The organism is Chelativorans sp. (assembly GCF_031180965.1).
Lineage (GTDB): Bacteria > Pseudomonadota > Alphaproteobacteria > Rhizobiales > Rhizobiaceae > Chelativorans.
The window spans coordinates 1-46331 of the sequence record NZ_JAPSLH010000031.1 but is presented as its reverse complement, the minus strand read 5'-3'; the positions used below and the strand labels follow the sequence as shown (position 1 = coordinate 46331).

At 64.5% G+C, this 46331-nt stretch carries 42 protein-coding genes; 17 read left to right on the top strand and 25 right to left on the bottom strand.

All coding sequences use genetic code 11. From position 1 onward, the window contains the following. Window positions 1–239, top strand: a 239-nt coding sequence (locus RIN79_RS18465) for a hypothetical protein (RefSeq protein WP_309086156.1), incomplete at its 5' end; no start/stop codon positions are given. Here the strand turns inward: RIN79_RS18465 and RIN79_RS18460 are convergent. Together RIN79_RS18460 and infC are read right to left on the bottom strand one after the other, a co-directional pair. Further along, a complete protein-coding gene (locus RIN79_RS18460; RefSeq protein WP_309086155.1) occupies window positions 211–831 on the bottom strand; it encodes an isoprenylcysteine carboxylmethyltransferase family protein in 621 nt (206 codons plus the stop codon). The genes RIN79_RS18465 and RIN79_RS18460 overlap by 29 nt on opposite strands. A 55-nt stretch (window positions 832–886) precedes the next feature. Next, a complete protein-coding gene (gene infC / locus RIN79_RS18455) occupies window positions 887–1423 on the bottom strand; it encodes a translation initiation factor IF-3 (protein ID WP_309086160.1) in 537 nt (178 codons plus the stop codon). Between the two features lie 186 nt (window positions 1424–1609). On the opposite strand from infC, the gene RIN79_RS18450 reads away from it, so the two are divergent. From RIN79_RS18450 to RIN79_RS18410, 9 genes are all read left to right on the top strand, one after another. Next, a complete protein-coding gene (locus RIN79_RS18450) occupies window positions 1610–2383 on the top strand; it encodes an alpha/beta hydrolase (protein WP_309086154.1) in 774 nt (257 codons plus the stop codon). A gap of 129 nt (window positions 2384–2512) precedes the next feature. Continuing rightward, entirely contained in the window at window positions 2513–2929 is a 417-nt protein-coding gene (locus tag RIN79_RS18445; protein WP_309086153.1) for a DUF2852 domain-containing protein, read from the top strand. Between the two features lie 114 nt (window positions 2930–3043). Next, the gene (locus RIN79_RS18440; RefSeq protein WP_309086152.1) at window positions 3044–3802 is read left to right on the top strand and encodes a M48 family metallopeptidase; all 759 of its coding nucleotides are present in this window, start codon (window positions 3044–3046) and stop codon (window positions 3800–3802) included. A 149-nt stretch (window positions 3803–3951) separates the two neighbouring features. Further along, window positions 3952–4608 (top strand): phosphoribosylanthranilate isomerase, encoded by a 657-nt coding sequence (locus RIN79_RS18435; RefSeq protein WP_309086151.1) that lies wholly within the window; start codon window positions 3952–3954, stop codon window positions 4606–4608. Between the two features lie 10 nt (window positions 4609–4618). Beyond that, window positions 4619–5839: a tryptophan synthase subunit beta gene (gene trpB, locus RIN79_RS18430; protein WP_309086150.1), complete on the top strand. Its 1221-nt coding sequence runs from the start codon at window positions 4619–4621 to the stop codon at window positions 5837–5839. A 3-nt stretch (window positions 5840–5842) separates the two neighbouring features. Next, window positions 5843–6172: a divalent-cation tolerance protein CutA gene (gene cutA, locus RIN79_RS18425; RefSeq protein ID WP_309086149.1), complete on the top strand. Its 330-nt coding sequence runs from the start codon at window positions 5843–5845 to the stop codon at window positions 6170–6172. Further along, complete coding sequence (gene trpA / locus RIN79_RS18420; RefSeq protein WP_309086148.1) at window positions 6169–7011, top strand: tryptophan synthase subunit alpha; 843 nt, start codon at window positions 6169–6171, stop codon at window positions 7009–7011. The genes cutA and trpA overlap by 4 nt, the downstream gene beginning before the upstream one ends. Before the next feature lie 48 nt (window positions 7012–7059). Beyond that, window positions 7060–7992, top strand: a complete 933-nt coding sequence (gene accD / locus RIN79_RS18415; protein WP_375165973.1) for an acetyl-CoA carboxylase, carboxyltransferase subunit beta — start codon at window positions 7060–7062, stop codon at window positions 7990–7992. A gap of 27 nt (window positions 7993–8019) precedes the next feature. Continuing rightward, window positions 8020–9342 carry a folylpolyglutamate synthase/dihydrofolate synthase family protein gene (locus RIN79_RS18410; protein WP_309086147.1) on the top strand — a complete coding sequence of 441 codons (1323 nt, stop codon included), beginning with the start codon at window positions 8020–8022 and terminating at the stop codon, window positions 9340–9342. Between the two features lie 76 nt (window positions 9343–9418). Here the strand turns inward: RIN79_RS18410 and trxA are convergent, their stop codons facing one another. The 14 genes from trxA to RIN79_RS18340 form a co-directional block, all read right to left on the bottom strand. Beyond that, a complete protein-coding gene (trxA, locus tag RIN79_RS18405; protein WP_309086146.1) occupies window positions 9419–9742 on the bottom strand; it encodes a thioredoxin in 324 nt (107 codons plus the stop codon). Between the two features lie 73 nt (window positions 9743–9815). After that, window positions 9816–13337: a double-strand break repair helicase AddA gene (gene addA, locus RIN79_RS18400; RefSeq protein WP_309086145.1), complete on the bottom strand. Its 3522-nt coding sequence runs from the start codon at window positions 13335–13337 to the stop codon at window positions 9816–9818. Next, window positions 13334–16465 carry a double-strand break repair protein AddB gene (gene addB, locus RIN79_RS18395; RefSeq protein ID WP_309086144.1) on the bottom strand — a complete coding sequence of 1044 codons (3132 nt, stop codon included), beginning with the start codon at window positions 16463–16465 and terminating at the stop codon, window positions 13334–13336. The genes addA and addB overlap by 4 nt, the downstream gene beginning before the upstream one ends. After that, window positions 16462–17184 carry a nucleotidyltransferase family protein gene (locus tag RIN79_RS18390; protein ID WP_309086143.1) on the bottom strand — a complete coding sequence of 241 codons (723 nt, stop codon included), beginning with the start codon at window positions 17182–17184 and terminating at the stop codon, window positions 16462–16464. Before RIN79_RS18390 ends, addB begins: the two co-directional genes overlap by 4 nt. After that, the gene (gene tsaE / locus RIN79_RS18385) at window positions 17181–18677 is read right to left on the bottom strand and encodes a tRNA (adenosine(37)-N6)-threonylcarbamoyltransferase complex ATPase subunit type 1 TsaE (protein ID WP_309086142.1); all 1497 of its coding nucleotides are present in this window, start codon (window positions 18675–18677) and stop codon (window positions 17181–17183) included. The genes RIN79_RS18390 and tsaE overlap by 4 nt, the downstream gene beginning before the upstream one ends. Next, the gene (locus RIN79_RS18380; protein ID WP_309086141.1) at window positions 18677–21190 is read right to left on the bottom strand and encodes an ATP-binding protein; all 2514 of its coding nucleotides are present in this window, start codon (window positions 21188–21190) and stop codon (window positions 18677–18679) included. Before RIN79_RS18380 ends, tsaE begins: the two co-directional genes overlap by 1 nt. 188 nt (window positions 21191–21378) lie before the next feature. Next, a complete protein-coding gene (gene ahcY, locus RIN79_RS18375; RefSeq protein WP_309086140.1) occupies window positions 21379–22776 on the bottom strand; it encodes an adenosylhomocysteinase in 1398 nt (465 codons plus the stop codon). A 135-nt stretch (window positions 22777–22911) separates the two neighbouring features. Continuing rightward, window positions 22912–23217 (bottom strand): HPr family phosphocarrier protein, encoded by a 306-nt coding sequence (locus RIN79_RS18370; protein WP_309086139.1) that lies wholly within the window; start codon window positions 23215–23217, stop codon window positions 22912–22914. Further along, window positions 23214–23615, bottom strand: a complete 402-nt coding sequence (locus tag RIN79_RS18365) for a PTS sugar transporter subunit IIA (protein WP_309086138.1) — start codon at window positions 23613–23615, stop codon at window positions 23214–23216. The genes RIN79_RS18370 and RIN79_RS18365 overlap by 4 nt, the downstream gene beginning before the upstream one ends. A 243-nt stretch (window positions 23616–23858) precedes the next feature. Then, window positions 23859–24302, bottom strand: coding sequence for an HPr kinase/phosphatase C-terminal domain-containing protein (locus tag RIN79_RS18360; RefSeq protein WP_309086137.1), 444 nt, complete (start codon window positions 24300–24302; stop codon window positions 23859–23861). 2 nt (window positions 24303–24304) lie between these two features. After that, complete coding sequence (locus RIN79_RS18355) at window positions 24305–26074, bottom strand: sensor histidine kinase (protein WP_309086136.1); 1770 nt, start codon at window positions 26072–26074, stop codon at window positions 24305–24307. 11 nt (window positions 26075–26085) lie between these two features. Further along, window positions 26086–26787 carry a response regulator transcription factor gene (locus RIN79_RS18350; protein WP_309086159.1) on the bottom strand — a complete coding sequence of 234 codons (702 nt, stop codon included), beginning with the start codon at window positions 26785–26787 and terminating at the stop codon, window positions 26086–26088. Window positions 26788–27076: 289 nt separating this feature from the next. Further along, complete coding sequence (locus RIN79_RS18345) at window positions 27077–27475, bottom strand: SPW repeat protein (protein ID WP_309086135.1); 399 nt, start codon at window positions 27473–27475, stop codon at window positions 27077–27079. Window positions 27476–27536: 61 nt separating this feature from the next. After that, the gene (locus RIN79_RS18340; RefSeq protein ID WP_309086134.1) at window positions 27537–28274 is read right to left on the bottom strand and encodes an endonuclease/exonuclease/phosphatase family protein; all 738 of its coding nucleotides are present in this window, start codon (window positions 28272–28274) and stop codon (window positions 27537–27539) included. A 164-nt stretch (window positions 28275–28438) separates the two neighbouring features. On the opposite strand from RIN79_RS18340, the gene RIN79_RS18335 reads away from it, so the two are divergent. After that, window positions 28439–29392, top strand: coding sequence for a lysylphosphatidylglycerol synthase domain-containing protein (locus tag RIN79_RS18335; protein ID WP_309086133.1), 954 nt, complete (start codon window positions 28439–28441; stop codon window positions 29390–29392). Here RIN79_RS18335 and RIN79_RS18330 read toward each other — a convergent pair. The 9 genes from RIN79_RS18330 to RIN79_RS18290 form a co-directional block, all read right to left on the bottom strand. After that, the gene (locus RIN79_RS18330; protein WP_309086132.1) at window positions 29293–30861 is read right to left on the bottom strand and encodes a phospholipase D-like domain-containing protein; all 1569 of its coding nucleotides are present in this window, start codon (window positions 30859–30861) and stop codon (window positions 29293–29295) included. The two genes, RIN79_RS18335 and RIN79_RS18330, sit on opposite strands and share 100 nt — an antisense overlap. A 116-nt stretch (window positions 30862–30977) precedes the next feature. Then, on the bottom strand, window positions 30978–31523 hold the full coding sequence (locus RIN79_RS18325; protein WP_309086131.1) for a cell wall hydrolase: 546 nt from the start codon (window positions 31521–31523) through the stop codon (window positions 30978–30980). 180 nt (window positions 31524–31703) lie between these two features. Further along, entirely contained in the window at window positions 31704–32351 is a 648-nt protein-coding gene (locus tag RIN79_RS18320) for a CDP-alcohol phosphatidyltransferase family protein (protein ID WP_309086130.1), read from the bottom strand. Window positions 32352–32411: 60 nt separating this feature from the next. Continuing rightward, complete coding sequence (locus tag RIN79_RS18315; RefSeq protein ID WP_309086128.1) at window positions 32412–33362, bottom strand: phosphatidate cytidylyltransferase; 951 nt, start codon at window positions 33360–33362, stop codon at window positions 32412–32414. Next, the gene (locus tag RIN79_RS18310; RefSeq protein ID WP_309086127.1) at window positions 33359–34000 is read right to left on the bottom strand and encodes a lysophospholipid acyltransferase family protein; all 642 of its coding nucleotides are present in this window, start codon (window positions 33998–34000) and stop codon (window positions 33359–33361) included. The genes RIN79_RS18315 and RIN79_RS18310 overlap by 4 nt, the downstream gene beginning before the upstream one ends. Before the next feature lie 162 nt (window positions 34001–34162). Further along, window positions 34163–34957, bottom strand: a complete 795-nt coding sequence (locus RIN79_RS18305; RefSeq protein ID WP_309086126.1) for an SDR family NAD(P)-dependent oxidoreductase — start codon at window positions 34955–34957, stop codon at window positions 34163–34165. A gap of 111 nt (window positions 34958–35068) precedes the next feature. Further along, the gene (locus RIN79_RS18300; protein WP_309086125.1) at window positions 35069–35698 is read right to left on the bottom strand and encodes an SRPBCC family protein; all 630 of its coding nucleotides are present in this window, start codon (window positions 35696–35698) and stop codon (window positions 35069–35071) included. A 105-nt stretch (window positions 35699–35803) separates the two neighbouring features. After that, window positions 35804–36847, bottom strand: coding sequence for an SDR family oxidoreductase (locus tag RIN79_RS18295; protein WP_309086124.1), 1044 nt, complete (start codon window positions 36845–36847; stop codon window positions 35804–35806). Window positions 36848–36893: 46 nt separating this feature from the next. After that, window positions 36894–38525 (bottom strand): alpha-amylase family glycosyl hydrolase, encoded by a 1632-nt coding sequence (locus RIN79_RS18290; protein WP_309086158.1) that lies wholly within the window; start codon window positions 38523–38525, stop codon window positions 36894–36896. A gap of 150 nt (window positions 38526–38675) precedes the next feature. Between RIN79_RS18290 and RIN79_RS18285 the strand changes: the two genes are divergently transcribed. From RIN79_RS18285 to RIN79_RS18260, 6 genes are all read left to right on the top strand, one after another. Continuing rightward, window positions 38676–39473, top strand: a complete 798-nt coding sequence (locus RIN79_RS18285) for a GGDEF domain-containing protein (RefSeq protein WP_309086157.1) — start codon at window positions 38676–38678, stop codon at window positions 39471–39473. Window positions 39474–39475: 2 nt separating this feature from the next. Continuing rightward, on the top strand, window positions 39476–41257 hold the full coding sequence (locus tag RIN79_RS18280) for a GGDEF domain-containing phosphodiesterase (RefSeq protein WP_309086123.1): 1782 nt from the start codon (window positions 39476–39478) through the stop codon (window positions 41255–41257). A 361-nt stretch (window positions 41258–41618) separates the two neighbouring features. Beyond that, on the top strand, window positions 41619–42938 hold the full coding sequence (locus tag RIN79_RS18275) for an NAD(P)H-dependent oxidoreductase (RefSeq protein WP_309086122.1): 1320 nt from the start codon (window positions 41619–41621) through the stop codon (window positions 42936–42938). A gap of 9 nt (window positions 42939–42947) precedes the next feature. After that, a complete protein-coding gene (locus RIN79_RS18270; protein ID WP_309086121.1) occupies window positions 42948–43982 on the top strand; it encodes a thiamine pyrophosphate-dependent dehydrogenase E1 component subunit alpha in 1035 nt (344 codons plus the stop codon). Then, complete coding sequence (locus RIN79_RS18265) at window positions 43982–45004, top strand: alpha-ketoacid dehydrogenase subunit beta (protein ID WP_309086120.1); 1023 nt, start codon at window positions 43982–43984, stop codon at window positions 45002–45004. Before RIN79_RS18270 ends, RIN79_RS18265 begins: the two co-directional genes overlap by 1 nt. Before the next feature lie 4 nt (window positions 45005–45008). Next, the coding region (locus RIN79_RS18260; protein WP_309086119.1) for a dihydrolipoamide acetyltransferase family protein at window positions 45009–46331 on the top strand (1323 nt) is incomplete at its 3' end.

Here is a 46331-nt window from a genome sequence, read left to right as displayed (position 1 = left end):
CCTTGAACCGCTTCTTGACGGCAGACTTCGTCTTCATCTTGGGCATTTTGCTTCTCCGAATTTTAGGCGCCGAGCGCCTGGTTCTTATCGAGCGAAAGCTCGCAAGCATTACGAGCCGCCACGGCATGCCCTGCCGGACGGCTCACACGAACGGCGGGCTTATAGCCCCATGTCGCAACAATCGCAACAGCTTTCCCGGCTTGCTCGAGATCAATGAAACCAGAAGAGGACGGGGATGATCCCCATTTCCTGGCCTTCCTCCACCAGTTCGAAGAACGGGATGGAGGCGAGGAAGACGAGGCCATCGAGCAGCGTCCGGTTGAAGATCTCAGGCCTGAAGGTGACCTCAACCTGGTCCCTGAAGAGCCGCGGATTGGGGAGGAAGCGCGGCACGTGCTTGAGATAGGCGAGATAGGGCGCGCCGAGCATGACCTTCAGGTGCCGCTCCTCGCGCAGCGCCACGAGGTAGAAGGCCGTGGCACAGAAGGCGGCGGAAAGACCCGCGATGACCAGGCTCCCCGTCTGCGCGCCGACACCGCCCGCCGCGATTGTGGAGAAGAAGTAGAGCGGGTTGCGCGTGACAGAATAGGGACCGGTGGAAACCAGTTCGGCGGATTTCCGCCCGCCGATATAAAGAATCGACCAGAGCCGGCCGCCGATGCCGACAAGAATGAAGGCAAGACCGAAGGACTCGATCCGCTCATGCCCCAGATCGTCATGCAGCGAACCACCGAAGATGAGCAGCACGCAAACGATGCCGATAAGGAACGCAAGCACGTAGCGGCGCGACGACTGGAATGCAGCCATCGCCCTGGCGGTCTCGCCACTCATATTCAACCCCGCATCCAGCGAAAGGACTGTCGGCGAGGGTTGAACCGCATCTTGGTTATTTCGGGGCGAGAACCATCATCATCTGGCGCCCTTCGAGCTTCGGCTCGGCTTCCACCTTGGCGATCTCGCCCACATCCTCACGGACGCGGTTGAGCAGCTTCATGCCCAGCTCCAGATGGGCCATTTCACGACCGCGGAAGCGCAGCGTCAGCTTGACCTTGTCGCCTTCCTCGAAGAAGCGGCGCACCGAGCGCATCTTCACCTCATAATCATGGGTGTCGATGTTCGGACGCATCTTGATCTCCTTGATCTCGATGGTCTTGGTCTTCTTCCGCGCCTCGGCCGCCTTCTTCTGGCTCATATATTTGAGCTTGCCGAAATCGGCGATCTTGCAGACGGGGGGTTCGGAATTGGGCGCAATCTCGACGAGATCCAGGCCCGCCTCCTCGGCAATCCTCAAAGCTTCATCGATCGGGACAATGCCGCGATTGTTGCCCTCGTCGTCGATGAGCTGAACCCGGGGGACCCGGATTTCGCGATTGGTACGGGGGCCTTCCTTGACGGTCGGCGCCGCTTTGAATGGTCTGCGAATGGTCGTTGTCTCCTCAGCTGTTGCGGGAATCGCTGTGGCCCGAAGCGAGCCGAGCGCTATGTGGGCTTGCCGGGTCGAGTGTCAATAGCATAACCCGACGGAAGAATCACGCCCCGGGCGCGCGACCGCGCATAAAACGGGCGCACGCAAAATTCCGCTGCACGGCCGAGCCATAAGGAGGGTCTCATGGACGATGCCGAACCAACCGGTATCGAAGTCGACGGAAGAGCGATAGCGGTGCGTCATCGGCCGGGCCGCTCTCCGGGACTGGTGTGGCTCGGCGGCTACCGCTCGGACATGAAGGGCACGAAAGCGCAGGCCCTCGACGCTTGGGCGCGCGAGCACGGGATCGCCTGCACCCGGCATGACTATTCTGGCCACGGTGAATCCGGCGGCGCCTTTGTAGAGGGGACGATTTCCCGCTGGCTCGCCGAGAGCCTGGCCGTCTTCCGCCGCTTCACGGATGGCAAGCAGATTCTCGTCGGCTCCTCCATGGGCGCGTGGATCGCCTTGCGCATGGCGCAGGAGTTGCACAAGGCCGGCGAGGGCGCGCGCGTCGGCGGACTTCTCCTGCTTGCGCCCGCACCCGACTTCACCAGCGAGCTTGTCGAGCCGAAGCTCACCGAAGCGCAACGGGAGGCGCTGGAAAGCCAAGGCTATTTCGAGAAGCCGTCCGAATACTCCCCTGAGCCTTATATCTATACCCGCGCGCTTATAGAGGACGGCCGAGCCAACCGGGTGCTGGAGGGGATCATCGACACCCATTGCCCGGTCCATATCCTGCAGGGGATGGCCGATCCGGACGTGCCTTACGCCCATGCCATGCGGCTGGTGGAGCACCTCCCGGTGGACGACGTGACGCTCTCGCTCATCCGCGATGGCGACCACAGGCTTTCGCGCCCCCAGGACATCAGCCTCATGCTGCGCGTGGTCGCTTCCCTGGTAGAGCGGGCCCTATAAGCGCGAAAGGGATTCCAGGTTCCTGCGCTTTTTTGGCAGGCTATCTCTTGAAAGGGTGTTTTTACCTTCCCATTTCGGAAGACGCGGCCGCGCCCCGACCTTCAACCCCTCGATGAGGAACTGGTGACGATGACCACTTCTGCCCTGATCCGCCCCGCCTGGACGCCGGCGACGATCGCCCTCATGGTGATCGGCTTTATGGTGTTCTGGCCACTGGGCCTTGCCATGCTCGCCTATATTCTCTGGGGCGACCGGCTCACCGAGTTCAAGCGCGGCGTCAATCGCACGACGGACGGCCTCTTTTCCAACTGCCGCCGCGCCACCCGCAGCTATGCCAGCACCGGCAACGTCGCGTTCGACGACTGGCGGGCCAAGGAGCTGGAGCGGCTGGAAGAGGAGCGCCGCAAGCTCGACGCCATGCGCAACGAGTTCGATGAATATGTACGCGAGCTTCGCCGCGCCAAGGACCAGGAAGAGTTCGACCGCTTCATGCGCGAGCGCAACAATCGCGGGCCGAATGCTCCGACCGTGACGGATCTCGGCTGATCCCGAGCCAACCGGTTCTCTCAACGGCGCCCCAACGGGCGCCGTTTTCATTTGCGGAACTCTCCGCCATGACCCCCTCCCCCGCCGCCGTCCGAATCACATATTCTTGCGGAAATGCTGTCCCGTCTTCTGAAGCGCACCCCACCGAAAGCGAAACCTGCCGCCGAGCGCATCCACCTGGTTGCCGGGCGGGAGCTGCCGCTCAAGATCGTGGAGAATGATCGTGCCCGACGGCTGACGCTGCGGATCGCGCCGGCCGGCGGAGGCTTGCGCGTTACCGTTCCGCCGGGCTTTTCGGCCCGTGAGGTGGACCGTTTCCTGGAGCGCCATCGCGGCTGGATCGAGGAGCGGCTGAAGAAGCTGCCGGAACAGCCGCTGGTCCGGCCGGGCATAAAGATACCGGTGCGCGGCGTGGCGCATCTGATCGTGCATGAACCGGGCACCCGCGGAACGGTCACCGTCGCGACGATCGACGGCGAGCCGGCGCTCATCGTCAACGGGGACCGGCGGCATCTGCCGCGCCGTATCGCCGACTTCCTGAAGCGCGAGGCGCGGCGCGAGATCGAGGTGCTCGTCGCCCGCCACACATCCGCGGTGGGACGGAAGGCCAAGGCGATCCGCTATAAGGACACGACCAGCCGCTGGGGATCTTGCACCTCGGACGGGGTGCTGTCCTTTTCCTGGCGCATCATGATGGCGCCCCCTGCCGTGATCAACTATCTCGTGGCGCATGAGGTGGCACATCTTGAGGAGATGAACCACGGCGCGGACTTCTGGAAGCTCTGCGAGAGGCTGTGCCCGGATACCGACCGCTGCAAGGCCTGGCTGAAGAGGAACGGAACCGCGCTGCAGGCGATAAGGTTTGCCCACTGAGCGCATCGGGGCAATGATCGCCGTTCGCTCGGTTGTCTAGACGATCCGACAAATGAGCTGAGGCATACTGGTTCGGGAGGCGCCTCGACGACCCGGCGGCTGCTACCCTCTCCCTCGACACCGGCACCATTTCGTGCCACTCCCACCGAATGCAATTCGACATCAAAATGTGCGGGCTCAAAACCGACGACGCGGTCGCCGCCGCGCTCGATGCTGGGGCGACACATATCGGCTTCATTTTCTTCGCCAGGAGCCCGCGCCATGTTGCGGTCGAGACTGCCGGCCGCCTTCGGCAGGCGGCGCTCGGACGGGCGAAGGCGGTAGCCGTTTCCGTGGATGCCGATGACGAGACCCTGGAAGCCATCGTGGAGGGCATGCGGCCCGACATGCTGCAGCTTCACGGACGTGAAAGCCCCGCACGGCTGGCGGACGTGAAAGAGCGCTACCGCCTGCCAGTGATGAAGGCGGTCTCGGTGAGGGACGCGCGCGACCTGGAAGCAATGGCCGCCTATCGCGGGGTCGCCGACCGCTTCCTGCTCGATGCCAAGCCGCCTGCCGGCGCGGAGCTTCCCGGCGGCAACGGCCTCCCCTTCGACTGGTCGCTGCTTGCGTCGCTTGACGGGGACGTGGATTACATGCTTTCCGGTGGCCTTACCGCAAACAATATCGGCGAGGCGCTGAGCATCGCCAGGCCGCGTGGCGTCGATATCTCATCCGGCGTGGAACGCGCGCCGGGCGAAAAGGACCCGGAACTGATCCGCGCCTTCTTCAGCGCCGTGCGAGCCGCACGGGGCGAGCGCGAGTAACGGAGGCGGCATGAACAAGCCGGTCGAACCCAATTCATTCCGCACCGGACCCGACGAGCAGGGCATGTTCGGCATTTTCGGCGGCCGCTTCGTCGCCGAAACGTTGATGCCGCTGATCCTCGATCTTCAGGAGCATTGGAACGCGGCGAAGGCAGACCCGACGTTCAAGGCCGAGTTGCAGCATCTCAACACGCATTATACGGGACGCCCCTCGCCGCTCTATTTCGCGGAGCGGCTGACGGAGCATCTCGGAGGCGCGAAAATCTACTTCAAGCGCGACGAGCTCAACCACACAGGCAGCCACAAGATCAACAACTGCCTGGGGCAGATCCTGCTTGCCCGGCGCATGGGGAAGACGCGGATCATCGCGGAGACCGGTGCCGGCCAGCACGGCGTGGCGACCGCCACGGTGGCGGCGCGTTTCGGCCTGCCCTGCGTCGTCTATATGGGTGCAACGGATGTCGAGCGGCAGGCGCCGAACGTCTTCCGCATGCGGCTTCTCGGGGCCGAGGTGAGACCGGTGACGTCCGGCCACGGCACGCTCAAGGACGCGATGAACGAAGCGCTGCGCGACTGGGTGACCAATGTCGAGGATACCTACTACCTGATCGGCACGGCCGCTGGACCGCACCCCTATCCCGAACTGGTGCGCGACTTCCAGTGCGTCATCGGGCACGAAACGAAGGAGCAGATGCTGGCCGCGGAAGGCCGCCTGCCGGACCTGCTGGTGGCAGCCGTGGGCGGCGGCTCCAACGCCATCGGTCTCTTCCACCCCTTCCTTGACGACCGGCAGGTGGCGATGGTGGGCGTAGAAGCCGGCGGCAAAGGCCTTGAAGGGGATGAGCACTGCGCGTCGCTTACTGCCGGGCAGCCGGGCGTGCTGCACGGGAACCGCACCTACCTCCTGCAAAACGAGGACGGGCAGATCAAGGAGGGGCACTCCATCTCGGCTGGTCTCGACTATCCCGGCATCGGACCGGAACATTCCTGGCTTAAGGAGCTCGGTCGCGTCGAGTATGTGCCCATCATGGATCACGAGGCGCTGCAGGCGTTCCAGCTTCTCACCAGGCTCGAAGGCATCATCCCGGCGCTTGAACCATCCCATGCACTGGCGGAAGTGATCAAACGCGCACCGAAGATGCGCAAGGACCAGATCATCGTGATGAACCTGTCCGGCCGCGGCGACAAGGACATCTTCGCCGTCGCGAAGCATCTCAACATGGACGTCTGAGGCATGGCGCTGCGTTTCATCGATATCTGGGTGAACTGCCCCGACCGGGGGACGGCGGAGAGGATCGCCGAGGTATGCGTCAGCGAAAGACTTGCCGCCTGCGCCAACATCCTTGCGCCGATCGCCAGCCGCTACCGCTGGAAGGGCGCGGTGGAGCAGGCGGACGAGATACCTCTGCTGCTCAAAACGCGGGCGGAGCATTTCAACGCCGTCTGCGAGGCGGTTCGCCCGCTGCACCCTTACGAAGTCCCCTCGATCACGGCGACGGACATCAGCCATATCGACCAGGCCTATGCCGACTGGCTGCGCGCCGAGACGAAGGAACCGGCATGACCACCCGCATCGACAGGCTCTTCACCAAGCTCAAGGCTGAGAACAGGCCGGCGCTCGTCACTTATGTCATGGGCGGCGATCCGGGCTACGAAACCTCGCTTTCCATCATGAAGGCGCTGCCCCAGGCCGGCAGCGATATCATCGAGCTGGGAATGCCCTTCTCCGACCCGATGGCCGACGGTCCGGCGATTCAGGCGGCGGGTCTGCGTGCCCTCAGAGCTGGGCAGACCCTTTCGAAGACGCTGGAGATGGCGCGGAGTTTCAGGGAAGACAACGAGCAGACGCCGATCGTCTTGATGGGGTACTACAATCCCATTTACATCTATGGCGTGGATCGCTTCCTGTCCGATGCGAAAGCGTCCGGAATCGATGGCCTCATCATCGTCGACCTGCCGCCGGAAATGGACGAGGAGCTTTGCCTGCCTGCCATTCGCGCCGGCATCAATTTCATCCGCCTGGCAACGCCGACCACGGATGACAGGCGCTTGCCCAAGGTGCTCGAGAACACATCCGGCTTCGTCTACTACGTATCGATGACAGGCATCACGGGCTCGGCCTTGCCGGACACCTCGAAAGTGGCGGCGGCGGTCTCGCGCATCAAGGGCCACACCCGCCTGCCTGTCTGCGTTGGTTTCGGTGTGAAGACGGCGAGCCAGGCGCGCGCCATCGGCGCGGCAGCGGACGGCGTGGTGGTGGGCACTGCGATCGTCAATGCAGTCGCCAATGTTCTCGGCCCCGAGGGCAAGATGACCGCCGATCCGGCCGAGGCGGTGGCGACGCTGGTGCGCGGTCTCGCGCAGGGGGTGCGGGAGGCGAGAGCCCCGGCCCCCGCCGAATAACGGACATTTTCTCCCGGAATATGTTCGGAGAGGAAGGGAGTACCTGGCATGAACTGGATCACCAATTATGTGCGGCCGAAGATCAACTCCATGCTCGGCCGCCGCGAGATGCCGGAAAACCTCTGGATCAAGGATCCGGAGACAGGCGAGATGGTCTTTCACAAGGACCTGGAGGAGAACCAATGGGTGATCCCCTCCTCCGGCTATCACATGAAGATCTCCGCCAAGGAGCGGCTCAAGCACTTCTTCGACGGGGGTGCCTATGAGGCACTCGAAAACCCCAAAGCGGCAGTCGATCCCCTGCGATTCCGCGATGAGCGGCGCTATGTCGACCGCCTGCGCGATTCAAAGGCAAAGACGGGCCTTGACGATGCGGTTCTGAACGCCGTCGGCCGCATTGAGGGACTGGAGATTCTCGCGACCGTACAGGACTTCGCCTTCATGGGCGGCTCGCTCGGCATGGCGGCCGGCGAGGCGATCGTGCGCGGTTTCGAGACCGCCGTGCAGCGGCGGCTGCCGATGGTCCTCTTCGCCGCCTCGGGCGGCGCGCGCATGCAGGAAGGCATCCTCTCGCTCATGCAGTTGCCACGCACCACGGTGGCGGTGGACCGGCTCAAGGAGGCCGGGCTGCCCTATATCGTGGTGCTGACCAATCCCACGACCGGGGGCGTGACGGCCTCCTACGCGATGCTCGGGGACGTCCACATCGCAGAGCCGGGGGCGCTTATCGGATTTGCCGGCCCGCGGGTGATCGAGCAGACGATCCGCGAGAAGCTGCCGGAAGGCTTCCAACGGGCCGAATATCTTATGGAGCACGGCATGGTGGACATGGTCGTCTCGCGGCTGGAGATGAAAGCCACCATCGCCCGGCTGCTCAAAATCCTCCTCAAGACGCGCGATGAAACCCAAGAAGAGCCCGAGCGGCTGGAACTGCCTGCGCCCACGCAGGAAGCGGCAGCGGAAGCCGCAATGCATGCCTGATCGCGCCCGCAAGGTTCCGAAACATCCATGAGTGCCGCCGAGCGCGTCATCGACCGGCTGATGACGCTCCACCCCAAGGGGTTCGACCTGTCGCTGGAGCGCATTGGCCGGCTTCTTCAGCGCCTCGGTGATCCGCAGGAAAAGCTGCCGCCGGTGATCCATATCGCCGGCACCAACGGGAAAGGCTCGGCCGCAGCCTTCTCACGCGCGCTGCTGGAAAGCGCCGGCAAGGCAGTGCATGTGCACACCTCGCCGCATCTCGTGAGCTGGCACGAGCGCTACCGCATGGGCGCCCGCGGGGGCGGCAGGTTCGTCGAGGACGCAGTTCTGGCGGACGCGCTGGAGCGTGTCGCCGAGGCCAATCAGGGCGAGCCGATCACCGTCTTCGAAATCCTCACGGCCGGGATGTTCCTGCTCTTTTCAGAGCATCCGGCGGATGCCGCCATCGTCGAGGTGGGGCTCGGCGGCCGGTTCGACGCCACCAACGTGATCCGCAGTCCGGCAGTCAGCCTCATCATGCCGATCTCGCTCGACCACGAGGCCTATCTCGGGGATCGGGTGGAACTGATCGCCGCGGAAAAGGCGGGCATCATCAAGCCCGGTGTGCCGGCCGTCATCGGGCAGCAGGAATGGGATGCCGCGCGCGAAGTCCTCGTCGAGACGGCGGAGCGCCTCGAGGCGCCGTTCAGCGTCTATGGCCAGGATTTCATTGCGCTCGAGGAAAACGGCCGCATGGTCTATCAGGACGAGGACGGCCTGATGGACCTGCCGCTCCCGCGTCTAGTCGGCCGCCACCAGTACGCCAACGCTGCGGCGGCGATCGCCGCGGTCAAGGCGGCCGGCTTTACGGTCACCGACCGTACCGCGGAGGCCGCGATGCTGAGCGTCTCCTGGCCGGGGCGCATGCAAAGGCTGCTGGACGGGAAGCTGGTGACGCTCGCGCCGGACGATGCGGAGATATGGGTGGACGGCGGCCACAATCCAGGCGCCGGCGCTGTCATCGCCGAGGCCATGGCGGAGGCGGAGGAGAAGCGGCCGCGGCCGCTGGTGCTGATCACAGGCATGATCAACACCAAGGACCAAGCCGGCTATTTTCGCGCCTTCGAGGGCATGGCGCGGCACGTCTACACGGTGCCGGTGAACAATAGTGATGCCGGGGTACCCAATAGCGAGCTTGCGGCGCGGGCCATCGCGGCCGGCCTTTCGGCCGAGCCGGTGAGCTCCGTGGCCAATGCGCTGACGCTCCTTCGCGAGACCTGGGACGGTCTGGTGCCCCCGCGAATCCTGATCAGCGGGTCTCTCTATCTGGTCGGCGAGGTCCTGGCGGAAAACGGCACGCCGCCGGAGTGACCGGGCCGCAAACGGCGGACTCGAGCCGAAAAAAAGCCCGGCATTGCCGGGCTTCCGTATTCAGAATGCGGGCTAGTCAGGCTACCGCGCCGCCAATCCAGGCCGAAAGAGCGGTCTTCGGGGCTGCGCCCACCTTCATATCCGCCACTTCGCCGTTCTTGAACAGCATGAGCGTGGGAATCGAGCGCACGCCGTAGCGGGCCGCGAGTTCCGGATTCTCGTCGATATTGAGCTTGGCGACCTTCACCTTGCCCTGCATCTCCGTCGAAATCTCTTCGAGCGCGGGAGCGATCATCTTGCATGGGCCGCACCATTCCGCCCAGAAATCCACGACCACAGGCTCGCTCGCCTGCAGAACGTCGGACTGAAAATTGCCGGTATCGACCTTCACGGTGGCCATCAGGCTCTCCTTGTCTCGAAAGCGTTGCTCCGGATGTGGGGAGCAGCGGGGATGACTTCAAGCGGTTCTTTTCTCACGCTCCCGCGAGTCGGGCAAGCGCCGCGGCCATGGCTTCGCCGCCTACGGGAATAAGGCGCGGCGCCTCCGTGAAGAGCAGGGCCGCGGAGATGCGCCTGCCCGGATAGAGTGGCTTCAAGAGCTCGGCATAGAGCGCGATCTGCGCGATATAGGCGTCGGGCACCTCGTCCAAGTTTTCCGGCGGGGGCCGGTTGGTTTTGTAGTCGACCAGCAAGACCTCATGTTCCGTCGCGGCAAGACGGTCGACCTTGCCGCTCACTGCGCGGCGAACACGCCCCAGCTGAAGCTCACCCATAAGCGATACTTCCGCGCGCGAGCCAGGCGCGAAGATCGGCGCGAAGTCCGCGTCTTCCAGAACCGCCAGCACGGAGCGGAAGGCGTTTTCCCGCTCCGCATCGGGCCAGGCCGCCCCGACCCGCTGGAGATAGAGCCGGGCCGCGGCCTCCCGCTCGTGGGGCGGCAGCTCGGGAAGGATCTGCAGCAAGCGGTGCACCGCATTGCCGCGCGCGAGCGCCAGCCCCGGCTCGACGGCGCCGTCCAGCACCGGCGACCGCTTCAACGCCGTGGTTTCGTGTTCGCCCTCGATGAGCACGGCGGCGCCCGAAGGCGATAGCGGGCGCGGAAGGGTGGGCGGCGGCGGGGGCAGCGGCTGCAGCAGTTCGGGCGGCAAGGGGAAAGAAGCGATCTCCGCCGGCGCACTCTCCGCCGGCAGCTTTGCTGAAGGCGGCGTCACCTGAAAGCGCAGCACCGGCGCGCAGATTTCCGGATCGGCGAGCTCGACGGTTCCCGGCTGCTGAAGGAAGGCGTTGCGCACGAGAGTGTGCCATGTGGAGGGCGCCGGACCGCGCACGCCGTGATAGCCACAGACGATCAGCCGGTCCTCGGCGCGGGTCATGCCGACATAGAGCAGGCGGCGGTATTCCTCCGCCGCCTTTTCCCGAACCTCCGCCTCGAACCGGCGCGCCACGGAATTGGCGAGGTCCTTCCCCTGCCGCCAGAGGAATCCCTTCACCGGACTGTCCTTCATGCGGAACGGCATCAGGCAGGGCATATGGTTGTTGCTGACCGGAGCGCTGCCCGGATCGACCAGAAAGACCACCGGTGCTTCGAGACCCTTGGCCGCATGCACAGTCATGATGCGGATCTCGTCGCGCGACTGATCCATCTCGCGCTTGATCTCGGGCGCGGCTCCTTCGAGCGTGTCGAGGAACGCCTCAAGCCCCATGAGCCCCGTCTTTTCCGCCGTGAGGCAGAAAGACAGGAATTCGTCCAGGATATCGTCGGCCTCGTGCCCGAGACGGGCGACGAAGCTACTGCGCGCGCCTTCGCGCTCCGCCGTGCCCACGAGTACGCCCGCGTAGAACTCGAAGACCGGCTTGAACACGGCGTCGGACTGCCATGCTACCAGCATCTCGACGATCGCCGCGAGCCGCTGATCGGCCCTTGCCTTTTCCCTCAGCGCGGCAAAGAGCGAGACGTCTTCCGCGCGCGGCCAGGCAAGGCGGAAGAGCGCCTCCTCGTCGAGCCCGAAGAGCGGGCTTTTCAGTATGGCAGCAAGTGAAAGATCGTCATGCGGCTGCAGAAGGAAGCGTCCGAGCGCCATCAGATCCTTGACGGCGATATGCGCGGTGAGCCGCAGGCGATCGGCGCCGGCCACCGAAATCCTCCGGTTCTTCAGGCTGCGTGAAAGCGCATGGACGAAGCGGTCGCGCTTCCTGACCAGGACCATGATATCGCCCGGCCTGAGATGCCGGGCCTTGCCCTCCAGCACCTCGCCGTTCTTGAGCCAGCCCTGGATCCTGGCCGCGATCACCTCTGCCAGGCGGGCGGCAGGCGCGGAGGCATGGTCGACGGCCTGGGTCCAGTCGTCAGGCTCTTCCACGATGTCCGGGCTGAGCGGCGACCAGACCTCCACATAGCCGGGGGCGTTCTCGCGAATGGCCTTGTGTTCTATCGGCTCGGGGTCCCGCGTCAGCCCGCGCCGGGCCTCCTCGCGCGAGAAGACGAGATCGACCGCGCGCAACACGTCCTCGGTCGAGCGAAAGGAGCGTGTGAGCCGCACGCGCTCGAAGCGGCCACCGGCCTCCGGCACACGTTTCTTGAAGCTCATCCCGCTCTCGGCGAAAGCGTCCGGCTCCGCGCCTTGAAAGGAGTAGATGGACTGCTTCTCATCGCCGACGGCGAAGATGGTGCGCCCGATCCCGTCGCGCGCTCCTTTGCCGGCAAAAAACTCTTCCGCAAGATGCCGCACGATCCTCCACTGCTCGGGGCTGGTATCCTGCGCCTCGTCAATGAGGATGTGGTCGATGCCGCGATCGAGCTTGTACTGCACCCAGGGTCCGACATCGCCACGCGAAAGCAGCCGCACCGTGCGCATGATGAGATCGTTGAAATCAAGGAAGCCGCGCGCGCGCTTCAGCCGCTCGTAGCGGGCGATCAGCGCGTCGGCGATCCTGAGCGCTGCCGTCGTGGCGCTCAGCATCCGGAAAAGCGCCAGCCGATCGCAGGCCTGGCGGAGCGTCTCCGCCGCCTGCGAATAGCGCTCGTAGACGCCCGGCAGCCTGCTCTTCAGCTCCGCCTTGAAAGCCTTCTCCCCATAGAGCTCACCTTTGTCGGTAAAGAAGCCCTTCTTCAGCAGGTCGAGGCGGAGCACAGGGTCGGTCTCCGCAAAGGCTTGCGAGGCGGAGGGGACGATGTTGTTCAGCACTGCCCTGGCATCGCTCGCCTCCGCCGCCTGCACGAAGCGCCCGAATTCCTGCGGGCTGAAGCCGGGAAGCGGCCAGACGGAACGGGCTATCGCGTCTGCCCTCTCGTCCGCATCAAAGCCGAACTCGGCGAGAAGCGCCGCATAGGGAGTGCCCTCGTCCGCCACCTCATCGATGAAGTGCCGCAGGTCGTCACGCTTGGCAACGATCTCGGCGAGCAGCGCCTGCATGCCGCTCTCGCCGCCGCGCTCCAGCACTTCAGCGAAAGCCTCCGCCATCGGCCCGTCCTTCTCGGTCGCGATACTGGTCAGAAGATCGCGCCGGGCTTCGGCAAACAGCGCCTCCTCCATCTGCTCGTCGAGCAGCTCGAAGTGGCCGGCGATATTGGCCTCCAGCGGAAACTGGTGGAGGATCGCTTCGCAGAAGGCGTGGATGGTCTGGATCTTCAGCCCGCCCGGCGTTTCCAACGCGCGGGCGAAGAGCTGGCGCGCCCGGCGCAGCTTTTCCGGCCCGGGCCACCGCCCCTCCAGCTTCGCCACCTCCCCGGCGAGGGCTTCGTCGGACAGAAGGCTCCAGCTGGCCAGATTGTCGAAGACGCGGTTGGCCATATTGGCGGCGGCCGCGCGCGTATAGGTCAGGCAAAGGATCTTTGAGGGGTCGGTGCCCTTGAGCAGCAGCCTGATGACGCGCTGGGCAAGCACATGGGTCTTGCCAGAACCGGCATTGGCGGACACCCAGGCTGAAAGCCCCGGATCGGAGGCGAGCGCCTGGGCTCGCAGCGTCTCTTCGGGAATGCGGAATTTCTCCTTCATCCCGCCGTCTCCCCTTCTTCGGCATCGCCACCCGCCGACCATTCCAGCACGCGCGCCAGATGGTCGTAATCGCCCTCCATGTCTCCTTCCTTGAAGGGCAGCGCACGAGAAAGGTAGCCGGCTTCCGGATTGTCATACCAGGCAAGCAGCTTTTCGAGCCTTTGCCATGCTTCCTCGGCAAGCTCGGGCCCTGTTTTCTCGCTGTCTTTGACCTTCAATATCGATTCCGGCTCGACCGAACCGTTCGCCTTCAGCCGCACATAGAGGAGTTCCGCGGGCGGCGGGCTGCCCAGCCCGGTGAAGGCACCACGGGCGAGCAGCGCCGCCTCAAGCGCAAGCTGCGGCGCCAGGAGGCGATGCGCCTGCACCTTGGATGGAGTCGAGCCGGTCTTGTAGTCGATGATATCGGCGCGGCCGTCGCGCCGCACATCGATGCGATCCGCGCGGCCGGAAAGCAGCTTGCCCGTTGCGCCCACCTCGATAGGGGAGGCACGAATCTCGGCATGCCGGACCGCGATGCCTCCTGCCCGGGTGCGCTCCCAGCCGATCACGCCATGGGCCGTGCGCTCGAAGCGCGGCCACCAGACCGCCTGGACGTCTACGGGGAGTTTCGTTTCAGCGAAGAGCCGGCGCCCGGCATCGAGAAGCTGCTCCAACGCGTCGGGCGCATCGGGCTCGACGCCCGACTGGACGAAAACCTGCAGGATATCGTGGAAGAGGGTACCCCGCTCAGCCGCGCCGGGATCGCGGATGAGCGGGTCGAGCGGAAAGAGGCCGAGGATGCGCCGGGCATAGACCGCGTAAGGATCGCGCCGCAACGTCTCGATCTCCGTGACGGAGAAGCGCCGCGGCCGGGCTTCGAGCGGTGGCTTTGGGGAGGGGCGGCGCGCAAAGGGAACATCCTCGCGCTCTTCGAGTGCGTGGGCCCAAGCGATGAAGCGCTGCCCCCTCGCCCGCATGGCAGCGGTTTCCGCGGGGCCGGCGCAGGCGGCGAGGCGCTGCAGCCAGCGCGAGGCCACGGCCGGCGCGCCTTCCGAGCGCGCGGAACGGGCAAGCACGATTTCCGGCGCGCCAAGCGCCATCATGAAATCATGGGCGGCAAGGCCGATGCGCCGCTCCGGCGGCTCAAGCTTGAGTTCGCCCTTCATGAGGCGCGACATGAACCGATCGGACGGCGGCACTTGCGGCCATGTGCCCTCGTTCAGGCCGCCCAGCACCAGCGTGTCGACGCTCTGCAACCGCGCTTCCAGCGTGCCCCAGATCGCCACCCGGTGATCCGCGCCCATTGCCGGCTTCACAACTTCCCCGGCGATCAACGCGGAGAGTACATCCGGCCATTCGGAAAGCTCCACGGCGGTGCTGGATTGACTTTCCACGACCTCGCGCAGGAAGCGCGCCAGCGCCTCGCCCGCCTCGCCGCGATAAAGATCAGTCACCGCACCGTCCGCATCCCGCGCTAGGCCTTCAAGCGCCTCAACGGACGCACGGGCGAGTTCCGGCAGGCCGATTGGCCCGGACGACCTCAGCCTTGCCAGCGGCGCGATCGCCTTCTCTATGGCTGAAAGGACCTGCCGCGCGTCACTGACGTCCCGCCTTGTTAGCCGGCTTATCCAGAACGGCTTCCGCGCGTTCTTCAGGGCGGCTTTGTAGCGCTGCTCGAAAAGTTCTGCCAGTGCGGTCACGTCCGGACGGCCGGTCCCTCCGCGCAGGGCGCCGAGTTCTATCAGTTCCGCTGCCCTGCGAACCGTCTCGCGTGCCAGCCCCACCCGCAGCAGCGGGTGTTTCAGCATCGCGACGATCACCACCGGCTCGCGAGGCCGGCAGACCGCCTCCAGCATCAGGCGCAGCAGCGTGGCCGGCACGCTGTCGGCAAGGAGGGAACCGCCCGAATCGTCAGCCCGGATGCCGAAGCGACGCAGCTCCGCCGCAACGCGCCGGGCGAGCGCCCGGTCGGGCGTGACAAGCGCCGCATTGGCCCCCTCGCGGGCTATCGCTTGGCGCAGAGCGACGGCGATGGCCGCCGCCTCCTCGCGCTCATTTGCCGCCTCGATGAGGCTGACCCCGGCCAGGGCGCCGTCGTCCAGCGCCCGATCCACGGCCTGCCGGTTGGCCGCCCAGAGTTCCGTCGTCTCCGCCGGCCGCAGCGCCTCGCTCAAAATCCTCCGCCGGGCGGCCAGCGCGGCCTCAGGCCTGGCGAGTTCCTCGACCGCCATACGCGTCACCCCAATGGTGGCGATTAGCTTCTTCAGGCCGAACTGCGGATGGCCACAGGAGGAAGGTTCCTCGCTCGCGCCCACCGCCTGCCAGGAGGCGTCGTCCAGCTCGAGGTCGAGCCCGGGCAGCACCACAGCACCGCTCGCAAGACGGGAAATCGTCCCCAGCAGGCGCGCCGTGGCCGGGATGGAGCCGGTCGACCCGGCGGCGATGACCGGTCCGCGCGGCGGGTTGCGGACAAGCCGAGAGGCCTCGGCCGCCAGCATCGCATTGCGGTACGCCGCGGGATTGGAGCGTCCCCGCTCGGCAAGCAAATCGGGCCAGAGCCGCGTGACGATCTCGAGAAATTCGAGCGTGACCTGCCACCAGCCGGCGAGCTCCTGCGGGACGAGATCGGCGAGCCTTGACCAGTCGGCCTCCTCGGTCTCCACATCGTCCATGAGGCCGGCGAGATCGCGGGCGAGCCAAAGACCGTCGCTCACCGAAGCCGGGACGACCACGCCCTCCTCGAAAAGCGCGGCCACATGTGCGGGCACTCGAGCCTTCCACGCCTGCGCCAGACGGCCGAGCAACAGGATGCGGTCAAGCTTCGGGATGGGAGGCGCGTGGTTGAGCGCCGCGACGCCGGCTTCCGCGTCCAGATCAGCAAGCTCGGCTTCGAACTCGCCCAAGGGGCGGATCACGGGAAGAATGGCGGACACCCCGCCAAGCCGCTCGACGAACACGCTCCGGAGCTCCCGCGCCGCACGCCGGGTCGGCAGATAGATCGTCGCGTCAGCCAGCGCCAGCGGGTCGCCGTCATAGCGGAAACCGGGAACGAGGCGGCCGGCGAGGAGCGCGTCGGCAACAGCCGGCAGGAAGGGAACGCCAGGCGGAATGGAGAAGACGCGCGGTGCGGTGCGGAGAGAGTTCACGAGACCACGCCGAGGCGCCGCAACACGGCTTCGGCCGGGGCGATCGCGTCTGGCGTGCCGACGGTGATCCAGTGTCCATCGAGCGGCAGGCCGAACATCCGCCCGGCGGCGATGGCGCGGTCGAAATAAAGGTTGAGCGAATGCGGAGCAGCGGACGCGCCGGCGAGCATGCGCGGATGGAGTATGGTGGCTCCGGCATAGATGAAGCCAGTCTCGCCTGCGCCTGCGCGCTTCAGCCGCCCCTCATGCTCCATGGTGAAATCCAGCCTGCCCGTATGGCCTGTCGCGAATGCCGGATCGGCGAGCAGGATCAGAATATCCATGTGCAGGGGATCCCACGCTCGCGCCAGCCGGTCGAGATTGCCTTCCGAGCGGTCGATCCAGAATGTGTCGGCATTGAGGATGAAAAAGGGCTTTTCCCCAAGATAGGGCAGCGCCTTCACGATCCCGCCGCCGGAATCGAGCAGTGTCTCGCGCTCGTCGGAGATAACGATGCGGGGTTCGCTGCGGCGGGCCAAGTGGGCGAGCATCATATCCGCAAGGTGATGGACATTGACGACCGCCGTGCCGACCCCCTGCTGCTTCAGCGCGTCGAGGCCCCAGTCGATGAGCGCCTTGCCGCCCACGGAAATCAGCGGCTTCGGCATTGTTTCGGTCAGCGGCCGCATGCGAAGGCCGAGCCCCGCCGCAAGCACCATGGCCTTTTCCGGCACCGTCATTCGACCTCTCCATCCAGAAAGCGCTGTTCGTGGTAGAAGGCGCGAAGACCGGCAAGAGTGGGGTGCTCCAAAACCCGGTTCAGATAGGTACGGATGCGAGGCAGATGGCGCAGATAGAACGGCTTGCCGTCGCGCTGCGAAAGCCGCACGAATATACCGAGCAGCTTGGTGTTCCGCTGGGCGGCAGTGATGGCATAAGCCTCCTCGAAAGCGGCGCGGTCGAAGCGTGGCGACCGGCGCGCGGCACAATAGGCCGCAAGGATCGCCGCTTCGAGCGGCTCCGGGACGGTCACGCGCGCGTCGAGGGCAAGCGACGCGACATCATAGGCAGCCGGCCCCCAGACCGCATCCTGCACATCGACAAGGCCCAGCCGGTCGAGTCCCTGCTTTTCGCCGCGCCAGATGATATTGGGCGAGTGGAAATCGCGCAGGACGAGGCCCTGCTCAGCCTGTTGCAGCCGTCTGAAGAGGCTTTCCCATAGCCGGCTAAATTCGTCGCGTTCCGACTGGCTTGCAGGGCGATCCTTCACGAAAGGCAGGTACCAATCGAGCAGCAACTCCGTTTCGATCCCCAATGCGGCGTGGTCGTAGGGCGGCGGAGAATAATCCAGCCCCTCGGCCACCGGAAAGCTTTGCGGCCACTTACGCTCATGCAGCCCTGCCAGGAGTTCGGCTGCCGCGAGATAGCGCTCCGGGATGGGTGTTCCCTGTGAGCCCAGAAAATGCTCATCACCCAGATGCTCGGTCAAAAGCAGGCCCTGATCGAGATCCTGCGCATGGATGCACGGAGCGGAAAAGCCCGCATCGCGCAGCGCGTTGGCCACGCCGACAAAGGCGGTCACCGACTGGGCCAGCCGGGCGATGCGGCTGTAGGGCAGCCCATCGCGCACGATTGGCTCGTCGCGCCTTTGCGGCGCGTCCATAAGGATGAGGCGGTGGTCCTCGGTCGATATGGTTTCATAGGCACGGACCGAAGCGTCCCCCAGGAGATAGGTCCGGCGCGCGCCGGTGTATCCCGCCCGGTCAAGAAAATCGCGGATAGCCAGGGAATGGGCAATCCGCTCCGCTGCGCCGGGCGGCGCCGAGATCTCCGCCTCCCGCCCAGCGCCGCTCTCGCGCAGGACAAGGGCAATGGCATTCGCGAAAGCGCCAGGCGCGCGCTCTGGCCATTCCACGAGGACGATCCCCTCGGCCAGCGCTTCGGCAAATCCCAGTTCCTCCAACTCTTCCGGCTGGGCAAGTCGGTAGAGGTCGAAATGGTGCACGGGAATGCGCAGCGCGTAGCTCTGCACGAGCGTGAAAGTGGGACTCGGCACTTCGAGCTGCCGTTCGCCCGCGATCGCCCGGATGAGGGCGCGCGCAAGCGTCGTCTTGCCGGCTCCGAGATCGCCGCTGAGCGCCAGGACGTCCCCGGGCCGCAGCGCCAAGGCGAGGTCGTCCCCCAGCAGATCCGTCGCCTGCTCGTCGGGCAGAAAGCGCGCAAAGAACTGCATTATTCCGCCGCAGCGCGGACCCGCGTGGGCGCCAGCGGGAAACGGCAAATCACGGTCGTACCGCGTCCGGGGCCGGTGTCCACATCCACGCTGCCTCCATGAAGCTCCACGAAGCTCTTCACGATGGACAAGCCGAGCCCCGCGCCGCGCCGGCGGCCGCCATTGCTGCGCGGCTCAAAGCGCTTGAAGATGGTTTGCAGCACCTCGGGTGGCATGCCGGGGCCGTCATCATGGACACGGAACTCCACGGCATCGTCCACCCGCTTCGCCGAAAGCGTTATCCTGCCGCCTTGCGGCGCGTAATTGGCGGCATTGCTGAGCAGGTTGTAGAGGATCTGCCGGATGCGGTTTTCGTCCGCATAGAAGCTGACCGGCGCCGCGTCCACCGCAAGCTCCAGCGAGATGTTGTGCTCGCGCAGCCGGTCCGCCACGAGTTCCGCCGCCGCTGTCACGATCGGCCGGATCTGCACCTCGCCGATTTCCAGCTCCATGATGCCGGCGTCGACGGTCGCCAGATCGAGAATATCGTTGACGATGGTGAGCAGGAGCGAGGAGGAGGAGCCGATATGGTCCACATATTCGCGCTGGCGCGGGGTCAGGGGCCCGGTGGTTTCCAGCGCCAGAAGCTCGGTGAAGCCTATGATATTGGTGAGCGGCGAACGCAGCTCGTATGACACGTGCTGCACGAAATCGTTCTTCAGCTTGTCGGCGCGTTCCAGCGCCTCGTTCTTCTCCTTCAGCGCGCGTTCCACATTCACGCTGTCGGTGACGTCCACGAACGTAAGCATCACCTGTCCATTGGGCAGATGCACGATCGCATAATGCAGTACCGTGCCATTGATCAGCTCGGTGCGGCCGTGGCTGTCGCGCCTCTCATCATCAAAGCCGGTGACGGCGGCGACGAAGTTCCCCCATGGGCTTTCCACTGCGACGGGATCGCAGGCCGCCTTCAGCACGGAAATGTGGATGTCCGGGCCGATCAGCCTCTCTGGAATGCCCCACAATGTTCGGAAGGCTGGATTGGAAAGGCGAAGGCGGCCATCCGAGCCAAACACCGCCACCCCTTCGGCAAGATTGTCCAGCGTTTCGCTCTGCACCTGCACGATGGCGTTATAACGGCTTTCCAGATCGATCTTTTCAGTCAGGTTCTCGAAGACCCACGTGACCCCGCCCTTATGCTGCGGGCTCGCAACCACGCGGATCGTGCGCCCGTCGGGCAGATGCCACCAGTGCTCCTGCGGCTCCACCGAGCGATAGGCGGAAAGGAGCTGCTCCTTCCAGCGCCGCCACTCCGGTTGTTCGGCGAGCTTTCCGTCGCTCCGCAACCGGTCGAGGAGCAGCGCGTTCTCTGGCCGGCTGTCCAGAAATGCCGGATCGAGTCCCCACAGTTTCTGGAAAGCTTGATTGTAGAAGCGCAGCTTCTGGTCCGCACCGAAGATAGCGACGGCAGTCGTCAGCTGATCGAGCGTATCGGAATGGCTGCGCACGCTGCTTTCGTATTCGCGCCGCAGCGCATCCGTATCGCTCGTGTCGAGCGCGATGCCGGCGCTGCCGTCGCGGCCGGCGAAATCGGTGACGGTGAAGACGCGGCGATCGCCCCTGACGACGGTCGAAAGCGGCTCGCGGAAGACGGGCTTGTCCCGGTGATGCTGCTCCAGGGCGGTGCGTGCGGAGGTCGGCAGAAGCTCGCGTCCCTCGCGGACCGCGGTTCCCAGGTCGTCGGCTTCCACCGCGCGCGCATAGGCCGCGTTCACCCATTTGAGCCGACCGGCCTCGTCGCGCAGCCAGAACGGCATGTCGAGGGCGTTGAGCAGGCCCAGAATGCTGTCGTGATCGACGCGCAGACGCTGATGATCGAGTTTCAGTCTGGCGTGCTCTGCCTGAATGGCCGAGAGAGAGACGAAGCGGATCACCGAATGCAGCGCGGACTTGCGTCCCTGCACCTCCAGCAATGGACCCTTGCGCGTCTCGACGACGAGGTCGAAAGCGGTTCCATGATCGCGCAGCGCCGTCGCCGCGCGATCGAGCGCCGAAGCGGATTTCGGCATCAGCCAGCGGCCGAAGGCAAGGAAGGTACTGCGGTCATGCGGGGCGCCGCTGTCGGCGGGAAGCTCGCCGACAACGGAAGGGCGGTCCGCGGCCCCGGACCAGACCACTATACGCTGGTCCTTGAGATTGAGCAGCGCCTCCGCGCGGGAGAGCGCGTTGGAGAGTTCCGCGACGCGGCTTTTGAGCTCCACATTCTCGGCTGCGGTGCGGCCACGCTCGCGAATGAGCCAGATCGCGCAAAAAAGCGCAGCGCCCATAACACCCGCGATGATGGAAAGCTGGATGATCTGCGGCGTGCCGACGGAAATCATGCCCTGCTGGGCGGCAGCGATATTCCAGGTCAGCGCCGTGCTGCCCAAGGCCGGCAGCAACGGCCACGCCCACCTGCCCGCCCTTCGCCCTCGAATCTTCCTATGGGCCTGAGGCCCAGCAGCCCCGCCGCCGTGCGGGTCCAGCCTCGGCATGCCTCGCTCCTCTCCGCCGCCCGATGATCAAGACCGCCCCGAAACGCACCGACCGATGATCGGCATTCCCTCGAATCAGCGCACTCTACAGGGTGCAGGAATCGGCGTGAAGAAGGGCTCGCGACAAAAATGAGGCCGGGCCAAGGCGTTCAGGGCCCTGCTCACATTGCGCAAAGCTTTGATAGCAATCAGTACCTGTAGTGCTCGGGCTTGAACGGACCCTGCGGGCTGACACCGATATAAGCGGCCTGATCCGGTGAAAGCTCGGTCAGCCTGGCGCCGAGCTTGTCCAGATGCAGCCGAGCGACTTTCTCGTCCAGGTGCTTTGGAAGCACGTAGACCTTGTTCTCGTACTGGCTTCCACGGGTCCAAAGCTCGATCTGCGCCAACACCTGGTTGGTAAAAGAAGCCGACATGACGAAGCTTGGATGGCCAGTGGCATTGCCCAGATTGAGTAGCCGGCCTTCGGAAAGCAGGATGATCCGCTTGCCGTCGGGGAATTCGATCAGGTCAACCTGCGGCTTGATGTTGGTCCATTTGAAATTGCGCAGCGAAGCCACCTGGATCTCGTTGTCAAAGTGACCAATATTGCCGAGGATCACCATGTCCTTCATCTTGCGCATGTGATCCAGCGTCACGACGTCCTTATTGCCCGTCGCCGTGACGATAATGTCGGCGGTTGGCGCGGCCTCGTCCAGCGTGACCACCTCGAATCCGTCCATGGCTGCCTGCAAGGCACAGATCGGATCGGCCTCCGTGATTTTCACGCGCGCGCCGGCGCCGGCCAGGGACTGGGCGGAGCCCTTGCCTACGTCGCCATAGCCGCAGACGACAGCCACTTTGCCGGCCATCATCACATCGGTGGCGCGGCGGATGCCATCCACCAGGGATTCCTTGCAGCCGTACTTGTTGTCGAATTTCGACTTCGTGACGGAGTCGTTCACATTGATGGCCGGGAAGGGAAGCAATCCCTTCTTCTGCAGCTGGTAGAGCCTGTTGACCCCGGTGGTCGTCTCCTCCGTCACGCCGCGGATGGCCTCCCGCTGACGCGTGAAGAAGCCTGGCGTCTCGGCCATGCGCTTCCTGATCTGCGCAAAGAGGATCTCTTCTTCCTCGCTGCCGGGCTTCGAAAGCACGTCCTCGCCGGCCTCAGCGCGGGCGCCGAGCAGGATGTACATGGTCGCGTCGCCGCCGTCGTCGAGGATCATGTTGGTGGGCTGGCCGTCCGGCCACTGGAAGATGCGGTCCGTATAGGTCCAATATTCCTCCAGTGTCTCGCCCTTGACGGCGAAAACCGGTGTGCCCGTCGCCGCGATGGCGGCGGCAGCGTGATCCTGGGTGGAGAAAATGTTGCAGGAGGCCCAGCGAACCTCGGCGCCGAGGGCCTTCAGCGTCTCGATCAGCACCGCCGTCTGGATCGTCATGTGTAGGGACCCGGTGATGCGCGCCCCCTTCAGAGGCTGCGACGCGCCGAACTCCTCACGGCAGGCCATGAGGCCCGGCATCTCGGTCTCGGCGATCTCCATCTCCTTGCGGCCCCATGCGGCAAGGGACATATCGGCAACGACATAGTCATTGGCAGCCATCGGCTTAAACTCCAGCTTGGTTCTTGAACGGCCCCGAGGGGGCGCGGCAGTTACGGCCTGCCTAACAGATCGCGCAGCGGGCGACAATCATATAAGGAAATCTTTATCCCTGCATGTGCACGGCTTGGTGTCGCCTCAGATCTCCTCGCCGAATCGCTCCGCTATTAGATCGCCCAGAGCATCGAGCACTTCCACCGCATCCCGCCCGCTGGCGGAGATACGGATGGTGCAGCCGGGACTTGCGGCGAGCATCATCAGGCCCATGATTGATGTCCCTCCGACGCAGATGCCGTCCCTCTCCACCATCACCCTTGCGTCATAGCCGCTGACGAGTTGGACGAATTTTGCCGAGGCCCGTGCGTGGAGGCCACGCTGGTTGACGATGGCGAACTCACGCGTGACGACGTCGTCCGCTGCGGGTTTGGGAGGGGCGTCCGTCATTTGCCGTTGAGCAGTTGGCTCGCCACGTTGATGTATTTGCGGCCCGCGGTCTGCGCCTCTTCGAGCGCCCGCGTCATGTTATCCTCGGCGCGCACGCTGGAAAGCTTTATCAGCATGGGCAGATTCATGCCGGCGATCACCTCTATCCGACCGGCGTCCATGACCGATATGGCGAGATTGGAGGGGGTGCCTCCGAACATGTCGGTGAGGATGATGACACCGGCACCGGTGTCGGCCCGCCGCACGGCATCTATGATATCGCGACGGCGCTGCTCCATGTCGTCTTCGGCGCCGATTGATACCGTCTCGAGATTGTCCTGCCGCCCAACGACATGCTCAAGCGCGTGTTGGAATTCCTCCGCCAGCCGTCCGTGCGTGACGAGAACGATGCCGATCATCGAGTTTCCCGGCCCCGTTTTTCGGCCAACCCGCGTTTGCTGGGGTCTTGATGCGCCCCGTCTTCGTGCCCTGAGGCTGTCAAACCGTTACTCCGTTTCAATGGCCATGCGGTCTCGGCGTCACCCCCTGCCATCGCGCTGCCACCGCCTCAACACGGCAGGGGCGCTATCTTGTCAACGCGCCGGGCGTTGACAAGCCCAAAACTGCCCGATTTGACCGATTTTGGCCGCGCGCCGACGTATTCATCCAAAAGGCGGCAGGGAAAGCATGGCGGATATGGCCAGAACCGCACTCCCGGCTTCGCGCTCAGCCAAATCGAGGCAGGGCAGGTCCACCCCCTCGAGGGTCACAGTTTCACCTTGCTGGAAACGGGGCGCAGCCGGTGCTGGCACCAGCCGAACCACGAGATCGAGCAGGGCGGCGGGCTCGTGCGGCAGGGACGCGGGACCGAAGCCGCGCGCCTCCGCAAACCCGCCGATCGTCGAGGGTGCTCTGCCGATCAGCCGGCCGCCACTGACGGAGAGCAGGATCTGATCATCGGCAACGAGCCGCGCAAAGCGCCCCGAGGCGAGGCAGTGGCCGAGAAGCGCCAGCGCAAGGTTTGTCTTGCCCGAGCCCGACGGGCCGATGATGAAGATGCCGCGGTCGCCGGCGAGCACAAGGCTGCCGTGGTGGTTCACCGGCACGATCAGCCTTCGGCGGGAAGCGAGATCACAAAGCGCGCGCCGCGCAACTCGCCCGGCTTGCTCCCGGGGATGTTCTCCGCGGTCAGCGTCCCACCATGCGCCTCGACGATCTGCCGGCTGATCGAAAGCCCCAGACCGGAGTTCTGGCCGAAGGCTTCGCCGGCCGGTCGGTCGGTATAAAAGCGCTCGAAGATGCGTTCGATGCTGTCTGCCCGGATGCCCGGCCCGTTGTCATCCACCGTGAGCAGTATGCGGCTTTGGATACGAGACAGCGTGAGGGTGATGCGGCCGCCCTCGTCCGGCACGAATGAGCGGGCATTCTCGATCAGATTGGTGACGACTTGCCCGAGACGGAGGTCGTGGCCCTGCACGATGTAATGCTGCCCCGGCTTTCCCTCGGTCTTGAATTCGATCTCCACCTTCTTTTTGCTGCCGCCCACCTCGCGCGCCACGGAGACCAGGTCGCGCAGGAATTTCTGCAGGTCGATCGGCTCGGAGTCCTCGCGCGCAAATTCGGCGTCGAGCCGCGATGCGTCGGAAATATCCGTGATCAAGCGGTCGAGCCGGCGCACATCGTGCTGAATGATCTCCATCAGGCGATCGCGCGAGCGCTGGTCCTTGGCGAGCGGCAGGGTCTCGACCGCACTGCCGAGAGAGGTGAGCGGGTTTTTCAGCTCATGCGCCACATCGGCCGCAAAGCTCTCGATCGCGTCGATGCGCGCGTAAAGTGCCTTGGTCATATCGCGCAGCGCGATGGAAAGGTTTCCAATCTCATCCTGCCGATGCGAGAAGTCGGGAATCTCCTCGCGCTTGCTGACGCCCCTGCGCACGCGGATCGCCGCGGCGGAAAGCCGGCGCAGTGGGTTTGCAATCGTGGAGGCAAGCAGCAGTGAGAGCACGGCGGTTACGACCGCCGCCACCGCGAAGACGCGCAGGACCGCCCGCCGCTCGGCGGCGATGATGCGGTCTATGTCGCCCTGGGTCGAGAGCTGGAGCACGCCGACGACCGCGCGGAAACGTTGGATGGGGACGGCCACCGAGATGATATATTCGCCTTCGGGGCTGCGGCGCCGCACGGCTTCGGGCTCGCCGCCCTTGAGCGCCGTCATCACCTCCTCATAGGCGACGCCCGTGCCGCCCGGCTGCTCGCGATCGATGGGCAGGTCGTTCGGGTGGAAGTATGCGCTCAGGCTTTCCCAAACCTTTTCGAAAAAACCCTTCTCATCGCCGTCCACCGCGGGCAGGTCATAGCGCAAGATCGAGTAGAGCTGGCGCGAGTCGAGCACCAGATTGGCCTTGTCGTCATAGATGCGCGCGCGCGTCCTGTCGGGGTTTATCAAACGACGCAGAAGATGCGCCACCTTCTCCGGATTGATGGGGAAATCGAGGCTGTCCAGCTGGTCCGAGCCAGGCGTGAGTTCCTGGCCTGCCTGCAGTTCCAGCAGCTTCTCCGGATCGATCATGATCGCATCCGTCTCCACCGTCGCCGAAGCGGCGATGGCGCCGGCAATGATGCGGCCCTGGGTTCTCAGGCTCTCGATCTGGGCATCGACCAGCGCGTCGCGGAACTGGTTGATGTAGAGCACCCCGACCACCAGCACGCCGATGGCGGTGAAATTGAGGATAAGGATGCGCCGCGTGAGGCTGGAAAACATGTAGTGTCCCAGCACACGCCGGATGGGCACAGCAAGGCGGCTGAAAAGCCAGGGGGTCGCGCGCCCCGATTTGGCTTGTGCAGAAAATCCGCTTCTATGTTGTGCCTCAATGGCCATTCAGCTCGTGGCTACACTTCTCTAAACCGGTAACCGACGCCGTAGAGCGTCTCGATCATGTCGAACTCGCCATCCACCGCCTTGAACTTCTTGCGCAGGCGCTTGATGTGGCTGTCGATCGTGCGGTCGTCCACATAAACCTGTTCGTCATACGCCGAATCCATCAGCGCGTCGCGGCTTTTCACCACGCCTGGACGCTGCGCCAGCGCATGCAGGATGAGGAATTCGGTGACGGTCAATGTCACCGCCTCGCCCTTCCAGGTGCAGGTATGGCGCTCCTGGTCCATGATGAGATGGCCGCGCTCAAGCGAGCGCGACTGCTTGTCGGGCGCCTTGGCGCCGCTTTCGCGCGCGCTGGCGCGCCGCAGAACGGCGCGTACGCGCTCGACCAGAAGCCGTTGCGAAAAGGGTTTTCTGACGAAATCGTCCGCGCCCATCTTCAGGCCGAACAGCTCGTCGATCTCGTCGTCCTTGGAGGTGAGGAAGATCACCGGAAGATCCGTCTTCTGGCGCAGCCGGCGCAGAAGCTCCATTCCGTCCATGCGCGGCATCTTGATGTCGAGGATGGCGAGCGTCGGCGGGCGGGCGCTGAGGCCTTCCAGCGCCGAGGCCCCATCCGTATAGGTTTCCACGCGATAGCCTTCGGATTCCAGCGCGATTGAGACGGACGTCAGAATGTTCCGGTCGTCATCAACAAGCGCGATCGTTGCCATGTCCAGCGGCTCCCTCGTCATGGGCAGATGTCCCTTCTGCTGCTTCGAGGGCGGCAGATGCAGGACAAATTGGGTACAAAATGTGGCACATTCTCCAAGCGAAGTCACTTCGGAGTGTGCGATGCGACGGATTCACGCAAGGAGCAGCGCCACCCGCGGCCGCAAAAGCAAGGGAATCCGTTCAGGGCCACCAACTGAAATGGCTAGTCCGGCGATCAACTTCCCTCGCCGCGCAGCAGCCAACACCGCCTGTGGGCTTTACTGCCTGATCCGGCTCTTATGTCAAGCTTTAATGCCGTTTGCTTGCGGACAGCCCAGCAGCATTTTGCCCTAGCGACGCGTAATCTGGCCTGCGGTGAGTGAATGCGGCAATGGCGATCTCCAGCAGACCGAACACCAGATGGGGCCAGGCGACCACGTCGGCGAAGCCGAACAGCCAGGGGGAGGCGGCAAGCAGCAGGCCGCTGCCGATATCGAGAGCGAGATGCCCCGGCATCGGAATGAGTTTGACGACGCCGAGTTCATAATTGGTCAGAAGGCTGTAGATGATGGCCGCGAGGCCGAGGATCACCGGCACCCATTGCGCCGGACCTCCATCGGCAAAGCCCAGCAGCCACGGAGCCGCTATAAGCAGCAGCCCGACGAGATAGTCGAGCACCCCATGGGTTCTGGTCGGAATGATCTGCATAAGACTGCCTCCCTCTTCTGATACAAGCCGAACCGCCGCAAAGCTGAGGCGTTCCCTCTCATCAAGGAAGATCGGCCGTTTCGGTCGTTCCCATCGCGAGATCCGCGATGACCGGCAGGTGATCGGAAGCGGTACGAGCAGACGGATCCGTCCATTGCTTCGCCAGCATCTCGCGAGGGCGGCAATAGATCCGATCGAGCGAAAGAACCGGCCAAAAGGCGGGGAATGTTCTTAGATGCGTGTGGCCGGGGAACAGGCGGTTCAACGTCGTCTGCACAGAACCCCGCCAAAGCCAATCGTTGAGGTCGCCCAGCACCACGGTGCGTTCGGTCCCGGAGCGCACGAGCGCGGCCAACAGCTGCGCCTGATGCCGGCGTTCGGCGAAGCTCAGCCCCAGATGCGCGGCGATGACATGCAACGCACCGAAGGGGGTTTCGGCCACTGCCGCGATCGCCGCCCTCGGTTCGCGCCGACGGTAGGAGATATCGTGGCAGGCGACGCCGCTCAGCGGCCAGCGGCAGATGAGCGCGTGCCCGTAATTGCCATCCGGCGCGGTCACCAGCCGGCTTTCGGCCATATGGCTGCCGAGCGCCTCCGCCAGAAACCCGAACGCCTCTGCCGAACCGTCGGTTTTGCGCCGTGTGCCCACCTCCTGCAGGGCCATCAGGTCGGGGGCGTGCTTGCGCACGAGAGCGACGATCCGCTGCAAATCGAGCCGGCCGTCGAGCCCGACGCCCCCGTGAATATTCCAGGTCATTACCCGCACGAGACCAGCGCGGGAGCTTGCCTGCTGCGGCAATCCTGCCAGGTCCTGCGAGATTTCGAGCGGGGCATCCTTGGTGTGAGATGTCATGGCCGCTCAACGCGCAACTTCCCGGATCGTTGAGCGCACGGGCGCTTTTTCTTCGTGGGATCGGATCGCCCATCAAGCGCGTTCTAGTGAGCGTGTCAGGGGGTTCATCGTTGAGATCACGCCATCCATACCGCCGCTATCTGGGTTACGCACTTGCCGTGGCCGCCGTTCTGTTCGCCGCCTTTCTCCTCTACCGCACCCTTTCGCAATACAAGTGGGAAGAGGTCGTGGCGGCGGTCACTTCCGTGTCGCTGGAGCGGCTGCTGTTCGCTCTCGGCTTCACCGCCGCGAGCTATCTCTGCCTGACCGGCTTCGACTGGTTGGCGCTGCGTTACGCCGGCCACCCGCTCTCCTATCCGCGCGCCGCCCTGGCGTCGTTCACCAGCCTTTCCCTCGGCCACAATATCGGACTTGCGGCGCTAAGCAGCGGTGCGATCCGCTACCGCTTCTATTCCCGATGGGGGCTGGGCGGAGAAGAAGTGGCGAAGGTCATCGTCTTCTGCGGGGCTACGGTAGGTCTCGGCCTCTCCGTGCTCGGCGGCGTGGGGCTGCTCACAAACGCCGCTCTTGCTGAGGAGGTCATCGGCATATCGCCTGCCCTGGTCTATTTCATCGGGGCCTGCTGCATCGCAGTGCCTGCCTTTTATCTGCTTTTGTCCTGCATCTTTGGCGGCCGCGCTGTCGAAATCCGGGGACGGCGGCTTGAGATGCCGAACTTCCGGCTCGCCCTGCCACAGATTGTCATCGGCACTCTCAACTTCGCCTTCGTCGCGGGAGCGCTCCATCAGGCGATCTCCGCCTTGGCGGATGTGCCCTATCTCGAAGTGGCGGCTGTATATGTGAGCGCCAATGTCGCCACGCTGATCACCCATGCGCCAGGCGGCCTGGGCGTGATCGAAAGCGTGGTGCTGTACCTGTTGCCCAACGATAACCTGATCGGCGCGGTTCTCGTGTTCCGCTTCGTCTATTTCCTTCTGCCGCTGGTGCTTGGCGGCATCCTGCTCATCTCTTCGGAAGCGCTGTTGTCTGACGGGCGGCGCGAGCGGGCCTCCGGCGCGGCCTGACCGGCACGGCCCTTCCACAGCGACCGCAGCCATTCCAGGAAACGGTAAGGTCGTTCGGGATCGAGCAGGCGCGTACCGGGAAAGGAACGGGTCGCGCCCTTGTCGACCGTAAGCGGGCAGAGGCATCGGCCGCTCTGCTTGTTGAGCCGCTCAATGGTGCGGATGAGGGATCCCTCGCGCCGCACCGTCTGGCGCACCACGGCCGGATCGACGTCGAGATGCTCGGCGAGCAGGCGATCGCGGCACTCGGCGATCGCCTCCGCCGTTTCCTCCCGGTCCGCTTCGATGACGATATCGCATTCGGTGTCGAGGCCCATGGAGCGGTTGTTGAGGTTGGCTGAGCCAATGCGCAGGAAGCGGTCGTCGACGATCATCAGCTTTGCATGGACGAGCATGACGCCTTGATCCTGCGGCCCATCGAGCGCCGGGCAGTAGACGCGCAGCCGCCCATGGCGGTCATACGACTTCAAGCTGCGCAGAAGGCGCTCGCGGTTGGCCCCCATGATAAAGCGCTCGATAAAGCCGTGGGCATGGCGGGTGCAGATCACGACGATTTCCGGACCGTCCGGCCTGGAGAGCACCTTGCGCAGCACCTTCCTGAGGCGCTTGGCCGTAAAGTACTGCGCCTCGATATAGACGCTCCGCCTTGCAGCGTAGAAGAGGTCCTCCGTCAAGCTGGCGGCTTCCTCCACACCCTTACGGCCGGCAAGGCCCGGCACCGTGCGCGCGACGGCGACAGGAATGTCGGAAAACGTGGGAGACAGGCCTTCCGGCCACCTTTCTTCGGACGGGCCCAACGGAATATCCTCGCCGATCGCTGCCCGCCAGCGGTCCCGCGCCACGCGGGCGATGGCGCGGGCGGCCGGTCCGTCGATCGCCATCTGCAGGTCGTGCACCGGATTGTAGGGCGATCCGTCGGGCCAGAACCGCCGCGGATCACCGGCTGCATGCCGCTGGGTGTCCCAGCGGCCGATGGTCAGGTCCATGCCGCCGATGAAGGCGAGCGAGTCATCGATCGTGACGATCTTCTGATGGTGGGCGGCATAGAGCGGATGCCGCGTATCGAGCCGCAGATGGATGCGCGGGTGGTCGTCCCAATCCGAACCGAAGACGAGGGGGATCGTGGCGCCCGGCGCATGGACGGCCGCAAGGCTCCAGACCAGAACATGCACCTCCAGCTCCGGGCGCTCCTCCACCAGCCGGCGCAGCATCTCACCAAGCCTCGGCGCATCAGGGCCGTCCTGTGGGCGAAGCTGTATCCTCGCGTCGAAGTCCCAGCCAATGATGAAGATCGACCTCCTGGCCAGGCGGAGCGCTTTTTCAAGCTCGCCGAAATAGGCCTCGGCATCGATCAGGAAGGCAGCGTGCCGGGCGGTGGTGACCTGCCGGCAGTTGCGGCCGGGCACGAAAATAGAGGGGCGACGGCCGCCGGCCGGGGCCCCGTCCTGCAACTCGACCTCGCTTCTCATCCGGTCTCTTCACCCCACGCAAGCGTCATGCGCGGACAACGCGTGTCGAGCGGATTTGGTTCTCGGAGTTCGCCGGAGCCGCATAGGGCGAGCGCCGCGGAGGCGCTCCGCCGCGGCTACATGGAAGCGGTGTAGTAGAAGATGTGCCGCCCGACCTTGCCGGTGCGCTCCAGCTTCTGGGCCCACCAGGGGCTCACATAGTCGGCATGGTAATGGGTGGAGCGCGCGAGCGGGTCGCCCGCCCCGCACCTGGTCTGCTCGCATTCGAAGCTGTTCCTGGCGATCAGCTCGGCGATCCTGAATGCGTAAGGCTCCTCGATCCGGTCAGGAATGCCGTCGCAGGCGAAGGAGAATTGGCAGGCATTCTTCAGATGGTCGTTCTGGTACACGACCCCGCACACCGATTTCGGGTAGAAGTCGCTCTCGAGCCGGTTGAGGATCACCTGCGCAACCGCCCACTGGCCCGCCGGCGGCTCGCTTCTCGCCTCGAAGTAGATGGCCGTGGCGAGACAGCCGATTTCTTTTTCGTAGCTGCGGAAGTCCGGCGCGGCCTCCGACCGCGGCTGCGGTACGGGAATCATGTCGGCAGCGGCCGGACCGGAGAGGAAAATTGACGCAAGGAAGCCCAAAGCGAGCTTGGCGCTCGCGCATGATCGGATCATCACCCAACCCCGTTCTTGTTGTGTTTGGCGGGCTTCTGTCCGAAGAATGGGGCGTCAAAACGGAAGGAGAAAGGCGAGAAAGAGGCGATTGGAAGGTCACGTCCGCGAGTATTGACTGACTTTGCTGACAGTCAGTGAAGGATAAACTATCGAGTATCGGACGAGTGAACCACGGATATGCTAGTCGGCCGGCCTTCTAAAATGCGCGAGCAATCGGAACGAACGCCGCAGGACTGTGAACATCGTGCCGGCGACGATGAGCCATAGAACGATGGTGAGCACCTGGTTCCGCCCATCCCAGAGCGGCTCGAACAGCGACAGCAAGGCCCCGCCAGTGACGGCAGCCATCCGGTGCGGCTTGGCCATGGGACCGGAGAAGTCCGGCGCCGCCCCCGATGCGTGGCCAAGTTCGCGCACATAGGCGGTGAGCACCGCGAACGCCGCGGCGGCCCAGCCGAGCGCAGGCAGACCGATGCCGTAGCCCAGGCCGGACAGGATCAGGATGTCGGCGACGCGGTCCGGGAACTCGTTCCAGAATGCGCCGTCCGGCGACCGCTTGCCCGCCTCTATGGCCACCATGCCATCGAGCAGGTTGCAGAGCAGCCGGAGTTGGCAGAAGGCCGCTCCGCAAAGAAGCAGCGCGATGCGCGCCCCGCCTTCCGCGGAACCGGCGAGCCATAAGGCGCCGCCGGATAGGGCGGCCATGAGTATGCTTGCTGCTGAAATCTGGTTCGGCGTGACGGAGGTGCGGGCCAGGAGACGCGTCAGCGCCCTTGCCCATCCGGTATCGCGGCTCGCCAGCGGCCGCCGACTCGCATCCTCCATCATGTCAGCCTTCCTCCTGCCTGGGGCGCGCAGGAGCGAGATCCCCGAGGGCGCCATGCCGGCTCATGTCAGCGACCACCAGTAACGGACAATGTGAAAGAAGATGGGCGCGGAGAAGATCACCGAGTCCAGCCGATCGATGAAACCGCCATGGCCGGCAATGAGGTGTCCCCAATCCTTCACCCCGCGGTCGCGCTTTATGGCCGACATCACCAACCCGCCGAAGAAACCCATCAGCGCGACGATGAGGGCGAGACTGCCCGCCTGAAGCGGGGCGAAGGGCGTCATCCACCACAAGCCGGCGCCGATGATCGTGGCGCTGGCCACGCCGCCAAAAAAGCCCTCGACGGTTTTCGAGGGAGAAAGCAGGGGCGCGATCTTGCGGCGTCCCAGAAGCTTGCCCCAGACGTATTGGAGCACGTCGCTCAGCTGCACCACGACGACGAGGAAGGCGATGAGGAGCACGTTGCGCCCCTCATAACCGGGGATCTGAAGGCTGAGCAGCGCCGGCACGTGGGAGACGCAGAAGACGCAGATCATCAAGGCCCACTGTACCTCAGCGATGCGGATCAGGTATCGGTCCGTATCGCCGCGCAGCGCCGAAACGATCGGCAGCAGAAGAAACGCGTAGACAGGGATGAAGATCGAATAGAGCCCGTACCAGTCGACCCAGACGAGGTAGTACTGCACGGGCAGAATGACGAAGAAGGCGGCCGCAAGCGCCCAGTGATCGGCGCGGCGCGCATTGGTCAGCGTGACGAACTCGCGCAGCGCCGCGAAGGAGCACAAGGCAAAAAGCAGAATGACGCCCGCCCGGCCGCCGAGGAAGGCAAGCGCGATTAGGATCACCATGGCCCACCACGCCTTGATGCGGGCGTTGAGGTTCTCGATCACCGCATTGGAGCCGTCCGGAGAAAGCCGGCGCTGCAGGACAAATCCGGCGGCGGAGGCCGCCATGAGCATCCCCGCAATGCCGGCCAGCAGCGTCAGGAGATGAACATGGGTCTGGTTCATGCCCGAACCTCCGAGGATTTGGGCGAGAGCGCGAGCAGCGCGTTCCGCGCCCTTTCAAGGAAGGCTTCCTTGTCTTCGGATGAATCGACCCGCACGGGCGCCCCGAAGGTGACCGTGCAGATAAGCGGCACCGGCACGAATTCGCCCTTCGGCATGACGCGGTTCAGATTGTCGATCCAGACCGGCACGAGCTCAACGGTGGGCCGAGCCTTGGCGAGGTGGTAGAGACCGCTCTTGAACGGCAGCAGGGGCGCGTCCGTCCCGTTCCGGGTGCCCTCTGGAAACACGATCAGCGACGCACCGCCGTCCAGCGCCTCGACCATGACCTCGATCGGGTCGCGTTCGCGGCTTTCCCGGTTGCGGTCGATCAGCACAGCCTTGAAAACGTCGCAGCCGATGAAGCGCCGAAGCGAAGTCTTCAGCCAGTAGTCGGCCCCGGCCACCGGCCGCGTGCTGCGCCGAAGCCTGGGCGGCAGCACGGTCCAGATCAGGATAAAATCGCCGTGGCTGGCGTGATTGGCAAAATAGATGCGTTGCCGCGGGACCGGCTCGGCTCCCTGCCAGATGCCGCGCACCGCCGTGATGAGGCGCGCGAAGAGGACGATCGCCATCGCGGCAATCTGCGTCAAAAAGCGCATCGATTCGGCACCCCCACACGCCGTCGGATCTTTCCGAGCGGCGATCCCATTGCCGGGCAATACCAACGCGTGTTTGCCGCTACAATGAGCGGGCATCTTGGGGAAGTAAAGTAGCTAAAAGGGGGCTGGCAAAGCCATCCTATCTGAAGGCCGCGAGCCGCCTCATTGGCTTTTTCCGCTGCCCGGTTCGGCCAGCTTGCGGTGCTGCTCGGCTACCATCCCGGCGGGCAGAAGATGCGCCATGGCGGCCTGGATCTTGTTCGAGAAGCCGGTAACAACACCGGCCTCGCCCTTCATCATTGCGTCGAAGCCGATGCGCGCCACCTTGGCCGGATCGTCCATCTTGCTGGGATCGGACCCCACTTTCGTGTCGGTCATATCCGCGCGCTCGAAGAATTCCGTATCGGTCGGCCCCGGCATGAGGCAGGTGACGGTGACGTCCGTATCCTTCAATTCATTGCGCAGCGCCCAGGAGAAACTGTCGATGAAAGCCTTGCTGGCGTTGTAGACGGCCTGAAAACTGCCGGGCATGAACCCGGCTATCGAACCGGTGAAGAGAATGCGGCCGCGGTTCTGCAGCCGCATGTCGCGGCCGATCCGGTGAACGAGAAGGATCGTGCCGGTGATGTTCGTATCGATCACGCGGCGGATGTCGGCCACCTCCTGATCGAGAAAGGCGTGACCGAGGCCGCGCCCGGCATTGGCCAGCAGCAGCTCGACCGGGCGGCCGGCAAGCGCCACATAAAGCTTCTCGACGCCCTCCGCCGTGGCGAGATCCGCCTCGACCGCCTCGGCCTGAACGCCCAGCGCGCGAAAGTCGTCCGCGGCGCGGACGATCTCCGGCTCATCGGCTGCGACAACAAGATCGTAGCCGGCCTCCGCACAACATCTTGCCAACTCGTACCCGATGCCGGTGGACGCGCCGGTGACGACCGCAAGACCGAATTTTTCAGCCATCACTTTCCTCCCGTCCCGGTTTTGAGGAGAATCTTGCTTGCCTCGCCCTCGTTCGGGCGGCTAGCGAGGTTGTGCCTACCGTTCCCTGCGAAGGCGCAGGCCCGGCGGGCCCTACGCCGGGATCTCGCCGGTCTCCATCAGCTGCTTGAAGCGCTTGAGCTCGCGCCGCACCTGGATATTTGGCTCCTTCTGGAAGAGTTTTGCGGCCATGCGCCCAACCGTCCCGCCCGGCGGGTCGTAGGCGATCACGGCCTCGATCTGCGTGCCACGGCCACCCGGCGCATCGCGGAAAGTGACGCGCCCGCTGTTGCGGACTTCCGCGTTCTCGTCCGATTCCCAGGCGATGAGTTCGTTCGGGCGATCCTCGGTGATCCTGGTCTCGAATTCGACCGTGGTGCCGGCCGGGGCCTCGACCACCCAATGCGAACGGGTCTGGTCGATCATCGTCACCGAGCGGACATTCTCCATGAATTCGGGGAAGCGGGTGAAGTCGCGCCAGCGGGTATAGACCTCCTCGCGTGGCCGATTGACAGTTATGGTCCGGCCGACGACGGCGCCTTCCCGCCAGCGCCCGCGATACCTGTTGCGCGAGGACTGGCCGGATGCATCCTCCAGCTGCACGCCGCTCCTGTCTCTCATCATGCTGCGCGCGGCCATCAGGATGGCGGCGCCCGCCGCAATGCCCAGCATGCCTGCTGCAAGCGCACGGCTGTTACCGTGATTGTGATATCGATGATGCATTTGGAATGCTCCTTGGTGGACGTGCTCGCCACATGCGCGCCGAACCGCGCCTCAAGGGGATTGTTCCAACCTAATCCGCGGGATGACGCGGGAGAGCCGATCGACTCAGCGGCGTCTCGCCCGCACGCGCCTAGAGGGCAAAAGGCTGCGCGTCAGCATTCCCGCGATCATCGCCACACCGAAGCCTGCCACGGCGGTCGCAAGCCGGACGGCGTTGCCTGAGAGCGCCGGGGCGGAACCCGCCGCCTCCCGGTCGAAGGAGCCGTGCGTGCGGTGAGGGTCATGGACCGGGTGGAACAGGTTGTCGGTGCGGCCGGGGGGCAACGGCGTTTCCCTTTGCTGACCCTCGAAACAGGTGCGGGCGAGGAAGCGGTCGAGGAACCAAGGGACGACGGCGTCTCCGAGGATCACTTGTGCCGTGCTCGATCCGAGCCACACCTCGCGCCGCGGATGGCGGGCAGCCTCGAAAATGGCCTCAGCGGCGACCTCGGGCTGGAAAACCGGCGCGACCGGACGGGGCTCGTTTGGAAGGCGCGTCCGCGCCCAATCGAACTGCGGCGTGTTGATCGCCGGCAGATGCACCATCGTCAGCTTAATGCGGCTCTTTTCATGGATCAGCTCGCAGCGAAGCGAGTCCGTAAAGCCGCGGATGGCGTGTTTTGCCCCGCAATAGGCCGACTGCAAGGGAATTCCGCGATAAGCAAGAGCTGAGCCCACCTGCACGATCACGCCGCGGTTGCGCCGGCGCATATGCTCAAGCGCGGCCATGGTGCCATGGACGAAGCCCAGATAAGTGGTTTCAGTGATGCGGCGGAATTCCTCCGGAGTGATGGCCGAAAGGGGCGCGAACATTGTCGCCATGGCGTTGTTGACCCAAACATCGATCGGACCGAGCGTCTCCTCCACGTCGCGCGCGGCGGCAAAGACCGCCTCAGGATCCGCCACATCCAGCGGGATCACCATGGCCGTCCCGCCGCGAGCCTCGACCTCTTTCCGCGTCTCCTGAAGTGCGGCTTCGTCGCGGGCTAGGAGCGCGACCGCCGCACCCGTTTTGGCGAAGCGCTGCGTCGTGGCTCGCCCAACACCGGCGGAAGCACCGGTGATCACAACCACCTGCCGCTTTTCGCCTTCGATGCCTCGTCTTGCCATTGCGAAATTCCTCCAATGACGGCCCGAGCCGTTTTGCGCGACGCGACTACCCCGCCATTTCCGCCAGCACGGCTTCATTCCCCTTGAGGCGAAGCGTTCCCTCGATGCGCTCCTCTTCTCCTTCTCCGGCGGTGCTGAGCACGATCCGGCAAGGCCCGGGCAGCACCAGGTCCGCCGGCTCGGGGCCCAAATTCAGGACCACGAGAAGGCGCTCCTCCTCCGTCTCGCGCAGATAAGCGAGCAAGCTGCCCGCAGCCTCGACCGTGGCGTACCGGCCGATGGTCAGCGCCTTGCTCTTCCGCCGCAAGGCCAGCAGCCTGCGGTAGAGCGTCAGCATCGAGCTGGGATCGCTCCGCTCCGCCTCCACGTTATATTCCGCTACATCGGGCGCGATCGGGAGCCAGGGCGAGCCCGTGGTGAAGCCCGCTTTTGCGGAGCCGTCCCACTGCAAGGGCGTGCGCTGAGGATCGCGCCCAAAACCTTGCCCAGGGACTCTTAGCTCGAAGGGATCCTGCACCTGCTCGGGCGGTATCGACACGTCCGTCATGGCGATCTCGTCGCCGTAATAGATCGTGGGCGTCCCGCGCAGCGTGAGGAGCATCACGGCCGCGACACGGGCCTGTTCGCGGCCCACGCGGGCGGCGATGCGCGGCTTGTCGTGGTTGCCCAAAACCCAATTGGGCCAGCCGCCCTCGGGAAGCGCGGCCTCGTATTCGAGAATCTGCCGCTCTATGTGGCGGGCATCCCACTGCGCCTGGATCAGATGGAAATTGAATGGCAGATGCGCGCCGCGCAGATCGCGGCCGTAATAGGCGACGAGCCGGGCGAGCGGCAGATAGATTTCGCCGATCAGCAGGCGGTCGTCTCCATATTCCTCGAGGACCGCCCGCATTTCCGAGACAACTTCATGGACCTCCGGCTGGTCACAGGAGTAGATCGGCAGCACCCTCTTGTGCGGCGGCATGCCGTCCGTCCAGTCGGGGTTCGGCGGGTTGTCGCGGAACTCCGCGTCCTTGATGAGGTGCCACATGACGTCGACGCGGAAGCCATCGACGCCCCGGTTGAGCCAGAAGCGCAGCACATCATACATTTCGTTGCGCACGCGTGGGTTGCGCCAGTTGAGGTCAGGCTGCTCCTTTAGAAAGGCATGATAATAGTACTGGCCGGTTCTCTCGTCCCACTCCCACGCATCGCCGCCGAACTCGCTCTGCCAATTGTTGGGAGGGCCGCCATCCGGACCGGGGTCGCGCCATATGTAGAAATCGCGCATTGGATTGTCGCGGGAGCTGCGCGCCTCCAGGAACCAGGGGTGCCTGTCCGAGGTGTGGTTCGGCACCAAGTCGAGCAGCACGCGCATGCCGCGCCGGTGCGCTTCGATCAGCAGGCGGTCGAAATCCTCGAGCGTGCCGAAGCGGGGATCGATGTTCCTGTAATCGGAAATGTCATAGCCGAAATCAGCCATGGGCGAGGAGAAGATCGGCGATATCCAGATCGCGTCAATACCGAGCCATGCGAGATAATCGAGCCGATCGACTATGCCGCGCAGGTCGCCGACGCCGTCGCCATTGCTATCCTGGAACGAGCGCGGGTAGATTTGATAGATCACTCCACGCTGCCACCAGACTGTCTTTTCGCCGCCCGGTTTGGGGGCCTGGTGTGCTTGCCTGCTCTCGTCCATGGGATTCGATCGGTTGTCGTCCAGGGATCGTGCGGCCAACGCGAGTTCGCCCACTATGTTCCCCGACAACTGGCGATATGTTCTGCATGCGCGTAAAATTCGAAAGAACCGATAAAATCTTCCTTCGCCGGCGGACTATATATCGTGCCCATGACGAATCCGAGCAGAGCGATCCTCGGCAAAGCGTCGGCTGTAACCGCCCTCGCCATAGCCGCCACCTACGGGGTATTCCTGATCGAGCGGGCGATCACCGGCATCCCCTTCACACATGTTGACCTGATCGAATGCTTCGCCATCCCGATTGCCGTGGGCATGCCGATCCTGTGCTACCTCTTTTCCCAATCGGAAAGATTGAAGGAAGCGAATCAGAGAATCACAGCTATCAATGAGGAAATGCAGGAATCTTACCGGCAGCTCAGGCTGGCGCATGAGATCATGGTGTATACGGCCAATCACGACCGGATGACGGGGCTGCCCAATCGCGAGCGGTTCATAGAGCATCTGGAAGCCGCCCACCGCGGCCAGCAGCGCGACGTGCTGCTGCTTATCGATGCCGACCATTTCAAGCAGATCAACGACCGCCTGGGGCACCTCAGAGGCGACGACGCACTGGTCGAGATCGCCCGCGCGGTTCGCCAGTCCGTCCGCGGCGGGGACGTGGTGGGACGCATTGGCGGGGAGGAGTTCGCGGTGCTGCTCAAGGACGTGTCGCCGGCCCATGCGGCCGATATAGCCGAGAAGATCCGGCAGCGGGTGGAGTCCATCCCGTGGCCCGTGCCGGTGTCGGGGGCGCCGGGCCTCAGCGTAAGCATCGGCGGAGCTCCGCTCGGCGAGGAGCTTGCTACCGTCCCCGAAATCCTCGAGCTGGCCGACAGACGGCTTTATGCGGCAAAGCGCGCCGGGCGGAACCGCGTTGTGTTCACCGACCCTATGGAAAAAGTGGCCTGACCATGAAGGAAGAGCCGGCCAGATCAGGAACTCCGCCGTTTCTCAAGCGGCGCAATCCTCTGGGCGACTGGTTCCTTCAATTCGTGGAGACCGAGCGCAGCAGACCGGCAACGCGCCGTTGGGCGGCCCTGACCGTTCTTGCGGCGCTTGCCGCGACCTACGCGATCGTCTACGCCACGGGCGGAACGCGCTACTCCTACGCCCATTTCGCCTATGTGCCGATCGTCATCGGTGCGTTCTCCTTCGGCATCCGCGGAGGTCTTCTTACCGGCCTGGCGGCTGGCCTGCTTATGGGCCCGCCGATGCCTCTGGAGGTGGAATCCGGGACCGCGCAGAGCATGCACAACTGGCTCGTCAGAGCCAGCTTTTTCCTTCTGATCGGAGCGCTCTCCGGCATCGCTGCCGACCTGCTGCGCCGTCAGGTGAAGGCCTTGAGCCGGCAGGCCTATCGTGACCGTATGACTCGCCTCCCCAACCGAGCCGCATATCTGGAGAGGATCGAGGCCGTGCTTGCCGCGCGGCGGCCGTCGGATCCTCCCGTCGTCGCGCTCACTGTTGGAATCGGCAACTTCGAGGAGCTTATTCTAAGCTTCGGCTACCCCTATGCCGATCAGCTATACAGGGTCGCGTCGGATCGCCTCCTGCAGCTTCTGTCTCCAGAAACCGAGCTCTTCGCCATCAGAGCCGGGCTGTTCGCGACAATCCATAGGTCGGCGGAGGAAGCCCGTTCGATCGGCGCCAAATTTGCGCGTGCATTGGGCGAACGTTTCGAGATCGGCGGTATCCCGACGCTCTCCAGCGGCCATGTGGGGATAGCGATGGCGCAGGAGGGTATAGACGCCTTAACGCTGACGCGCGAAAGCATCGCCTGCTTTCACCGCGCGGAGAAGGCGAACGAGGCGATCGTGGTGCATGACGGACGGTTCGACCGGCTGCGTCAGTCTACCCTCCGCCTGCTGCCGGACTTGCAGGAGGCGATCCGCTCCGGCAACTGCCTCTCGCTCCACTATCAGCCGATCCTTGATCTGAAGACCGGCCATTGTAAGGGCGCGGAAGCGCTGCTGAGGTGGGAGCACCCCGAACTGGGCCCGATTCCCCCGGGAGATTTCATCCCGGCTGCCGAAAAGACCGCACTGATGGGCGAGCTGACGCGCCTCGTCATCGACCGCAGCCTGCGGCAGATGAAGCAGTGGCAGGCGGAAGGTTTCGAGCTCGACTTCTATGTCAATATTTCCGTCCGTGATCTCGAAGATGAGCGGTTTGCGGCCTCCACCGCGAAGCTGCTGTCCAATCATGCTGTGCCTGCGCCGCGCCTGGTGCTCGAGGTGACGGAAAATGCGCTGATGCGGGATCCCGCGGCGGCGATGCGCAGCTTGGCGCGGCTGCGCCAGCTTGGAGTGGGCGTTGCGCTCGACGATTTCGGCACCGGCCAGAGTTCCCTGTCCTACCTCGCCAAGCTCCCGGTGGACGTCATCAAACTGGATGCGAGCTTCGCGCATGAGGTCGAAGCCGACCCGCAGGTCGGCGTGGTGGTGCGCCTGGCAGTCGATGCTGCCCATCAATTGGGACAGAAAGTGGTCGCGGAAGGGATCGAGACCCGCTCGGCGCTCCAGAAATTCCAGGATCTCTCCTGCGACTTCGGGCAGGGCTATCTTCTGAGCCGGCCGCTGGCCGCGGACACCTTCCGGGGATGGCTGTTCGACCATCGCTTGTCGGTGCTGCGCGGCAAGGACGCGTTCGCGGGGCAGGATCCGCAGGGGCTCAGGCGCATGCAGCCGCATTAAGCTGCAAAATTCTTTCAGGCCATATGAAAAAAGCACCCGCCGGGGGAGGAGATCCGGCGGGTGCTCTTTGGGTCGGCCAGCCCGGGAGGAGGAGGATAGGCTGACCGAGCTCGACGGGATTCGGGAGGAGGGGAACCCCGCCGAGAACTCGCGGCTTACATAGGAGGGTCGTGCGAGGATTTAAAGCGCTCTTTTGCACAGCTGCCATGCAAATGTGTCGCACCGGGCCCGGTCGTCTCGCCGGCTGCGCTGACGGTCTTGCCGTCCTCCAGCGCTGGCCCATATATGAGACATTCGTATTGACACGAATACATATGTTCACTAACCGTCTAAAAACGCTGTGATCTTCGGGAGGTGTTCCATGGCGACCAATGTTGCGCTCACCGGCCTTGCCCGCGATCTCGACGAGCGCGCCAAATCGGGAAAACCTGTCCGGATCGGCCTCATCGGCTGCGGCGAGATGGGCACCGACATCGTCTCGCGCGTGGCTCACATGAAGGGCGTGAGCATCGGCGCCATCTCGGAGCTGCGGCCGGACGCGGCGTTGAAGGCGGTCGAAGTTGCCTATCAGGAAGACGGCCATGCGCGTGCGGCGGACAGCACCGCCTCTGTCACACAGGCGATCGAGGCGGGCAAGATCGCGGTCACCCAGGACGCAAACCAGGTCATCGAAAACGATTTGATTGACGTGGTGGTTGACGCGACTGGCGTACCGGCTGTGGGTGCCGAGATCGGCCTTCGCGCGATGGAGCACGGCAAGCATCTCGTCATGATGAATGTCGAGGCGGATGTGACCATTGGCGCCTATCTGAAAAGCGAGGCGGACCGGCTGGGTGTCATCTATTCGCTGGGTGCCGGCGACGAGCCATCCTCCTGCATGGAGCTCATTGAGTTCGTCTCCGCCATGGGCCACACGATCGTTGCGGCCGGAAAAGGCAAAAACAATCCGCTCAACATTGACGCCATCCCGGACGACTACGCCGAGGAAGCAGAGCGGCGGAATATGAATGTGCGCATGCTCGTGGAATTCGTCGACGGCTCGAAGACGATGGTCGAAATGGCGGCGATCGCCAACGCCACGGGTCTGGTCCCGGACAAGCCGGGCATGCATGGTCCAGCGGCTACCCTTTCCGAGCTCAACAAGACGCTGATCCCGGAGAAGGACGGCGGAGTGCTGTCGAGGGTCGGCGTGGTGGATTACTCCATCGGCAAGGGAGTGGCGCCCGGCGTGTTCGTCATCGCCGACATGTCGCATCCGCGCATCCGCGAGCGCATGGAGGATTTGAAGATGGGCCACGGTCCCTATTTCACCTTCCACCGGCCCTATCACCTCACCTCACTCGAAGTGCCGCTCACCTGCGCCCGGGTCGCGCTTTACGGCAAGGCGGACATGGTGCCCCTGGCGAAGCCCGTCGCTGAGGTTTGCGCGGTCGCCAAGAAGGATTTGCAGCCCGGCGATAAGCTCGACGCCATCGGCGAATATACATACCGCGCCTGGATCATGCAGGTAGGGGAAGCCCGGGCAGCAAAAGCCATTCCCTGCGGCCTGCTGCAGGGCGGCCAGGTTCTGAAGCCGATCCGCAAAGGCGAACTCATCACCTACGAGAATGCAGCGCCGCCGGCTGGGTCGAAGATCGCCGAGCTCAGGGCCCGCCAGGATAGGCTGGTCTACGGCGCATAGGAGTTTTTGATGGCACGCAGCACGAAAGCCCGCGGCCAGACGGCCGCCAAGGCTAATCAGCCCTTCCTCTATCGACACTACACACCGGAGCAGCTGCGCGAGGCGCTGCGGAAAATGTATCTCATCCGCCGCTTCGAAGAAGGTGCTGAGGAGAGCTACATGCGCGGGCTCATCCACGGCACGATGCACCTGTCCATCGGCCAGGAAGCAAGCGCCGTCGGCATCTGCATGGCGCTCACGGACGAGGACCAGATCACCTCCACGCACCGCGGCCACGGCCATTCCATCGCCAAGGGGGCGGACGTGAAGCGCATGTTCGCCGAGTTCTTCGGCAAGACCACCGGCTACTGCCGCGGCCGCGGCGGCTCCATGCACATCGCCGATGTCACCAAGGGCAATCTGGGCGCGAACGGGATCGTCGGCGGCGGCATTCCGATCGCGGTCGGGGCGGCGCTGACTGCCAAAAGACTCGGCACCGGCAAAGTCGCGGTCTCCTTCTTCGGAGACGGGGCAAACAATGAGGGCGCTTTCCACGAAGCGCTGAACATGGCCTCGATCTGGAAGCTGCCGGTCGTTTTTGTCTGTGAGAATAACGGCTACGGCATGTCCACCTCCGTCGCCCGATCGACCGCGGTGCCGAACATAGCTGACCGCGCGGCCGCCTATTCCATGCCCGGCGTCATTATCGACGGGAACATCTTGTCGAAGGTGGCGGAAGCGGCGAATGAGGCGGTGGAACGCGCCCGCTTGGGTCAGGGGCCGACGCTCATCGAATGCAAGACCTACCGCTATCGCGGCCATTCCAAGAGCGACCGCAACCGCTACCGCACCAAAGAAGAGATCGAGCAGTGGATGACGCAGCACGATCCGATCTCCCTCTACGAGGCGGAGCTCAGGGAGTTCGGCGTCATCGACGAGGCGGGCATCGCGGCGATCCGCGCCGACGTGGAGCGCGAGATCGCGGAAGGCATCGAATACGCGAAGGCGAGCCCGGCGCCGGAGATCGCCGATCTTGAACAGGACGTCTATACGGAGCTTGCCTGATGAATGTGGCGGTGGAGGTGAAGGCCGAGACCGGCGCGCGCGAGCTCACCTATGCGCAGGCGATCCAGGAGGCCATGGCGCTTGCCATGGAAGCGGACGAGCGCGTCGTGCTGATGGGTGAGGATATCGGTGTGTATGGCGGCGCCTTCCAGGTGACCGGCAACCTGGTCGAACGCTTCGGCCCCGAGCGCGTGATCGATACGCCAATCTCGGAGCTGGGCGGCGCCGGCGTCGCCGTCGGTGCGGCGGTGACGGGCCTCAGGCCCATCTTCGAGTTCCAGTTCTCCGATTTCGCCACGCTCGCGATGGAGCAGATCGTCAACCAGGCGGCGAAGATGCGCTATATGCTAGGCGGCGCGGTCTCGGTGCCGGTCGTCATGCGTTTTCCCGCGGGGTCGGGAACAGGGGCGGCAGCCCAGCACAGCCAGAGTCTTGAGGCATGGTTCGGTCACGTGCCCGGCCTCAAAGTCGTCCAGCCCGCGACACCGCACGACGCCAAGGGACTGCTTCTCGCGGCGGTTCAGGATCCCGACCCGGTGATGATCTTCGAGCACAAGCTGCTCTACAAGATGAAAGGCGAGGTGCCGGAAGGTTTTTACACCGTTCCCATCGGGAAGGCGGCGGTGCGGCGCGAGGGACGTGATGTCACGATCGTGGCCACCTCGATCATGGTGCAGAAGGCGCTGGATGCGGCCGCCACGCTGGCCGGCGAAGGCATCGACGCCGAAGTGATCGACCTTCGCACCATCCGCCCCATGGACCGCAAGACCGTGGTCGAGAGCGTCAAAAAGACCTCGCGCCTTCTTTGCGTCTACGAAGGCGTGAAGACGCTCGGCGTCGGCGCCGAGATCAGCGCCATGGTGGCGGAGAGCGAGGCATTCGACTATCTCGATGCACCGATCGTGCGACTGGGCGGAGCGGAGACGCCGATCCCCTATAATCCGGACCTGGAACGCGCGACGGTGCCGCAGGTGGAGAACATTCTTGCGGCTGCCCGCGATCTCGTGCGGGGAGCGCGCTGAAGCCATGCCGGTCGAAGTGATTCTGCCCAAGGTCGATATGGACATGTCGACCGGCCGCATCTCCCGCTGGGCCGTGCAGGAGGGCGCCACGGTCAAAAAGGGCGACCTGCTCTTCGAAATAGAGACAGACAAGGCGGCGATGGAGATCGACGCGCCGGCCGCCGGCATCGTCCGCAACATCATCGGCAAGGAAGGAGTGGATATCCCTGTCGGACAGGCGGTGGCCTGGATCTACGAGGAGGGCGAGGCAGCGGTCGAGGCTTCTCCCCTGCCCGCGCCCAACGCCCCCGAGCGGGACCCGGCAGCGGCTAAGCCGGACGCCATCGTGCCTGCTCCTCCAAGGGAGGAAATCCGTCCGGACGCTGAACAGTCAATGACCCCGCCACAAAAAGGCGGCGCCATGCCTAACGGCCAGGGTAAGGTTCGCGCCACGCCACTCGCGCGGCGGCTTGCCCGAGAAAATGGCATTGAGCTTTCGGGCCTCTCCGGCTCCGGCCCGCATGGGCGCGTGGTGAGGGCCGATGTTGAAGCAGCCGCAGTGGGAAGTTCCACCCCCTCGGGCCGCGCAGAGGGTGCGCGTGCTGGTGGCGGCGTTCACAGCTCTTCGCCGGAGACCCCCATCCCGGCGCTGCGCACCGATCCTCCCCGCCCCGGCCCGACCGAAGGCGGGGAGGATCGGGACGCCATCCTGAAACTCTACGCGGAGGGCACCTACGATCTGGTGCCGCATGATTCGATGCGCCGGACCATCGCGCGCCGGCTGGTCGAGGCGAAAAGCACCATCCCGCATTTCTATCTGACGCTTGACTGCGAGATCGACGCGCTGCTGACCCTGCGCAAGCAGCTCAACGATGCCGCGCCCATGGTGAAGACCGAGGCCGGCGAGAAGCCCGCCTACAAGCTCTCCGTCAACGACATGATCATCAAGGCATTCGCCATGGCGCTGAAGGCGGTGCCGGACGCCAATGTCTCCTGGACGGAAAGCGCCATGGTCAGGCACAGGCATGCCGATGTCGGCGTGGCCGTGTCGATCCCCGGCGGGCTGATCACGCCGATCGTGCGGCGGGCGGACGAGAAGACGCTGTCGGCCATCTCCAACGAGATGAAAGACCTCGCGTCGCGCGCCCGCAACCGCAAGCTGAAGCCGGAGGAATATCAGGGCGGCTCGGCGGCGATCTCCAATCTCGGAATGTTCGGTATCAAGGATTTCGCCGCCGTCATCAACCCGCCGCATGCGACGATCCTGGCCGTCGGCGCCGGCGAGGAGCGGCCGGTGGTGAAGGGAGGCGAGATCAAGGTCGCCACCATCATGTCGGTGACGCTGTCG

What these genes read in the sequence shown, in the direction of transcription:
- trxA (WP_309086146.1), bottom strand. Translation starts at nt 9,742, where the DNA reads ATGGCCACCGTGAAGGTCGATACCGGCAATTTTCAGTCCGACGTTCTG.
- RIN79_RS18380 (WP_309086141.1), bottom strand. Translation starts at nt 21,190, where the DNA reads ATGCCGAGGCTGGACCCGCACGGCGGCGGGGCTGCTGGGCCTCAGGCC.
- RIN79_RS18280 (WP_309086123.1), top strand. Translation starts at nt 39,476, where the DNA reads ATGAAGGAAGAGCCGGCCAGATCAGGAACTCCGCCGTTTCTCAAGCGG.
- RIN79_RS18445 (WP_309086153.1), top strand. Translation starts at nt 2,513, where the DNA reads ATGACCACTTCTGCCCTGATCCGCCCCGCCTGGACGCCGGCGACGATC.
- RIN79_RS18460 (WP_309086155.1), bottom strand. Translation starts at nt 831, where the DNA reads ATGAGTGGCGAGACCGCCAGGGCGATGGCTGCATTCCAGTCGTCGCGC.
- trpB (WP_309086150.1), top strand. Translation starts at nt 4,619, where the DNA reads ATGAACAAGCCGGTCGAACCCAATTCATTCCGCACCGGACCCGACGAG.
- RIN79_RS18265 (WP_309086120.1), top strand. Translation starts at nt 43,982, where the DNA reads ATGAATGTGGCGGTGGAGGTGAAGGCCGAGACCGGCGCGCGCGAGCTC.
- RIN79_RS18325 (WP_309086131.1), bottom strand. Translation starts at nt 31,523, where the DNA reads ATGATCCGATCATGCGCGAGCGCCAAGCTCGCTTTGGGCTTCCTTGCG.
- trpA (WP_309086148.1), top strand. Translation starts at nt 6,169, where the DNA reads ATGACCACCCGCATCGACAGGCTCTTCACCAAGCTCAAGGCTGAGAAC.
- RIN79_RS18290 (WP_309086158.1), bottom strand. Translation starts at nt 38,525, where the DNA reads ATGGACGAGAGCAGGCAAGCACACCAGGCCCCCAAACCGGGCGGCGAA.
- RIN79_RS18435 (WP_309086151.1), top strand. Translation starts at nt 3,952, where the DNA reads ATGCAATTCGACATCAAAATGTGCGGGCTCAAAACCGACGACGCGGTC.
- RIN79_RS18350 (WP_309086159.1), bottom strand. Translation starts at nt 26,787, where the DNA reads ATGGCAACGATCGCGCTTGTTGATGACGACCGGAACATTCTGACGTCC.
- RIN79_RS18305 (WP_309086126.1), bottom strand. Translation starts at nt 34,957, where the DNA reads ATGGCTGAAAAATTCGGTCTTGCGGTCGTCACCGGCGCGTCCACCGGC.
- tsaE (WP_309086142.1), bottom strand. Translation starts at nt 18,677, where the DNA reads ATGCAGTTCTTTGCGCGCTTTCTGCCCGACGAGCAGGCGACGGATCTG.
- ahcY (WP_309086140.1), bottom strand. Translation starts at nt 22,776, where the DNA reads ATGGCTGCCAATGACTATGTCGTTGCCGATATGTCCCTTGCCGCATGG.
- RIN79_RS18370 (WP_309086139.1), bottom strand. Translation starts at nt 23,217, where the DNA reads ATGACGGACGCCCCTCCCAAACCCGCAGCGGACGACGTCGTCACGCGT.
- RIN79_RS18315 (WP_309086128.1), bottom strand. Translation starts at nt 33,362, where the DNA reads ATGAACCAGACCCATGTTCATCTCCTGACGCTGCTGGCCGGCATTGCG.
- RIN79_RS18320 (WP_309086130.1), bottom strand. Translation starts at nt 32,351, where the DNA reads ATGATGGAGGATGCGAGTCGGCGGCCGCTGGCGAGCCGCGATACCGGA.
- RIN79_RS18310 (WP_309086127.1), bottom strand. Translation starts at nt 34,000, where the DNA reads ATGCGCTTTTTGACGCAGATTGCCGCGATGGCGATCGTCCTCTTCGCG.
- RIN79_RS18345 (WP_309086135.1), bottom strand. Translation starts at nt 27,475, where the DNA reads ATGCAGATCATTCCGACCAGAACCCATGGGGTGCTCGACTATCTCGTC.
- RIN79_RS18300 (WP_309086125.1), bottom strand. Translation starts at nt 35,698, where the DNA reads ATGCATCATCGATATCACAATCACGGTAACAGCCGTGCGCTTGCAGCA.
- RIN79_RS18365 (WP_309086138.1), bottom strand. Translation starts at nt 23,615, where the DNA reads ATGATCGGCATCGTTCTCGTCACGCACGGACGGCTGGCGGAGGAATTC.
- addA (WP_309086145.1), bottom strand. Translation starts at nt 13,337, where the DNA reads ATGAAGGAGAAATTCCGCATTCCCGAAGAGACGCTGCGAGCCCAGGCG.
- RIN79_RS18410 (WP_309086147.1), top strand. Translation starts at nt 8,020, where the DNA reads ATGAGTGCCGCCGAGCGCGTCATCGACCGGCTGATGACGCTCCACCCC.
- accD (WP_375165973.1), top strand. Translation starts at nt 7,060, where the DNA reads ATGAACTGGATCACCAATTATGTGCGGCCGAAGATCAACTCCATGCTC.
- RIN79_RS18355 (WP_309086136.1), bottom strand. Translation starts at nt 26,074, where the DNA reads ATGGCCATTGAGGCACAACATAGAAGCGGATTTTCTGCACAAGCCAAA.
- RIN79_RS18330 (WP_309086132.1), bottom strand. Translation starts at nt 30,861, where the DNA reads ATGAGAAGCGAGGTCGAGTTGCAGGACGGGGCCCCGGCCGGCGGCCGT.
- cutA (WP_309086149.1), top strand. Translation starts at nt 5,843, where the DNA reads ATGGCGCTGCGTTTCATCGATATCTGGGTGAACTGCCCCGACCGGGGG.
- RIN79_RS18440 (WP_309086152.1), top strand. Translation starts at nt 3,044, where the DNA reads ATGCTGTCCCGTCTTCTGAAGCGCACCCCACCGAAAGCGAAACCTGCC.
- RIN79_RS18285 (WP_309086157.1), top strand. Translation starts at nt 38,676, where the DNA reads ATGACGAATCCGAGCAGAGCGATCCTCGGCAAAGCGTCGGCTGTAACC.
- RIN79_RS18275 (WP_309086122.1), top strand. Translation starts at nt 41,619, where the DNA reads ATGGCGACCAATGTTGCGCTCACCGGCCTTGCCCGCGATCTCGACGAG.
- RIN79_RS18295 (WP_309086124.1), bottom strand. Translation starts at nt 36,847, where the DNA reads ATGGCAAGACGAGGCATCGAAGGCGAAAAGCGGCAGGTGGTTGTGATC.
- RIN79_RS18390 (WP_309086143.1), bottom strand. Translation starts at nt 17,184, where the DNA reads ATGACGGTGCCGGAAAAGGCCATGGTGCTTGCGGCGGGGCTCGGCCTT.
- RIN79_RS18450 (WP_309086154.1), top strand. Translation starts at nt 1,610, where the DNA reads ATGGACGATGCCGAACCAACCGGTATCGAAGTCGACGGAAGAGCGATA.
- RIN79_RS18270 (WP_309086121.1), top strand. Translation starts at nt 42,948, where the DNA reads ATGGCACGCAGCACGAAAGCCCGCGGCCAGACGGCCGCCAAGGCTAAT.